The organism is Streptococcus suis, from assembly GCF_016743335.1.
Classification (GTDB): Bacteria; Bacillota; Bacilli; order Lactobacillales; family Streptococcaceae; genus Streptococcus; species Streptococcus suis_Y.
The window spans coordinates 1-57,671 of record NZ_WCJE01000003.1 but is presented as its reverse complement, the minus strand read 5'-3'; the positions used below and the strand labels follow the sequence as shown (position 1 = coordinate 57,671).

55 protein-coding genes and 2 pseudogenes (1 of these 57 running past the window's edge) are annotated in these 57,671 nt (G+C 39.6%); 21 read left to right on the top strand and 36 right to left on the bottom strand.

From position 1 onward, the window contains the following. The 11 genes from F9856_RS01995 to adhE form a co-directional block, all read right to left on the bottom strand. On the bottom strand, positions 1-671 hold the beginning of the coding sequence (locus tag F9856_RS01995) for an ABC transporter ATP-binding protein (protein WP_202105551.1). Its footprint begins 991 nt before the window's first position; 671 of the gene's 1,662 nt are visible here — the first part of the coding sequence; its start codon is at positions 669-671; its stop codon lies beyond the left edge, outside the window. Next, entirely contained in the window at positions 664-2,424 is a 1,761-nt protein-coding gene (locus F9856_RS01990) for an ABC transporter ATP-binding protein/permease (RefSeq protein ID WP_202105550.1), read from the bottom strand. The genes F9856_RS01995 and F9856_RS01990 overlap by 8 nt, the downstream gene beginning before the upstream one ends. A 128-nt stretch (positions 2,425-2,552) precedes the next feature. Further along, positions 2,553-4,037: a threonine synthase gene (gene thrC, locus F9856_RS01985; protein WP_202105549.1), complete on the bottom strand. Its 1,485-nt coding sequence runs from the start codon at positions 4,035-4,037 to the stop codon at positions 2,553-2,555. A gap of 106 nt (positions 4,038-4,143) precedes the next feature. Continuing rightward, positions 4,144-7,242, bottom strand: a complete 3,099-nt coding sequence (locus F9856_RS01980) for a type I restriction endonuclease subunit R (protein ID WP_202105548.1) — start codon at positions 7,240-7,242, stop codon at positions 4,144-4,146. Positions 7,243-7,344: 102 nt separating this feature from the next. Further along, on the bottom strand, positions 7,345-8,436 hold the full coding sequence (locus F9856_RS01975) for a HigA family addiction module antitoxin (RefSeq protein WP_044766313.1): 1,092 nt from the start codon (positions 8,434-8,436) through the stop codon (positions 7,345-7,347). Continuing rightward, positions 8,426-8,764: a type II toxin-antitoxin system RelE/ParE family toxin gene (locus F9856_RS01970; RefSeq protein ID WP_202105547.1), complete on the bottom strand. Its 339-nt coding sequence runs from the start codon at positions 8,762-8,764 to the stop codon at positions 8,426-8,428. Before F9856_RS01970 ends, F9856_RS01975 begins: the two co-directional genes overlap by 11 nt. A 140-nt stretch (positions 8,765-8,904) precedes the next feature. Then, complete coding sequence (locus F9856_RS01965) at positions 8,905-9,489, bottom strand: restriction endonuclease subunit S (RefSeq protein WP_236659523.1); 585 nt, start codon at positions 9,487-9,489, stop codon at positions 8,905-8,907. Positions 9,490-9,530: 41 nt separating this feature from the next. Next, positions 9,531-10,718 carry a restriction endonuclease subunit S gene (locus F9856_RS01960; protein WP_202105546.1) on the bottom strand — a complete coding sequence of 396 codons (1,188 nt, stop codon included), beginning with the start codon at positions 10,716-10,718 and terminating at the stop codon, positions 9,531-9,533. A 141-nt stretch (positions 10,719-10,859) separates the two neighbouring features. Beyond that, the gene (locus tag F9856_RS01955; RefSeq protein WP_202105545.1) at positions 10,860-11,867 is read right to left on the bottom strand and encodes a virulence RhuM family protein; all 1,008 of its coding nucleotides are present in this window, start codon (positions 11,865-11,867) and stop codon (positions 10,860-10,862) included. Then, entirely contained in the window at positions 11,857-13,413 is a 1,557-nt protein-coding gene (locus F9856_RS01950) for a type I restriction-modification system subunit M (protein WP_029175210.1), read from the bottom strand. The genes F9856_RS01955 and F9856_RS01950 overlap by 11 nt, the downstream gene beginning before the upstream one ends. Before the next feature lie 502 nt (positions 13,414-13,915). Next, positions 13,916-16,567 carry a bifunctional acetaldehyde-CoA/alcohol dehydrogenase gene (gene adhE, locus F9856_RS01945; protein ID WP_044678638.1) on the bottom strand — a complete coding sequence of 884 codons (2,652 nt, stop codon included), beginning with the start codon at positions 16,565-16,567 and terminating at the stop codon, positions 13,916-13,918. A gap of 445 nt (positions 16,568-17,012) precedes the next feature. Between adhE and adhP the strand changes: the two genes are divergently transcribed. Beyond that, positions 17,013-18,038, top strand: coding sequence for an alcohol dehydrogenase AdhP (gene adhP / locus F9856_RS01940; RefSeq protein WP_105157420.1), 1,026 nt, complete (start codon positions 17,013-17,015; stop codon positions 18,036-18,038). An 82-nt stretch (positions 18,039-18,120) separates the two neighbouring features. Here adhP and hisS read toward each other — a convergent pair whose 3' ends face one another. Beyond that, the gene (hisS, locus tag F9856_RS01935) at positions 18,121-19,401 is read right to left on the bottom strand and encodes a histidine--tRNA ligase (RefSeq protein WP_202105544.1); all 1,281 of its coding nucleotides are present in this window, start codon (positions 19,399-19,401) and stop codon (positions 18,121-18,123) included. 274 nt (positions 19,402-19,675) lie between these two features. Between hisS and rpmF the strand changes: the two genes are divergently transcribed. Together rpmF and rpmG are read left to right on the top strand one after the other, a co-directional pair. Beyond that, positions 19,676-19,858, top strand: a complete 183-nt coding sequence (rpmF, locus tag F9856_RS01930) for a 50S ribosomal protein L32 (protein WP_002937589.1) — start codon at positions 19,676-19,678, stop codon at positions 19,856-19,858. A 15-nt stretch (positions 19,859-19,873) separates the two neighbouring features. Next, positions 19,874-20,023, top strand: coding sequence for a 50S ribosomal protein L33 (rpmG, locus tag F9856_RS01925; RefSeq protein WP_002262412.1), 150 nt, complete (start codon positions 19,874-19,876; stop codon positions 20,021-20,023). A 184-nt stretch (positions 20,024-20,207) separates the two neighbouring features. On the opposite strand, the gene F9856_RS01920 is transcribed toward rpmG, so the two are convergent. From F9856_RS01920 to F9856_RS01910, 3 genes are all read right to left on the bottom strand, one after another. Then, positions 20,208-20,732, bottom strand: coding sequence for a hypothetical protein (locus F9856_RS01920; protein ID WP_018376430.1), 525 nt, complete (start codon positions 20,730-20,732; stop codon positions 20,208-20,210). A 17-nt stretch (positions 20,733-20,749) separates the two neighbouring features. Then, positions 20,750-21,868 (bottom strand): hypothetical protein, encoded by a 1,119-nt coding sequence (locus F9856_RS01915; protein WP_018376429.1) that lies wholly within the window; start codon positions 21,866-21,868, stop codon positions 20,750-20,752. 73 nt (positions 21,869-21,941) lie between these two features. Further along, positions 21,942-22,115, bottom strand: coding sequence for a YlcI/YnfO family protein (locus F9856_RS01910; RefSeq protein ID WP_202105543.1), 174 nt, complete (start codon positions 22,113-22,115; stop codon positions 21,942-21,944). A gap of 125 nt (positions 22,116-22,240) precedes the next feature. On the opposite strand from F9856_RS01910, the gene F9856_RS01905 reads away from it, so the two are divergent. From F9856_RS01905 to F9856_RS01895, 3 genes are read left to right on the top strand one after another with little or no spacing between them, the layout of a single operon-like run. Then, on the top strand, positions 22,241-23,218 hold the full coding sequence (locus F9856_RS01905) for a hypothetical protein (protein ID WP_105128907.1): 978 nt from the start codon (positions 22,241-22,243) through the stop codon (positions 23,216-23,218). A 15-nt stretch (positions 23,219-23,233) separates the two neighbouring features. Continuing rightward, a complete protein-coding gene (locus F9856_RS01900) occupies positions 23,234-24,073 on the top strand; it encodes a hypothetical protein (protein WP_202105542.1) in 840 nt (279 codons plus the stop codon). Positions 24,074-24,089: 16 nt separating this feature from the next. After that, positions 24,090-24,497 (top strand): hypothetical protein, encoded by a 408-nt coding sequence (locus F9856_RS01895; RefSeq protein WP_202105541.1) that lies wholly within the window; start codon positions 24,090-24,092, stop codon positions 24,495-24,497. A 544-nt stretch (positions 24,498-25,041) separates the two neighbouring features. On the opposite strand, the gene F9856_RS01890 is transcribed toward F9856_RS01895, so the two are convergent. Beyond that, positions 25,042-26,325: a hypothetical protein gene (locus F9856_RS01890; protein WP_202105540.1), complete on the bottom strand. Its 1,284-nt coding sequence runs from the start codon at positions 26,323-26,325 to the stop codon at positions 25,042-25,044. Between the two features lie 224 nt (positions 26,326-26,549). On the opposite strand from F9856_RS01890, the gene F9856_RS01885 reads away from it, so the two are divergent. From F9856_RS01885 to F9856_RS01865, 5 genes are all read left to right on the top strand, one after another. Continuing rightward, entirely contained in the window at positions 26,550-26,876 is a 327-nt protein-coding gene (locus F9856_RS01885) for a hypothetical protein (protein WP_018376423.1), read from the top strand. After that, complete coding sequence (locus tag F9856_RS01880) at positions 26,869-27,390, top strand: hypothetical protein (protein WP_018376422.1); 522 nt, start codon at positions 26,869-26,871, stop codon at positions 27,388-27,390. The genes F9856_RS01885 and F9856_RS01880 overlap by 8 nt, the downstream gene beginning before the upstream one ends. A gap of 141 nt (positions 27,391-27,531) precedes the next feature. Continuing rightward, the gene (locus F9856_RS01875; RefSeq protein WP_105128912.1) at positions 27,532-28,854 is read left to right on the top strand and encodes a replication protein RepA; all 1,323 of its coding nucleotides are present in this window, start codon (positions 27,532-27,534) and stop codon (positions 28,852-28,854) included. Positions 28,855-28,907: 53 nt separating this feature from the next. Then, positions 28,908-29,159 (top strand): helix-turn-helix transcriptional regulator, encoded by a 252-nt coding sequence (locus F9856_RS01870; protein ID WP_044766244.1) that lies wholly within the window; start codon positions 28,908-28,910, stop codon positions 29,157-29,159. A gap of 87 nt (positions 29,160-29,246) precedes the next feature. Further along, positions 29,247-30,512 carry a tyrosine-type recombinase/integrase gene (locus tag F9856_RS01865; protein WP_105128913.1) on the top strand — a complete coding sequence of 422 codons (1,266 nt, stop codon included), beginning with the start codon at positions 29,247-29,249 and terminating at the stop codon, positions 30,510-30,512. 191 nt (positions 30,513-30,703) lie between these two features. On the opposite strand, the pseudogene F9856_RS12110 reads toward F9856_RS01865, so the two are convergent. Then, positions 30,704-30,889 (bottom strand): annotated as a pseudogene (locus F9856_RS12110) (FanG protein). Positions 30,890-30,917: 28 nt separating this feature from the next. Between F9856_RS12110 and F9856_RS01860 the strand changes: the two are divergent. Both F9856_RS01860 and cadX read left to right on the top strand, forming a co-directional pair. Beyond that, entirely contained in the window at positions 30,918-31,532 is a 615-nt protein-coding gene (locus F9856_RS01860) for a CadD family cadmium resistance transporter (protein ID WP_328708142.1), read from the top strand. An 11-nt stretch (positions 31,533-31,543) separates the two neighbouring features. Next, the gene (gene cadX / locus F9856_RS01855) at positions 31,544-31,882 is read left to right on the top strand and encodes a Cd(II)/Zn(II)-sensing metalloregulatory transcriptional regulator CadX (protein ID WP_000711078.1); all 339 of its coding nucleotides are present in this window, start codon (positions 31,544-31,546) and stop codon (positions 31,880-31,882) included. Between the two features lie 393 nt (positions 31,883-32,275). On the opposite strand, the gene F9856_RS01850 is transcribed toward cadX, so the two are convergent. The 14 genes and pseudogenes from F9856_RS01850 to gla all read right to left on the bottom strand — a co-directional run bounded on the left by F9856_RS01850 (position 32,276) and on the right by gla (position 45,143). Continuing rightward, positions 32,276-33,115 (bottom strand): metallophosphoesterase, encoded by an 840-nt coding sequence (locus F9856_RS01850; RefSeq protein WP_202105538.1) that lies wholly within the window; start codon positions 33,113-33,115, stop codon positions 32,276-32,278. Between the two features lie 6 nt (positions 33,116-33,121). Continuing rightward, positions 33,122-34,015, bottom strand: coding sequence for an aldose 1-epimerase family protein (locus tag F9856_RS01845; protein ID WP_202105537.1), 894 nt, complete (start codon positions 34,013-34,015; stop codon positions 33,122-33,124). Between the two features lie 66 nt (positions 34,016-34,081). After that, positions 34,082-35,488 (bottom strand): 6-phospho-beta-galactosidase, encoded by a 1,407-nt coding sequence (gene lacG / locus F9856_RS01840; RefSeq protein ID WP_202105536.1) that lies wholly within the window; start codon positions 35,486-35,488, stop codon positions 34,082-34,084. Between the two features lie 453 nt (positions 35,489-35,941). Next, positions 35,942-37,621, bottom strand: coding sequence for a lactose-specific PTS transporter subunit EIIC (locus tag F9856_RS01835; protein ID WP_202105535.1), 1,680 nt, complete (start codon positions 37,619-37,621; stop codon positions 35,942-35,944). Further along, positions 37,621-37,938, bottom strand: coding sequence for a PTS lactose/cellobiose transporter subunit IIA (locus tag F9856_RS01830; protein ID WP_003048451.1), 318 nt, complete (start codon positions 37,936-37,938; stop codon positions 37,621-37,623). The genes F9856_RS01835 and F9856_RS01830 overlap by 1 nt, the downstream gene beginning before the upstream one ends. Before the next feature lie 31 nt (positions 37,939-37,969). After that, on the bottom strand, positions 37,970-38,803 hold the full coding sequence (locus tag F9856_RS01825) for a PRD domain-containing protein (RefSeq protein WP_202105534.1): 834 nt from the start codon (positions 38,801-38,803) through the stop codon (positions 37,970-37,972). A gap of 176 nt (positions 38,804-38,979) precedes the next feature. After that, positions 38,980-39,969 carry a tagatose-bisphosphate aldolase gene (gene lacD, locus F9856_RS01820; protein WP_202105533.1) on the bottom strand — a complete coding sequence of 330 codons (990 nt, stop codon included), beginning with the start codon at positions 39,967-39,969 and terminating at the stop codon, positions 38,980-38,982. A 1-nt stretch (position 39,970) separates the two neighbouring features. Beyond that, positions 39,971-40,903, bottom strand: a complete 933-nt coding sequence (locus tag F9856_RS01815) for a tagatose-6-phosphate kinase (protein WP_044681526.1) — start codon at positions 40,901-40,903, stop codon at positions 39,971-39,973. Between the two features lie 9 nt (positions 40,904-40,912). Beyond that, on the bottom strand, positions 40,913-41,428 hold the full coding sequence (lacB, locus tag F9856_RS01810) for a galactose-6-phosphate isomerase subunit LacB (protein WP_018031055.1): 516 nt from the start codon (positions 41,426-41,428) through the stop codon (positions 40,913-40,915). Between the two features lie 26 nt (positions 41,429-41,454). After that, a complete protein-coding gene (gene lacA, locus F9856_RS01805) occupies positions 41,455-41,877 on the bottom strand; it encodes a galactose-6-phosphate isomerase subunit LacA (RefSeq protein WP_002941127.1) in 423 nt (140 codons plus the stop codon). A 206-nt stretch (positions 41,878-42,083) separates the two neighbouring features. Then, positions 42,084-42,851, bottom strand: a complete 768-nt coding sequence (locus tag F9856_RS01800) for a DeoR/GlpR family DNA-binding transcription regulator (protein WP_202105532.1) — start codon at positions 42,849-42,851, stop codon at positions 42,084-42,086. A 416-nt stretch (positions 42,852-43,267) separates the two neighbouring features. After that, complete coding sequence (locus F9856_RS01795; protein WP_002941111.1) at positions 43,268-43,882, bottom strand: NUDIX hydrolase; 615 nt, start codon at positions 43,880-43,882, stop codon at positions 43,268-43,270. A gap of 114 nt (positions 43,883-43,996) precedes the next feature. Then, positions 43,997-44,166 (bottom strand): annotated as a pseudogene (locus F9856_RS01790) (helicase HerA-like domain-containing protein); the annotation flags it as partial. A 131-nt stretch (positions 44,167-44,297) separates the two neighbouring features. Then, positions 44,298-45,143: an aquaglyceroporin Gla gene (gla, locus tag F9856_RS01785; RefSeq protein ID WP_202105531.1), complete on the bottom strand. Its 846-nt coding sequence runs from the start codon at positions 45,141-45,143 to the stop codon at positions 44,298-44,300. Between the two features lie 139 nt (positions 45,144-45,282). On the opposite strand from gla, the gene F9856_RS01780 reads away from it, so the two are divergent. Then, positions 45,283-46,083, top strand: coding sequence for a formate/nitrite transporter family protein (locus tag F9856_RS01780; protein WP_202105530.1), 801 nt, complete (start codon positions 45,283-45,285; stop codon positions 46,081-46,083). Between the two features lie 34 nt (positions 46,084-46,117). On the opposite strand, the gene F9856_RS01775 is transcribed toward F9856_RS01780, so the two are convergent. Together F9856_RS01775 and F9856_RS01770 are read right to left on the bottom strand one after the other, a co-directional pair. After that, complete coding sequence (locus tag F9856_RS01775; RefSeq protein ID WP_002937552.1) at positions 46,118-46,813, bottom strand: LrgB family protein; 696 nt, start codon at positions 46,811-46,813, stop codon at positions 46,118-46,120. Continuing rightward, a complete protein-coding gene (locus F9856_RS01770; RefSeq protein ID WP_024397913.1) occupies positions 46,806-47,186 on the bottom strand; it encodes a CidA/LrgA family protein in 381 nt (126 codons plus the stop codon). The genes F9856_RS01775 and F9856_RS01770 overlap by 8 nt, the downstream gene beginning before the upstream one ends. 293 nt (positions 47,187-47,479) lie before the next feature. Between F9856_RS01770 and F9856_RS01765 the strand changes: the two genes are divergently transcribed. Genes F9856_RS01765 through F9856_RS01755 form a run of 3 tightly spaced genes read left to right on the top strand, consistent with a single transcriptional unit; the run spans position 47,480 to position 49,603 of the window. Next, positions 47,480-47,806 carry a PadR family transcriptional regulator gene (locus F9856_RS01765; RefSeq protein ID WP_002937550.1) on the top strand — a complete coding sequence of 109 codons (327 nt, stop codon included), beginning with the start codon at positions 47,480-47,482 and terminating at the stop codon, positions 47,804-47,806. Then, positions 47,793-48,548 (top strand): DUF1700 domain-containing protein, encoded by a 756-nt coding sequence (locus F9856_RS01760; protein WP_202105529.1) that lies wholly within the window; start codon positions 47,793-47,795, stop codon positions 48,546-48,548. The genes F9856_RS01765 and F9856_RS01760 overlap by 14 nt, the downstream gene beginning before the upstream one ends. Further along, the gene (locus tag F9856_RS01755) at positions 48,545-49,603 is read left to right on the top strand and encodes a DUF4097 family beta strand repeat-containing protein (RefSeq protein ID WP_202105528.1); all 1,059 of its coding nucleotides are present in this window, start codon (positions 48,545-48,547) and stop codon (positions 49,601-49,603) included. Before F9856_RS01760 ends, F9856_RS01755 begins: the two co-directional genes overlap by 4 nt. 42 nt (positions 49,604-49,645) lie before the next feature. Here F9856_RS01755 and F9856_RS01750 read toward each other — a convergent pair whose 3' ends face one another. From F9856_RS01750 to F9856_RS01740, 3 genes are all read right to left on the bottom strand, one after another. After that, positions 49,646-50,854, bottom strand: a complete 1,209-nt coding sequence (locus F9856_RS01750) for an ABC transporter permease (protein WP_002941082.1) — start codon at positions 50,852-50,854, stop codon at positions 49,646-49,648. After that, positions 50,851-51,744 carry an ABC transporter ATP-binding protein gene (locus F9856_RS01745; protein ID WP_002941081.1) on the bottom strand — a complete coding sequence of 298 codons (894 nt, stop codon included), beginning with the start codon at positions 51,742-51,744 and terminating at the stop codon, positions 50,851-50,853. Before F9856_RS01745 ends, F9856_RS01750 begins: the two co-directional genes overlap by 4 nt. 124 nt (positions 51,745-51,868) lie before the next feature. Further along, positions 51,869-54,328 carry a YhgE/Pip domain-containing protein gene (locus F9856_RS01740; protein WP_202105527.1) on the bottom strand — a complete coding sequence of 820 codons (2,460 nt, stop codon included), beginning with the start codon at positions 54,326-54,328 and terminating at the stop codon, positions 51,869-51,871. 126 nt (positions 54,329-54,454) lie between these two features. On the opposite strand from F9856_RS01740, the gene F9856_RS01735 reads away from it, so the two are divergent. From F9856_RS01735 to F9856_RS01720, 4 genes are all read left to right on the top strand, one after another. Next, entirely contained in the window at positions 54,455-54,988 is a 534-nt protein-coding gene (locus F9856_RS01735; RefSeq protein ID WP_202105526.1) for a TetR/AcrR family transcriptional regulator, read from the top strand. A gap of 83 nt (positions 54,989-55,071) precedes the next feature. Beyond that, the gene (locus tag F9856_RS01730; RefSeq protein WP_202105525.1) at positions 55,072-56,055 is read left to right on the top strand and encodes an ABC transporter ATP-binding protein; all 984 of its coding nucleotides are present in this window, start codon (positions 55,072-55,074) and stop codon (positions 56,053-56,055) included. Next, a complete protein-coding gene (locus F9856_RS01725) occupies positions 56,048-56,827 on the top strand; it encodes an ABC transporter permease (protein ID WP_024380162.1) in 780 nt (259 codons plus the stop codon). Before F9856_RS01730 ends, F9856_RS01725 begins: the two co-directional genes overlap by 8 nt. A gap of 1 nt (position 56,828) precedes the next feature. Further along, entirely contained in the window at positions 56,829-57,611 is a 783-nt protein-coding gene (locus tag F9856_RS01720; protein WP_202105524.1) for an ABC transporter permease, read from the top strand. Positions 57,612-57,671 lie beyond the last annotated feature (60 nt).

Genomic DNA, 57,671 nt, shown 5'->3' with positions numbered 1-57,671 from the left:
CGTTCATCTGTCTGCTGGAACTGCATGAGGTCCTTCATGCTTTTGAGACTTTCAATAAAGTAGGACACATAGCCCTTACGGCTAGCATTTTGCTCCTTGAGCAAGGGCTGCAGCTGCTTGGCAAACTGATTTGGAATAGCAATCGCCAAAATGGCATAGGTCACCAGAGCCAGCAAAGCCAAACCCCAGCTGGATAGACCGAAATAGACTGTCAGACCAAGTGCCACCAGAATCCCTGTACAAATGGGGGCAATGGTGTGAGCAAAGAAAACCTCTAAGGCCTCGATGTCCTCCCCAATCATCTTAAGCAGGCTACCACTGTCCTGCCGATCCAATTTCTCAGGAGCCAAGGCCCGCAGTTTTGCAAAAATCAAACGACGATAGGCCGCCAGCGTATGAAAGGCCACATAGTGACCAAAGTAATGCTCACCATAGCGGAAGGCACCACGTAAAAGAGCTAGGAGAATGAGGATTCCCAAGGTCCATAGCGGAGCAGGATTGCCAGTAAGGGCTGCAAAAGCCAGATAGACCAAGATGACTGGAATAGCAATGGTCACCACCTGTCCCAAGACCGCAAAGCAAACCGCCACCGCAATCCGTGGCAAGAGGTGTTTCATCGAGCCCAAGAGTCTCGGAATCAGCACACTTGTTGGCATTTCTTTCTTATCCATAAACGGCTTCCTCCAATTCTCTTTGTTGATCAACCAGCTGACCATAGACCAAGCTAGTCTGATAAAGCGTGGCATGGTTGCCTGTCACAGCTCCCTCCGCAGACAAGAAGAGAATATCATCTGCCTGCTCCACCTGCTTCATCTTATGGGTAATGATGATGACAATCGCATCTTTTGCCACCAAGTTTATCAAATCGTAAATCAAGCCTTCATTGTCCTGATCGACGCTGGACGTCACCTCGTCAAAGATATAAAGGGAGCGTTTAGCCAAGACCGCACGGGCACAGATAACCTGCTGGCGTTGACCAGGCGACAAGAAAGCACCGTCATCACCCACAATCGTATCCAAACCGTCTGGCAGATTTTTAACAAACTGCAAGACCCCATGCTGATCCGCCCAGGCCAAGATGTCCTCCTTGGACCAGTCACAAGCCATCCGCAAGTTATCATAGATAGACTGGTTGAGTAGGGTTGACTGACCCGACACATAGAGAACCTGCTCATTCAGAGAAAGCTGACTGATACCTGAAATCTCCTGCTGACCCAAGTAAATAGCTCCCTTATCCGCCCGCAAGCGTCCCAAGAGCAGCTGGGCCAAGGTCGTTTTCCCCTGCCCTGACTCGCCCGCCAAGGCATAGACCTTTCCAGCTGTCATGGTCATAGAAATATCTTTTAAGACTGGCTTTTCTCCGTAGGCAAAGGCCAAATCTTCCAGTTTCAGACTGTCAAAAGCAGGCACATGGACAGAATCGATTTCCTGCTCCGCTGTCATACTGTCCAAGAAACCAAAAATGCGATCCGCCATCTTGGTATTCATCATCACCAAGTGCATACCGTAGCCCTGCTCCCGTATGGGTGCAAAAAACTCCGTCGCAATGAGGACAAAGAAAAGCATACTAAAGAGGGAGAGATTGCCTGCCGCTAGGCTATTGACCGCCACAAAACCAGACAAGCCAATCCCCAGATACATGACCGCATCCATGTAGCCCACCGCTTGCAGCTGAAAGCTGAGTAGCTCCATGGTCGCATCGCGGAAGTCCTCGGCCTGCTCATTGAAGGTCTTCTCATAAGTCGCGTCCGCCTGATAGGAATAAAGGGTATTAAGCCCCTTGAGGTCGTCCAGGAAAAGATTGCCCACATCCATGTAGGATCCCCAGTAGCGATTCATGATCCGCTTGGACCGCTTCTGCATAGCGATAATGGAAATGGGAATCAGAGGCAGAGCCAAGATGAAAATGACTGCGCCAAGCGGGAAAATCAGAAAGACCAGCAAGAGAACCGTCGCACAGTTGAACTGGGTCCGCAGAGAAGATGCCATGTAGTAGGAATAGTAGGTATCCAGACTATCAATCCCCTGTGAAGCGATGTTAAAGACATCTGCCGCTGTCGCTTTTGACTCAAACTGACCGTCCTTGGCCAAGAGAGCCTCAAAGAAAGACTGCTTAAGCGAATCCCGAGCAAACTGGGAGCCTATTCCTTGTAAGCGTTTGGCAATCAGAGCCACACCATATCCAAAGGCATTGAGACCTAGCAAGATGAGGACAAACTGTACTAAATCAACCTGTCCGCCCTCATAGTAGGTCACAAAACCCTTAGCAATCAGATAAAAGGAAATAATCCTCATCAAAAATTGGACCCAGGATAGAAAGGCTGCCAAATAGACCAGCTTCATCTTGGGCTTGATGCGTTCTTTGAGCCGCTTCAAGAGGGCTTTTTTCTTTTCTCTGGAGATTTTCTCCTGTTCTTGTGCCATACGCCACCTCATCTACAAGTATTCCTATATAGTATATCATTCTTTGAATTATCTGTAAATTTTAATTTAAACAACAAAAAGAAAACAAACTGTTCAAAATGAGCAGTTTGTCATAAAATGAATCGAAATTAAACACCCAAATAGCGTTCCACCTCAGCCTGCATTGCTGCTGCTGCAACAACGGTAGTGTGACGGACAGGTGCTGTTTCCAAGCCGTCCACAGCTGGTGGCAGGGCTACACCTGAAATCTCATGCAATTTTGCAAGGGCTTCAAAGTCGGTCAAGCCTGACTGGCCTGTCACAGCCTCAACCGCAACCACAGGGAACTTGTAAGGACTAGCAGTTGACGCAATCACTGTCGGAGTTTGGTCTCCTGTTTGCTCCACATACTGTTTATAGACAGCTGAGGCAACAGCCGTATGTGGATCTTCAATGTAGTTTGACTCGTCATAGACACGCTTGATTTCCGCAGCCGTTTCTTCTTCTGTCGCAAAGGCGGCAGCAAAGAGAGAGAGGATATCCGCGTCAGCCCCTTGAATATCATACTGACCAACCGTATTCAAGGCCTCCATGAGCTCGGCTGTTTTTGCAGCATCATTGCCAAAGAGATGGAAAATCAACCGCTCCAAGTTAGAAGACACCAAGATGTCCATGGACGGACTAGTCGTCACGCGGAAGGTACGGTTCTTGTCGTAAACGCCTGTCGAGAAGAAGTCAGTCAAGACGTTGTTGTCGTTGGACGCACAGATGAGTTTGCCAACTGGCAGACCGATTTGTTTGGCGTAATAAGCTGCCAAGATATTTCCGAAATTTCCTGTTGGAACGGTGAAGTTGACCTTATCACCCGCCGCAATCTCGCCAGTCTTGACCAGCTGAGCATAGGCATAGACATAGTACACAATCTGTGGCACCAAGCGGCCGATGTTCATAGAGTTAGCAGATGAAAACTGGAGTTTCTTAGCCGCCAATTTGGCACGGAGGGCCTCATCGTTGAACATATGCTTGACATTTGTCTGAGCGTCGTCGAAGTTTCCGTCAATGGCCACTACGTGCGTGTTGGCACCGGTTTGCGTGGTCATTTGCAATTCCTGGACCTTAGACACCCCGTCACGTGGGTAGAAGACAATGATTTGCGTGCCAGGAACGTCCGCAAAGCCAGCCATGGCCGCCTTGCCCGTATCGCCTGAAGTCGCGGTCAAGATGACAATCTCATTTTCCAAACCATGCTTTTTAGCAGCAGTCGTCATCAAGTAAGGGAGGATGGACAGAGCCATATCCTTGAAGGCAATGGTTGAGCCTCGGAAGAGCTCCAAGTTGTACTGACCCTTGAGCTTAACAACTGGGGCAATAACTGGCGTGTCAAACTTGCTGTCGTAGGCGTTGTTGATACAGTAGTCCAACTCGTCTGCCGTGAAATCGTCCAAGAAAGCCGACAAAATCAGCTTGGCAACTTCTTGATAAGAAGCATCTTTCAAAACAGAAAAATCCAAGTCAACTGTTGGAATAGAAATCGGTGTGAACAAACCACCGTCGGTCGCCAATCCCTGTAAAATCGCCTGACTAGCCGATACAGTATTTTTTGCATCACGTGTTGATTGATAAACTAGTGTCATAATATTCTCCGCAAAAATCTATTTTTTCTATTCTACCATAAAACCCACCTAAATTAACAGAAAATTGGCAAGATAAAACAAAAAACCGAACGCTTGTCCGGTTTTCTTAGTCAATACTTCCACCAATCCCCTTAAATTTTTCAACCAAGGCACTAATTTTTTGGAAAACAGTCTGCTTCTTCGTATGATACTGAGGATTTAGGGGGCTCATCTTCGGCAAGGTTTCATTGAGGGCATTCCCATTTTCGCTGGCATATTCCCTCCTCAAAGAAAGTTGAATATACCGCTTGGCACTCTCTTCATTCAAGCCTTCTTGCTGAATAAGCTCGGCAACTTCTTTTTTCTGTTCCTCCCGTGCAAAGAGGAAGAATTTTTCGATAATGTCCGTCTTATCCACAAAACTATCCAAATCACTTCGGTGAATAAACTTCACAATCAGATCTTCCTTAGCTCGATTACCAAGACTGGCACGAATGGTCCGTGTGATTTCTTCTACCAAAGTGTCCTTATCCGATACTGTTTTATTGGTTTCAAAAATCAACTCCAAGATATAGTCTAGGTTGATTTCTTGTGATTTCAGCAATTCGACCTCAAAGACTACTGAGTCCCAATCTACCTTCGATTTGCTGTCTTGCTGATTTTGGCGTTCATGGGTATACCAATCTCTAATGTCATTGTAGGCAGAACGATAATCCTGAATTTCCCGAACTGTCGGTATAGGAAGCTGAGCCAGTTCTTCCATGATTTCAGTATCCATCTGGTATTTGGCTTGAAAAGTAGCTACTTCCTCAGGATTTTCAAAATCAAGCATCTGAACGGCTTGTAAACGCACAAAGTCATCGTAGTTCTGGAGAATATTATCCAGCTTCAAAAACTTCCCGAATAAGTCTACAAAGGCCTTCTTATCACTTTCTTTAACAATCTCACTTGGATCTGGAAAACGCTCTAGGAGCTCCTGGGCAACAGCCAAATAGCCGGCTTTCTGCTCACCAGCATCGTCGTAACCCTCCAAGTAGTCTGTGTAGGAGCGTTCCAACAAGACCTCTGCTGTTTCCGTTTTTCCAAAGAGCTTGATAGCATCTGTCGTCGCTTTCTCCAAATCTCGGAAAGTCACAATATTACCAAAGGACTTGGTCGCATCATAAATCCGATTGGTTCGTGAAAAGGCTTGAATTAGTCCATGATAACGCAGGTTTTTATCCACAAACAAGGTATTCAAAGTAGGAGCATCAAAACCTGTCAAGAACATTCCCACTACAATCAATAAATCGACTTCACCCGTCTTCACGCGTTTGGCTAAGTCACGGTAATAATTCTGGAAATCATTGCCGTTGATGGTGTAGTTAGTCTGAAACAGTCGGTTATAATCCTCTACACAGCGACTTAAAAACTCTTTACTACTGAGGTCGGGTAGGTCGTTCGGTGTAAAATTCTCATCATCAATTTCTCCAATCGCAACCTGGGCCTCATTAGCTGCAAAAGAGAAGATCGTCGCAATTTTTAGTGGCTTTTCTCGTCCGACTTGCTGCTCCTGCAATTCCTGGTAATAGGCTTTGGCAGCTTCAACACTCGAAACGGCAAACATAGCATTAAAGCCTTTTCCAGATTGTCGGTGTGTTTTTTGATTGAAATGCTCCAAGATATAACTGGAAATCTCTGAAATTCGAGTTGGGTGCAAAAGAGCTTTCTTGGTCTCAGCAGCACTCAACTTTTCCAAATCCTGCTCTGTTTCATAGGCCTTGAATTGTGGACGGACATCATTGTAATCCACCATGAATTTCAAGACCTTCTGGTCCCGTATGGCATCCGTAATCACGTAAGAATGGAGCTCTTTTCCAAAGACGGAGGCAGTGGTTTCTGCACCTAAAGCATTCTCCACCTTAATCGGTGTTCCTGTAAATCCGAACTGACAATACTTCTTAAATTTTTTCTTCAGGCGTTTTTGAGCCTCACCAAACTGCGAGCGATGGCACTCATCAAAGATGAAAACCACTTGCTTGTCATAGATTTCGTGCTCCTGCTCACTTGTCATGAAATGATTGAGTTTTTGAATGGTGGTCACCACAATTTTATTGTCATCTTTTTCAATATTTCGCTTGAGCCCTGCAGTACTGTTGGATCCATTAACCGAATCAGGCGAGAACCGCTGGTACTCCTTCATGGTCTGATAATCCAAATCCTTGCGGTCAACTACGAAAAAGACCTTGTCCACTTCGTCCATCTCTGTCGCCAAGCGTGCCGCCTTAAAACTAGTCAAGGTCTTTCCAGATCCAGTCGTATGCCAAATATAGCCACCTGTTTCTGGCCCACTCTTGATTTTTGAAGCAATAGCAGAGCGAATTTTCCAGATAATCCTCTCAGTCGCCGCAATCTGATAAGGACGCATGATTAGCAGGGTATCACTGGTATCAAAAACGGAATAGTTTATCAAGACATTTAACAAGGTCTGCTTACTCAAGAAAGTTGCTGTGAAATCCTTCAAATCCTTGATCGGATTATTGTTCTTCAAGGCCCAATTCATAGTGAAATCAAAGGAATTCTTGTTCCGCTTGGTCGTGTTGGCAAAGTAGCGGGTGTCTGTCCCATTTGAAATAATAAAGAGTTGCAGGTACTTGAAGAGAGAATTTTCTTCGTTAAAACTTTCCTTACTGTAGCGATGAACTTGGTTAAAAGCCTCCCGAATGGCAACTCCGCGTTTTTTCAACTCAATCTGAACCAGAGGCAACCCATTGACCAGGAGGGTCACGTCGTACCGATTGGCACTCGTTCCCGTCTGTTTCATCTGGTTAATGACCTGCAATTTATTTCGACTGATGTTCTTCTTATCCCACAGGTAGATATTTTGAATATGCCCGTCATCAAAAATAAAGTCATAGACATGATCATCATGAAGCTTACGCGTCCGATCAATCAAGCTCTCGCTTGGTTTATTCAAATACTCATCCAAAAACCGTTGCCACTCTGCGTCTGTAAAGCTGACACGATTGAGCGTTTCCATCTGCGTCCGAAGATTTCCCAGCAATGCTTCAGGAGTGGTCAAATAGTTCAGATACTCATAGCCTTGCTGCTGCAAATCCGCAATCAGCTCCTTCTCCAAATCAGCTTCTGTCTGATAATGACCTGGCTGCACTGATTTCACATACTTGTCCAAAACGATGAAGTTATTGGATTCGATAATCGGGTCTGTTTGAATAATATCAGTCATGGTTGCTCCTTATAAAATAGTTGACATGATGAATACTGTTTTATACCTAGATTATACCAAAAAACGAGGATTGAAACATCCTCGCACTGTATTCAAAATGATTTATACCGCATTTCCTCTGATAATGATATTGTAACTAATTTTTAGCTCTTGATACTGACTGTATTCTACAAATCCTTCTTTTTGGAGTCTTCCCAAAACAATACTTGGATGGATACCGATTTCATGAGCAAAACGAATGATGGATGATTTATCAAAAGATTTTTCTGCTACAAACTGTTCATATTCGTTCGTAGGAATAAGAAATTCTTGAGCAAATTGATCCGCTTTTTGCTCTTTTTCTTCATAAGCATCCCTATCATCATAATCCGAGTAAAAATCATTATGTAAAATATGACCTAATTCATGGAAAAATGAGAACCAAAAAATATCTGAACGCTTATTTTTATCAGTTAACAACAATAATACACTACCATTTTTAAATCGCTTGGTCGCACCATTCAGATTGGCATTTTTTAATTTTGGAAGTCCGACCAAACAAATACCACATTCCAATAATTTTGAATGTAACATCGGGTAAAATTCTCCACCATCTTTCAAGGTCATCTCTCGTAGTTCTGGTAGTATTTTTACTAATTTTGACTTATTAAACTTTGTGTCAGTTGCATCTTTTGATAATTTTATAGCCAACTCAAGCATAACATTTGAATTTACCACCGAACGCTCATCAAAACCTTTTGTATTTCGATAACTAACAAGCTGATTGAACTGACTCAGATATGTAAGATTTGAAATTTGAAAAAGCTTTCTCAACTCAGCCACTTTTTGTAGCAAGCTATACCTTCCCGGTGGAACAAAGCCGTGTCTTTTGAAATAATCAAAATCAATCAACTTCAAAATCTCTTTTTCATCTTGATTTTGAAGTTCCTCTATTTCAAGAACCTTTGCATCATAGCTCGCTTGAAGATTTAACCAAGTAAGAATTGATACCCCTGTTAATTTAAATAGTTTATTAGCAAGATCCTTACTGACTGAAATTTCACCATTTACCAATTTACTGATTGTTTTTGGGGTTGTCCCTAAACGAATCGCAAACTCTTCTTGGGACATATTTAAGTCTTCTATTATCTCTTCAACATAAGAACCTGGATGGAAAGCGATTAAATCTTTATAGTTTTGAATGTTATGAACCATAATGATTACTTACCTCCTCAATTTGAATTATTCTAATACTCTGGGCATTGGAAAATACAGTATCTTTCTCCTCATCAAAGCAGACGATTAATCTGTAAGAACCTCTACGACCGTCAATATCCAGAGCATATTCTCCCTCTCTATCTCCTTTTAAATCATGAAAATGATACGTCGGAAATGCGATTACGGAAGCGAGATTGTCAGCACTCTCAATAAAATTGACCAACTTGTGCAACTTCTTGGCAACCTTATCTGAAAAGTCTTTCTTTGCTATCCTCAAATTTGTACACTGCTTTTCAACTGTTCTATTATTATATTGGATTTGCATTCAATTTCCTTTCGCAATCTCTACCAAAATTACCTTTTTGGTAATTTTATTTTACATTATTCTTTGTTATATGTAAAACAATATCCTCTCAAATCAAAAAGAATTGCAGTTGAACCACAATTCTTTGTTTCTCATCCTATTTATTCGTATTTGTTGGGAAAATTGAGCAAGGTATCTCTAAAATACTGATACTGCTTCTGACGCAACTCAATTTCCTTTGGCAAACCGTGAGAAATCGAGGTCGTCAACTCATCAAATTTGTCGAGGATAGCAACGATGCGTTTTTGAGTTGAAAAAGATGGTAAGACGATAAGCATCTTCTGTATATTTTTAGGATACAACTCAATTACTTTCGTCCCAACAACCATTTTTTCTTTTTGTCGTTGAAAATCATTGGATTGAAAATAATAGACCAGAAATTTTGACGATTGCTCAGTTTGTAAAGCACAAGAGTGACCTCCAATCCCTACTTCTTCATTTCCTTCCCATACGACTGCTTTTCCAACATCTTCGACATTCTCAGAAGTCGTTGCCATGACAATGTCACCCGGCTGAGCTTTCTTTAATTTAGCAAAGACGCTTTGGTCAGTGAAAGAGATTGTCTTATCCGTCGAAAAGCCATAGCGAGTGTAAATCTGTCCGTAATGAATAACGGGGTAACCCTCTTCTGTAAAATCTTTCTTCTGAAGGCCATTTCCACGAGTAAAGGTGCAAATTGCCCCCAACTCTCCCCGTATCGGACCAAAGACCCAGTTTAAGAGCCTAATCAGGTCTTGTCTGTACTGTACTGTACTGTACTGTCAGTGTACACGCCTTCGGCGGTGAATGTCAAGAGTTTTTCTCTAAAATATTCATACTGTTTTTGGCGTAACTCAATCTCCTTGGGCAGTCCGATATTAAGGTCGTTACAAACTGCATCGAAGTTATCAAGAACTTGGACGATGCGTTGTTGGATAGGGAGAGAAGGAACGGGGATGGGGATTTTATCCAGAATAGCTTGGGTCAAACTTGGTCTTGTTGGATTTGTTGCCATACTCTCCAAATCAATGGTAGTTAAGTAATAATATAAATATCTTGGCACAACCTGACTGTCATCAATTTCAGTATAGTAAATCGTATCAACATTCCAAAAAGGTTTTTCGAGATAAAATAGATTAGATATCGACCCTTTTCTGGGAATTAAGACAGTCGGTTTATTATACGCATATTCTGAGACGAACTCTCCCATCGCACCACCACTACCATAGACCGGAACATCACCAACAGAAAGACTTTTCCAATCTTTTCCATTTTTCAATTTTGCAATATCCCCCAGCGTCTTCCACTCAACCTGATAAACTTTATTGTTCGCCCCCCCCGAACTATCACTATCAAAGTTCAATAAATAATCTCTAAAATAATTATATTGCTTCTGTCGGAGGGTCAATTCTGCGGTCAATTCTGCGGTCAATTCTGTAACATATTCAGTGAATTTGTCAAGTATTTTCACAATTTCTTCCTGAATTTCTAGCGGGGGGATAGGGATTTTGATTTTCGCCATGACATTTGACATCAGTTTCGGATTTCCCATACCTGAAGACACGTATTTTTTAGTTGTAATTGTTAAATAATAATAAACAAACTTAGTAAGTAATTTATCATTTTGTATATCTACTAAACCACAAACATTAGTGATACTAAATTTTCCTTGACGATAAAATACTGTACCAGCATTTGCACCATCAGTTGTCCATGTTATGTATTCGCCATCAAAATCAAATGTTGAAATTTTACCAATCTCGCCACTGTTTGCAGTTTGGGAGGAATAAACTGGAAACACGCCTTTATTTTCTTCTAAAAACTGTTTAGACATCACTTTCCCACGAGAAAGTTTTGCAACCTCTCTATCCCCCAACTCTTTCCACTCAACTCCATTTGGACAGTAATCTTGTAGCATCTTTTCGATTTGGTTCATACTAGCATCCTTTCATTCGCCCACTTTGTCGTTGCAAGGAGGCAAAGTTATGACTTTGCCTTATTTCCCACCTCAAACAGTCACTCCCCTGACTGTTTGAGCCATTAGGGCAGAGGTCAGCCAACATTTCTTCTATTTTTGTCATTTTTTCTCCCCCTCTTGAGCTGTTTTTTCTAGGTGTTTGAGGTGGGCTAGGTAGTCTTTTTCAACTTGACTGAGGGTCTTGGCTTTATATTTTCGGTACTCTTGACTGACTTTTTCCGTCATCTGCTCGCGGGATATAGTTCCTGCATGGGTCAGGAGGTCCTCACCCGTTGCCAGTAAAATCCGATCCACGTGCTGGATCCAGTCCGCCATGGTCATGACAATCTGACGCTGGGCCTGCCTCTCGGCAAAGTCCAAATACCCCGATACCAACTGATTGAGACCTTGTAACTCTTGCTCGGTCAGATAATTTTTGGCAACCGTAGCCTCCGAAAAGGTTGGCAATTCACCCTTGAAGGTCGTCAAGCCCATAAATTCTTTCTCACTATCTACTCTAGTGTAAATCAGTTCGCTTGCGGTATGGTGATGAATGGCATAATGCAACTTATTTTGCACCGTTGCAAAAAATTGCTGGGCTTCACTACTTCTTGCATTATAGTCACTTGAGGTCGCAAACAAGTCTAAAATCTGACGATAAAACACTTTTTCGCTTGAACGAATATCTCGAATGCGGTCAAGGAGTTCCTTGAAATAAGACCCGCCGCCCAAATTTTTCAAACGGTCATCGTCCATAGCAAAGCCTTTGATCAAGTACTCTTTTAAAACAGTTGAAGCGTAGTTCCGAAATTGTACTCCACGAGGTGACCGTACCCGATAGCCGATAGCCAGTATCATATCCAGGTTGTAGTAAGCAGTCTTTCGGCTCTGGGTTTTTCCTGCCATTGCCCCGTGTTGAGTGGTTGTCAACTGATAGTTGACAACCACTTTTTCATCAAGTTCGCCATCCTCAAAAATAGCCTTAATATGCTTGCTGATATTCTGCTTGGAAGTCTGAAAAAGTTCCGCCAACTCCAACTGGGTCAGCCAGACTGTTCCATTGTCCAGATGAAGTTCGATTGACGCCTTGCCGTCATCTGTTGTGTAGATGATGATATCATTGGTCATGACTCAACTCCTCCACAATCTTGTCAATCTCAGCACGTAGACGGTCAATATTCTTCACAGTTTCAGCGATATCTTTGTTCAACTGAACGATGTCAATCTTCTCTCGCGTATCTTCCTTTTCTACATAGGTCGAAACAGACAGGTTGTAATCATTTTCGACAATCTTCTCATGTGATGCAACTGAAACAAAATATTCCTTATCTTCTCCCTTGTCAAATCCATCTAAAATATTCTGGATATTGTCTTCGGTTAAGATGTTATTATTGGTTTCTTTTTTAAATTCCCGACTGGCATCTATAAAGAGTGTATCTGTCGTATTCTTATTTTTAGCCAAAACGAGAATACAGGTAGCAATAGAGGTACCAAAAAAAAGATTGTCCGGTAGCTGAATGACAGCCTCAACAAAGTTTCCATCCACTAGGTACTTCCGGATTTTTTGCTCTGCACCTCCACGATAAAAAATACCAGGGAAGGTCACGATGGCTGCTCTGCCTTTTGACGAAAGATAGGAAAGACTGTGCATGATGAAGGCAAAGTCAGCCTTGGACTTTGGAGCCAAAATCCCAGCTGGTGCAAAGCGATCATCATTGATTAAGGTTGGATCATCGCTGCCAATCCACTTGATGGAGTAAGGAGGATTTGATACGATGGCATCAAAGGGTTTATCGTTGCCGTGTTTGGGATCTAGCAGGGTATTGCCACGCTCAATGCTAAATTTATCATAGTTGATGTTGTGAAGGAACATGTTCATACGAGCCAGGTTATAAGTGGTCATATTAATTTCCTGTCCATAAAAACCATCCTCGATGATATGTTCAGTAAACTGTTTCTTAGCTTGAAGCAAGAGCGATCCCGATCCACATGCAGGATCGTAAATTTTGTTAATCTTGTTTTTCTCGTCTTTTCCCAGCATGACAATCTTAGCCAGCAACTTGGACACGCTTTGAGGGGTAAAAAATTCCCCGCCTGACTTACCAGCATTCGAGGCATAGTTTGAAATCAAGAACTCATAGGCATCACCAAAAAGGTCGATTTTGTTATCCTCGAAATCCCCAAAATCAAGATTAGCAATCTCTTCTAAAATATCCACCAAACGCTGATTTCTTTCCGCAACAGAATTGCCCAGACGGTTACTCCGCGTGTCAACGTCATCAAAGAGGCCCTTGATATCATGCTCACTGTCATAGCCAATCGCACTATCCTCAATGGCATCAAAAATCTTCCTCAACTCCGTGTTGAGATTTTCGTTACCTCTAGCCTGTTTCACCACATTTGAAAATAACTGCGACGGATAGATAAAATATCCCTTGGTTTTGACTGCATCATCCTTGATGACATCTGTAATCTGCCCCTCTGGAAAATTAGCATAATCTACATCTGGATCTCCACCCTCGATGTAATTTTTAAAATTCTCACTGATAAAACGGTAGAACAGAATTCCCAAGACGTACTGTTTGAAATCCCAACCATCTACTGCTCCTCGTACCTTATCTGCAATCGCCCATATTTTCCGGTGAAGTTCCTGTCTTTGTGCTTGCTCTGACATCATCATTACCTCAATTTACTAAAAACTAGTATTAGTATACCATTTTTTCAATTGCTAGAGAACCCTGTCCCTATGGATATTTTCTACCCCAACATACAACACAACTTCAAACGCATAAATTACCAATATAGACTAGTAAAGTCAGATTTCGCAATGACCTTTCCCTTATCAACATTTATTAATCAACTATTCATGCACAAAAACACCAACCTACTCACGTAAGCTGGTGTTTGAGAAAGTTTTGGAGGCTAATCCAATTGTTTATACAAGGATTATTAAGAAATGATTTGTTAACAAACACTTGCATATGCATTTTAAAATCAGTTTTTCCTAAGAGAGTCTAGGCGGCAAAGGCGAAGCTAAACCATCAAGGAATGATTTTCTAAACGAGACAAGGCGAACGACCGAAATAATTCTAGTCCTAAGTCGTTCTAGGCAGATTGACGAGGGTAGAACTATAGTTCACCGAGGAAATCTAACGACGAAAGACGACGGAATAGGATTATTTCAAACGACCTGGACGTTCTTTGTAACCATAGTAGGCATCTTCGATGATTTCTTGCATGTGGTCAACCATTGCTAGACGTGGGTTAGCTGGGGTACATTGATCTTCGTAGGCAAGAAGAGCCAATTCGCGAGAGTGTTCTTTGAGTTCTTTCTCGTCGATACCTTGTGCTTTCAAGTTCATTTGGATACCGATGCGTTCACCGAGGTCGTAAACTGCTTGTGCGTATGCTGCAACAGCTTCTTCTGGTGTTGAGCATGGCAAGCCTAGAAGACGAGCGATGTCTTGGTATTTTTCATCTGCTTTATAGTAGTTGTACTTAGGCCATGTAGCTGTCTTAGCTGGACGAGTACCGTTGTAGCGGATAACGTATGGAAGCAAGATAGCGTTTGTACGACCGTGAACAGTATGGAAACGTCCACCAATCTTATGAGCCATTGAGTGAGAAATACCTAGGAATGCGTTGGCGAAGGCCATACCTGCCATAGTTGATGCGTTGTGCATTTTCTCACGTGATACAAAGTCAGCATTCTTCACTGAGCTTTCAAGGTTTTCAAATACTAGTTTGATAGCTTGAAGTGCTAAACCATCTGTAAAGTCGTTGGCTACTGTTGAAACGTATGCTTCTGTAGCGTGAGTCAATACGTCCATACCAGTATCCGCTGTAACGTGTGCAGGTACTGTCAATACGAGTGCTGGGTCAACGATTGCCACAGTTGGTGTCAATGAGTAGTCAGCGATTGGGTATTTACGGTTGTTTGCTTTATCAGAGATTACGGCGAACGGTGTTACTTCTGAACCTGTACCTGATGTAGTTGGGATCGCGATAAACTTAGATTTCTTACCAAGTTCTGGGAACTTGAAGGCACGTTTACGGATATCCATGAATTTTTGAACCAGGTCATGGAAATCAACTGTTGGTTGTTCGTAGAAGAGCCACATAACTTTGGCAGCATCCATTGGTGAACCACCACCGAGTGCGATGATTGTATCTGGTTTGAAAGTACGCATCAATTCTGTACCTTTATAAACCGTTGTGATGTCTGGATCTGGCTCAACGTCTGAGAAGATTTGATAAACAACTTTATTACGACGAAGGTCCAATTGTTCGATGATACGATCTAGGAATCCAAGTTCTACCATGGCACGGTCTGTAACGATCATGACACGTTCAACGTCACGGCATTTTTGGAGATATTGGATAGAATCACGTTCGAAGTATGTTTTAGAAGGAACTTTAAACCATTGCATATTATTTCTACGTCTTCCTACTTTCTTGATGTTGAGCAAGTTCATAGCACTTACGTTATCACTGATTGAGTTGCGTCCGTAAGAACCACAACCAAGTGTCAATGATGGCAAGAATGCGTTGTAAACATCACCGATACCACCGAAAGTAGATGGAGAGTTCCAAATAACACGGATAGCACGTACGATTGTACCAAACTCTTTCGCCAATTCTGCGTCTTCCGTATGAATAGCTGCAGAGTGACCGAGACCGTGGAATTCAACCATTTGGCGAGCTGCTTCAAGACCTTCTGCACGACCATCAACTTTCAAGACGGCAATAACAGGTGACAATTTCTCACGAGTCAATGGTTCTTTCTCACCGATTTCAGCAACCTCAGCTGCCAAGATGTTTGTACCTTCTGGCACTGAGAAGCCGGCCTGCTCAGCGATCCATGCAGCTGGGCGACCAACGATGTCTGCGTTCAATTTACCTTCAGCACAGTTTTTGCTGTTAGCTTTCACACCGAAGCAGTATTCTTCAAGAAGAGCTTTTTCTTTCTTATTAACGAAGTAAGTTTTGTAAGATTTGAATTCTGCTACAAACTCATCGTAAACTTCTTTATCAATGATAACTGCTTGTTCTGACGCACAGACCATACCATTATCAAATGACTTAGACATCACGATATCATGAGCAGCTTGACGGATGTTTGCAGATTTTTCAACATAGGCAGGAACGTTGCCGGCACCTACACCAAGAGCTGGTTTACCACAAGAGTAAGCCGCACGCACCATGGCGTTACCACCAGTTGCAAGAATAGTCGCAATACCATCATGTTTCATCAACTCAGATGTTGCTTCCATAGATGGTTTTGTTACCCACTGGATACAGTTTTCTGGAGCACCAGCTGCCACAGCTGCTTCATAGACAACACGCGCTGCGTGAGCTGAAGATTCTTGAGCAGATGGGTGGAAGGCAAAGACGATTGGGTTGCGTGTTTTCAAGGCAATCAAGGATTTGAAGATAGCAGTGGACGTTGGGTTTGTTGTTGGTGTGATACCACAAACAACACCGACCGGCTCAGCAATCAAAGTCAAGCCCGTAACGTCATCTTCTTCGATGACACCAACTGTTTTTGTATGACGCATATTGTTAACCACGTGCTCACAGGCAAACAAATTTTTAGTCGCCTTATCTTCGAATACACCACGCTTGGTTTCTTCAAAGGCGTGCATTGCCAATTCACCGTGTTTATCAAGGGCTGCAACCGAAGCTTTCGCTACAATATAGTCTACTTCTTCTTGACCAAGTTTACGGAACTCATCAAGAGCAACCAAACCTTTTTGAACAAGCTCATCGACGTGCTTGCGCGCTTCTACCAACTTTTCTTCTGGTGATACTACTTTTTTATCAGCCATTGTGTTCCTCCAAATATACTCGCTAACTATTTGTTAACTTTTTCACAATGTTATTCTACTATTTTTTATTTTATTTGTAAAGAGAAATTGTTAATTTTTTCACATTTTTTCTGTTTTGTTTTGGAAAGCGCTTACTTTTTCCTGTTTTCAGAAAACATTCAGATTTGTTTCTGCTTTGTTTGGTCGAAAAATACATAAAGTAAGACAAATCTTTATCATTTATTCTTTCTCTAACATTTACGATACTAGTTTATCAAGAAAACGCTTCCATGTAAATAGATTTTTTTGAAAAAGTTTGGATAAATTTCTGGTTTTTTCCATTTATAGATATTAATTTAAATCTATTGATATACTTGCTTTATTTTTGTTTTTGTGATATTATTAACAAAAAATAAATTATATTAACACATTTAAAAAATGTGCTGCAATAAATAGGAGGTCTGCCATGAAAGCAGTTGTTGTTAATCCAGAATCTACTGGTGTTGTCGTTGTTGAAAAAGAACTTCGTCCACTTGAAGCTGGCGAAGCTTTGGTCCAAATTGAGTACTGTGGTGTTTGTCACACTGACCTCCACGTTGCCAATGGTGATTTTGGTAAGGTTCCTGGTCGCGTTCTTGGTCACGAAGGAATCGGTATTGTTACAGAAATCGCTCCTGATGTGACCAGCTTGAAGGTCGGCGACCGTGTCAGCGTTGCTTGGTTCTTCCAAGGCTGTGGTATGTGTGAATATTGTACAACCGGTCGCGAAACTCTCTGCCGTACCGTAAAAAATGCAGGCTACTCTGTTGACGGTGGTATGGCTGAGCAATGTATTGTAACAGCAGACTATGCAGTAAAAGTTCCAGAAGGTCTTGATCCAGCTCAAGCAAGCTCCATCACCTGTGCTGGCGTAACCTGCTACAAGGCTATCAAAGAAGCGCACTTGGAACCTGGCCAATGGATTGTCATCTACGGTGCTGGGGGCCTTGGCAACCTTGCAGTCCAATACGCTAAAAAAGTGTTCAATGCCCACGTTATTGCTGTAGATATCAATAATGACAAATTGGAATTAGCCAAGGAAGTCGGTGCAGATGTCATCATCAATGGTCTTGAAGTGGAAGACGTGCCTGGCTATATCAAGGAAGTAACTGGTGGCGGTGCTCACTCAACTGTCGTAACGGCTGTTTCTAAGGTTGCCTTCAACCAGGCTATTGACAGCGTTCGTGCAGGTGGCTATGTCGTGGCTGTTGGACTTCCATCTGAATACATGGACCTCAGCATTGTCAAGACTGTACTAGATGGTATCAAGGTTGTCGGCTCTCTGGTTGGTACTCGTAAAGACCTAGAAGAAGCCTTCCACTTCGGTGCTATGGGCTTGGTTGTTCCAGTCGTTCAAAAACGTCCAGTCGAAGATGCCGAAGCCGTCTTTGATGAAATGGCTGCAGGTACTATCCAAGGTCGCATGGTCTTAGACTTCTGCCACTCACACTAATGCGTTCTCCACTATTTTCAAGAAGTGATTATCCAATCGCTTCTTTTTTGCTTTCTAAAATAAAAAGAAGCAGCTTAGACTACTACTTCTCTAATTTTTCTAAAATACTTGCAAAATCTGTTTTGAGCTCTTCCAAGCTTGTTTCAACTTGACTTCTTGTCTGGTTATTTTTAACCACAACCTGTCCAGATTCAATTTCACTACCACCCAGGGTAATGATGGCCTTGGCTCCAAAGACATCTGCTGACTTAAACTGGGCCTTGAGCTTGCGGTCCAGATAGTCACGCTCTGCACGGAAACCTTGCTTGCGAATGGCCTGCACCAACTCCAACGCTCCGCTATTGGCCTCCTGACCTAAAACCGCGATATAAACATCTAACTGGGTGTCGAGAGGGAGCTCGATGCCTTGCTTTTCAAGTACGAGAATCAGACGTTCAATCCCCATACCAAAGCCAAAGGCTGGCGTTTCTGGTCCACCAAAGTAGGTCACCAAACCATCATAACGGCCACCGGCACAGATGGTCAGGTCGTTACCACCCACTTCTGTCATAAACTCGAAAATGGTGTGATTGTAGTAGTCCAAACCACGCACCATGTTGGTGTCAATGGTGTAAGCAATACCTAGGCTGTCCAACATAGTCTTAACCGCTTCAAAGTGGACTCTACTTTCTTCGTCCAAGTAATCCAAGATAGACGGTGCATTTTCTACTGCTACCTTGTCTTCTTTTTCCTTGGAATCCAACACACGCAAGGGATTTTCTTCCAAGCGACGCTGGCTGTCCTTAGATAGCTGGTCCTTGAGTGGCGTCAGATAGTCAATCAAGGCCTGGCGATAAGCGGCACGACTCTCGGGATTACCCAAACTATTGAGGTGGAGGCGAATGTCCTTGATCCCCAGCTCCTCAAAGAAGTGGTAGGCCATAGCAATGGTTTCCACGTCTGTCGCTGGATTATTGGAACCAAAGCACTCCACACCAATCTGGTGGAACTGACGGAGACGACCTGCCTGCGGACGCTCGTAGCGGAACATTGGGCCCATGTAATAGAACTTAGCTGGCTTTTGTACTTCTGGAGCAAAGAGCTTGTTTTCTACATAGGAGCGAACAACCGGTGCCGTCCCTTCTGGACGGAGGGTGATATGACGGTCGCCCTTGTCATAGAAATCGTACATCTCCTTGGTCACAATGTCCGTCGTATCGCCAACCGAACGGCTGATCACCTCGTAATGCTCGAAGATCGGTGTGCGAATCTCTGCGTAATTGTACTGTTTGAAAATGCTACGAGCAAAATTTTCCACATACTGCCACTTGGCTGATTCCTGTGGTAGTAAATCTTGCGTTCCTTTTGGTTTTTGTAGTTTCATAATAAAGTGTATAAAGCCAACTTATGTCGCTCGAAGTTGTGCTTATTCCTTTCCAAATTAGGTCATAAGGGCTCAAACTCTACCAGTCGAGCCTTGCAATCCTCCTTATTTTACCATAAATGCTCTGCTATTTGCCAAAAAAGTGAAAAAAATCTGTCAAGTAACTTTACTTTACAAAAAACTTTTGTTATACTGTTAAAGTTGGCGAAAGTCATACGCATTATTTTAGATTTAAAAGGGGCTTGGCCCTGACATTTAATGGAGGAAGAAAGAAATGGCAGTACCTGCACGTCGCACTTCAAAAGCGAAGAAAAACAAACGTCGTACTCACTATAAAGTAGCAGCTCCAACTGTGAAATTTGATGAAACTACTGGAGATTACTCACGTTCTCACCGTGTATCTTTGAAAGGATACTACAAAGGACGTAAAATCGCTAAGGCTGCTTCAGCTGAATAATAGAAGGGAGATACCATGCGCGTAAATATTACACTTGAACACAAAGAATCTGGTGAGCGTTTGTACCTTACTTCAAAAAACAAACGTAACACTCCAGACCGTCTTCAATTGAAAAAATACTCACCAAAATTGCGTAAGCACGTGATTTTTACTGAAGTTAAGTAAGGGGTTCACTACACGTCATTAGACGTCAAAACATTGATTTAAAGCGATTTTTGAAATTGTGAATTTCACTACATTGCAGTACAAATCAGTCAAATCTCTACATTTTTCTCTACACTTTTTAGATGATAAAATTTAAGTAGAACATGCAGATAATGAAAGGAACACTTCGTATGAAGTGTTCCTTTTATTCTTGATTCTTACGATAAATAATATACTCGTTCAATGTCATAATTGATAAATTTCCAGGTTTATCTTCTACAATAAATAAGTCGTCAATCCCTTTTCCACTACTATTATCAAGAATTTTTTTGGCATCTACTATTTTTTCTATAGACTCTTGATAGACTTTATCAGAAATCTCACTTGGAATTTCTAAATATATTGTACCTTTATCAGTTGTGGATTTTATAGTTAGTTTAGCAGGTTTTGTTTTTTTATTTGAATCAATGATTACTACTTTTTTCTTTTTAATTGAGCCAACAATCTTAAAAACTAGTTCCTTTAATATGTCCACAGTTAGCCCTAAAACAAGCATTTCTACAAACTCTCTACTTAATATTAATTCAATAAAAGAATCAAACGAAGCTTGAATTTGACTCTTATCAAAAAAAATTACCTCTATATTCTTACTTTTAAACTTTTCCTGAATTTCTAGTTGTTCATCATCCGTAAAAAGTTCTGGAACCTTAATAAGTATTCCTTTAACCATAAATAATCCTCCTTCTTTTACTTAACTAATTTCCAATTCTTAGCATCTGAATTATCAATCATAATTTTTCTACGATTACTTAACAATTCGTCACTCACAAAATATTGTCCTAATCGTTCTATAAACCCACATTTCTGACAAGTATAAAGATAATCTTCTCTTATTTCATTTACTAAAGCTATATTGAATTCAAATTGTTTGCTACACTCATCACAGGTCATACTAAGATGTTCACTGCTAAATATTAAATCAAAAATGCTCTCTAATTCTTTATTATCATCCTCTGATAATGCTAATATTATCTTCAAATTTCTGATATATCGATTAAACTCTGATGTTTTCTCGTCTATATCTACATATTTTTCAAAAATAGCAACAATAACCTCCACCAAATAGATTAGAATATATGGAATTTTTTCGTAGTACAAATTCCAGAAATCATCCCAAATTTCATCATCTGCAAATATAAAATTAAGATTCCGCTTCTCAGTAGGATAATTTTTATTTCTAGTCACCAAATGAATTGATTTATCAAATGCACTAGTCAAACTATTTTCAGCCTTTCGATTGTATATTACATCATACAATAATTCTGGATTTAGTAATTCTTGACTAAAATCCAGTGAACTATTTTTAGATTGAACTAATACCTTCGCTTTTGAGAATAAATCAATAACAAAATTTTTCTTTCCTTTTAAATCACTAACATCATATTCCTTAGGGCTTGCATATTGCACTTTTCCTAAAAATTCGTATGGTTGAACTAGTATCCAACTTAAATAGAATAAATTATCCTGTAAAGGTTTCCTAGCAAGTGAAAAAGCAACCGTTACCTTTCCCCTCTCTATACAGCTCAGTGATTCAAAAAGATAGTAATTTAAGTCTCGTAGAATTGAAAAGAATATATGAGGGATAAAGACTTTTTCAGAAATTTCTATATCCTTTCGTCTCTCTAACTCATCAAAAAGGTCAAATTTCTCACCTATCTCATTAGTAAATTTAAAAGACAAACTTGACAATTTATATTTATCAGCTTTAACCAATATATCAACTAAAATGTCATACAAATAAAGCATCAATTGATGACGTTTTATATACTTGGCTGGTAATAATTCCGAGATATATGATTTGACCAATATTTTTCCCTCGTTTCTTTCTCACTACTCAATATTATACTCTAGAAACAATCAATATTTCCTTATTTCTATACTATTTTTTATCTTCCATATCTCTCAATGCATACTCACATGCTTGAATCACGAAACTTGAAAAAGTTACATCCTTGTTTTGAATTGCTTTTTCTATTTCTTCAATAAGTGGTACTGGAAAACGAATTGTTTTATTTTCTGTTTCTCTGCGATTTGATTTTAGTTGAAATGCCATATCTTTTCTCCTCTTTTTGTTTTTAGGATATAGCATTTTGCACATTAAATATGCATTGCATTTTGCATTGCAAACTTAGTGTTATTACGTTATAATGTAATAAAAATTAAAATATAGGAGCCCAGATGGATATTGCTAATTCATTAAGAAGGTACTTAATATTAAAAAATAATCTAATCCCCTCAACACAAAATAGAATAAAAGAACTTGGAAGAGAAATTTTTCAAGCTGAGGTTTCTCTAAATGGTATTTCAGATGAAAAAGTATTTCTTGAGGACTTTAAATGGGATATTCGAACAAGAGGATTTACTATTTTCAATCTGATTCATCTACCGTCCCTGATTACGTTTATAATCTTTCTTATAGTTGTATTACTAGCCTTAGCAGGGGTTACTATTATTGGTGTCATTATAGAAACAATTATTCGAACTTTTATACTTTTCCAAGATTTTGAGTTTGAGGATACATTCTTCTATATCCCAATAAAAGCGGTTGAAGACTTTATCTATTATCCACCTTCAATTCCTGTTCCGATTGTGGTTGGGCTTTTGATAGTTTGGGTTTTATATAGTATCAGACAGGTTCAAAAAAATAAAATCTACTATGAAAATGTTGTTATTCCAGAGAATCGAAAGAAAAACGCTCTCGTCCCTGGAAAGCGTAGAAAACAACAATTAGAGGTAGATAATCTGAAAAATACCTTGAAATCCACTGAAGCTCAACTACTGAACCATCAAAATGAAATGATGAATATTATGAATACCATTTCCATTCCCAATCAATATTGGAATAATGATGAAGTCATAAATTTCCTCATACAAAAATTAGAATATGGGCAAGCGAAGACTATCGGAAAAGCTTTGAATCTTTGGGATATAGAAGTATCGACTAGAAGAGTTGAGCAGGCATCGAAAGCTGTTATAAAAGAGACGAGAGAATCGGAAGCTCGTCTGGCTAGACAACGTGCAGAACAACACGCGCAAGAGCAACGTAACATTAGAGATAATACCGAAGCTCAAAATAAAGTGGCAGAAGAATTAAAACGAAGGAATGACCGTTCTGAGTTCTATGATGATATTGCGAAGAAAAACGGTTGGTTATAAATAAGGAGACACACTATGAACAAAAAGAAATTTTTAGCGAGCTTTACACTATTGGCATCTACAGCACTCTTATTTGCTTGTCAGAGTAATGAAAGTACCACAAAATCCTCTGAAAAGATTGTTGAAACCTCCTCTTCATCAAAGGATGCAATCTCCGAGGAGCAAAGAAATAAGTGGTTGAAGGAGTTTTATGAAGAAGTAGCTGAGACTGATGGTTCAAATTACCATAATGAGATTGAAGAACGAAGTCAAAAAGCATGGAATGAGAATCAAACCAACATCTTCAATGGACAGGCTAGTCTAAATGTTACTAATGACTATCTTCCTTCTGAATTGACAAAGCTAAAAGTCACGCTTGACGGTTATGATGAATCAACTAGAAGATTAAAAGTTACTGTTACTAACAACTATGATGAAACACTGATTGGAACAACAACCAATTCAAACAATAACAACTTGTACGGGACATATTTCACTCTATATGGCTACACCACATTGTCAGGACGTTCTGAGAGGATAAAAATCGCTCAGATTGCTCTTGCTAGTGATTTACCAGCTGGGGAGTCTATTCAACTAGAAATTCTTCCATTGGCTCTTGCAAATCGCCAAACTGATTATGCTAAAAAAATGCAAAATAGTGAGCTAGATTCTAAATACTACCTACTATCAAGCGATTACGGAAATTCTTTATGGGATATTACTAAAGACCAATTAATGGGAGAAGAGATTATTTCAGAACAAATAGTATTATCTAGCCTTGCGAATATCTACATCGTACCCAAGCTAGTATTTGAAACTTACCCATCTACAGCTCCAAGTGATTCAGAGTTAGAAAATCTAATTTCAAACAATTAAAGAAAAGAGCAGACTGATGAACATAAAGAAACTAATATTGACCCTACTCACTCTAACGCTGACAATTGTCCTTTGTGCTTGTGGTAATCAATCGAATACTAATGATAGTCAGCTATCAGGAACATATTCATATGAAAAAAGCGGTATTGATGGCTCTGAAATGGGATTCGAAGATGAAGAATTGACATTGCATTATGAACTAAAAGTAAGTGGTGATGAAAACATACTTAATATCAATCTCCTTTCAGAGAGAGGAAATAATGTGAAGTACCTCTATTCAGAGAAAGTAACCATTGATACCGACAAACAGATTATCAGTGATAGCAATGGAACGGAGCTGAAATATTCAGTTTCAGGAAATTCTGTAACAATACCTGATTTAGCAGGGGATACGAGAGATGAGATTACGTTAACAAAAGAGTAAAAAAGATGAGCGACGGAACTCATCTTTTTTTGCTTTCTAAAATTTAACTGATAATAGTTTTAGATTGATTTGTGTATAGGGTAGTTTATATAAGATAGAATTTAAGGTCATTAGGAGACATAGCTTTGTTAGGAAGTGTGTGTGATATTTTAACAACGAATAATATTGTGGTACAGAACTTTTTAAAACCGAAAAATGGTTAGAAATAAAGAGATAAAAACACTTGAATTGATAGCGAACTTAGATTTATCAAATGCAATTTGTTGGCGTAAAAAAACGTATTTCGAAGAGAGAGCGTAAGCGTTAGTGCGAATTGACCGTCGCCAACAAGAGGAATCGAGTTGGCAGAGAGAAATCAAGCGTACGAACGGAGAAAAAGTTGATTGAGTCAACAAAGGGAGTGAGGGTAAATCTTAGAAAGTTACAATTTAAGTGTTTTTAGCCATCATTCTTACTATTTTGAGTTTTTATAAAGTGATGTAGCTTCACGGCTTTGCCGTGGGAAAAGAACAGATAATAATGAGAAAAGTATAACTACAGAGCATTAACTATCTTGTTGAACAAGATTCCATAATTTTGTTAAAAAGAGAGAATCAGATATTTCTGCGATTAGAAAAGCTCTTTTTCCAGTAAACCCGAATGATTTTTGTAAACTGTACAGATTAGAGAATGTCGGTAAGTCAACGCCATTTTTCCAATTGGTAATTTGTGCTATGTCTACATCAAGATATTCAGCAAGTCCTCTTTGAACAGATAGGGGCTTCCCATTATCGTCAATGCTACGATAATTAAGTTTATTTCTCATGATATCCTGTAATTTTTGCTTTTGCTCAACTTTGATTTTAGAAAGCTTATCGTCTAAATCACAAAGTCCAAGTTCTTCATAGTCAGATATACTATTATTTACTATCTTGTCTAAGAAGCATAAAAGCTTATTAAAGTTTTTTACAAACGTCTCCTGATTCTGTTTAGCTATTGTTCTTTCTGAGACTCCAGAATTATCTGAAAAAAGGGTAACTCCATCAACAATAGCGTCAAATACTCCAAAATCGGTTACCTTCTTAATAGGAGAGAGGATAGGTATGGTTGATGTCCCGTGCTCAGCTATTTTTAGTTTATCTGGGTAGGCCATCATTATGGTATCTAAAGTAAATTTTATGCTATCTAGCTGTTCCATTCTGTAGTAGCAAAGTCGAACAAAATTATCTGTATTTTTTTCAAACTCGCTTTCGACAGAATTATGTTTAAATTTAAAAAGTATCTTAGTTGCAAACTCTGCAAGTTTTTTTGTGTTTTTGTAGTTTGGAACTGCACCAACTCTCCAGCTCGAAATACTATTTTGAGACACTCCCAATTCTTTTGCAACATTCAACGATGAAATTTTATACTTTATTTTAATACGATAAAGGAACTCATCAAGAGCTTCAGTGAAGTGGGAATCCGTAAGTACATCAGGATGTTTCATTGCCATGATATAGCAGTTCTCTTTGAGTTTTAGGGTTAAGTCAGAGAGTTCGTCATTGAATTTATTGTTAGTCTTATGCATCAGATACACAGCTTTATTTTTGTCTTTGTCCATCTGAGATTTATATTCCGCTTCAATATAAGAAGCAAATACTGAAAGAGTCTCTAATTCATCAAAACTAGGTTCGGAAATAAATGTGTTATCTGCCCAACTTTTTAAAGTGTTTTGATTGATTCCTGTTTTTTCCGCAACAACAGTTATTGAACAATTCAGTATGGACTGCAAGTAATTCAGATAATTTTTTAATGAACTTGAAAATTCAGTACGCTGTTCTTGATGAAATTCTTGAATTGTTTTTTGCATATTAGATTACCTCTAATTATTTTTTCTTGATTATACCACGGCGTAGACTTCAAAAAAAGGGCATGCTTTTTTGATGAATGGGATAACAAAAATCCAAGTCGTACGACATTAAACCCAATGAATTGTTTTAATGGCTATGATATTCTTAAACTATACAAGATAGCTTCTTGATATATATCAAATGTGCACAAGCGATAAAAAACAAAAGAAAGCAGGTATTTATCATGAATACAAAAATTATTGTTGACATTACTAAGACCATAGGTCCTAGCTTAAGGTTTAAAGAGGCAAAACCAAAGACTGAGTATGGCTCGGATAAGATTATTGGGACTTCTATCTTTGTATTGGATAAAGATGGTAATGAACAAGTGGTTGCGATTTATAAACCAATGTCAGAGTTGTCTATTTTATCTAAGTTAGCTCCTTTTGATGAGATTGTATTTGAAGGTTTAGAAGGATACGTACGTGGCACTAGTCGAGAAGGTTCTACGTTCGTAACTCTAAAACTTGTCTTAAAAGCAGAAGGTGTGAGGGTACGAACAAATGGCTAATATAATTACATCAAAGTCTATGAGAAGTGCCCTTGGGATTCTTGATGATAAGTTATTATTGTTAGAGTTTGACAAAAAATATGCAAATTTAGCTAAAAACAAAGGGAAATTTCAACCTCTAACTCAATATACTATTTTGGGATTGAACGAAGAGACAGATTCACCTGTATATATCGGTGTTATCAAGACAACTGGTGAGGTTGCTACTTTAGATGAATATAAAGAACATCAGATTAAAACAGCAAACGTAGAGCTTGAAAAACTAGAAAAAGATAAGCAGAATCTTGAAAGTAAGATAGCAGAGTTATTGATAACAAACGATAAATTAACAGAAGACTCATGGTCTATAAGAGATGACTATGCAAAAGTTGCTGAAGAATTTGATGAACTCACAGACTTATTAGAGGATTTGAAGCAAGAGACTAAACGAGAACGTCGGAAGTTAAAGCGTAAAATTCGTAAAGAACTTCAACAAATGAGTTTAGTAGAGAAACTGAAGTTTTTAATGAGTTAGATAAAAAGTATTGTCTAAGTTGTCAGGGTTAGTATTACCCTGCTAACATTGATGACAATGACAAGCTACATAAAACTGTGATTACATGCAATTTATCTGCATGAATGTTGACATCACAAAAAAATGACAAAGGAGGAATTTATGACAAAAACTGACAGGCTCACCACTGCTTCTCTTGAAAAAGAGGATGGAATTAGGAGCACTTATCGAGCACACTCATTCTGTTGTGTGCTGAATAATGTAGATAAGTTATTCGATATTGAGACAGACTTTTTTGAAGACCAACGTTTTAGTGACAAGACTAGAAAGCGAGTTGAAGAATTTAGAAAAAAACTTCCAAAACTAGGCTATCCTTTTACACCAAAAAGAATGATTGAAATACTGATTGATTTTTGGATGGAAGATAGTGAGGACAGAAGTTGTGCCGTTAATTACGAAATCGGTGACGATGGAGTTCATCATTGTCATATGGTTCTTGAAGGTAAGCAAGCCATTCGCTTCTCAGCTTTACAAAAACTTTATCCCACAATCCATGCTGAGCTGACTCGAGGAACAAAAGAAGAAGTATTTGCATATCTCAATAAAACAGGAAAACATGAAGAAAAAGCACATACCATTGTCGTTCCCATGGTGATTCACGGAGAGATTAGAGCTAGTAAACAAGGCAAACGTACAGACCTTGAGATTATTGAGCAACTTTTGGAAGAAGGGCAGACTCCAGAAGAAATAATGAGCCAGAGTTTGAGTTTTCGTCGATTTTCAAAATTGATAAAAGAACATTACTATCAAATGCGATTGCGAACGACTCCAAGATTTAAGGAAAGTATGGAAGTCGTGTATCACGTTGGAGCTTCTCGAAGTGGGAAGTCTTATCAGCAAATCCGTTTGATGGATGAATATGGAGCGGGCAACGTCTATGTCTGGAGTGACTATCAGAATGGAGGGCTAGATACATATCTGGGAGAAAAAATCCTGTTCATGGAAGAATTCAAGGGGGAATTGTCTTACCAAGAATTTCTTCGTGTGACAGACTCCTACGTTCAGCAATTTCACGCCCGATTTACTAACATCTATGCTTTGTGGGAAAAAGTACATATCAGTTCAATATTTCCACCTAAAGAGTTGTATAAGTTGATGGTTTGTGACTCGCTGAGAGCAACTGACACGATGGAACAAATGATGTTACGGATAAGTAAGGTAGTATATCATTTCAAAGTAAAAAATAAAGGGAAGGTGCAATACAAATCTATTTCTTTTTCAATAGGAGATTTTAATCGTCATACAATAGAACAAATTGAGAAATTTGCCTATCAGTTTGACAAAGCCAATCCAAATGTCCTCAACTATAACTTTGAGACAGATGCATTTTTATCCACAATGAATCCGATTAAACATCTAAAGAAAAAAGCCATCACTCCTACCGACCAAAGCAAAAGTGATGACCTAAAACAGCGAGATAAGTAATAAGTTATCTCTATTGATATTATCGCATATTTAAAGGAAAAAGGATAATAGAAATGAACTCCGAAAAAATAAATCATATTGAAACTCTACTGAATCTATTAGTTGCCTTGATTCAGCAACAGACAAAGCAAAATATCACATTTGGAATTGTGACACAAAAGGAGCTATTAGCTCTCTTAGATATCTCTCCTAATACTTTGAAAACTTGGGAGAAAAAAGGCTTACCTCGTCTTGAACCCCCAATTGAGGGGACTAGAACAGTGTATTATAAACTGTCAGATGTACTTGATTTTTTGGAAAACTAATTGACAATGTGCTAAAATAGATTTATCTAATTAGAAAAGAGGAAAGTCTATTTTAGCCTTTTTCATTATCTGCAAGAAAGAGGCATTATGAAAACCGAAACAGTTATCTATAAAAATAAAAAGGTAATTAAGAAGACCAAAAACAATGGTGATATCAACTACGTTTTAAGAGGTGTTTATCTAGGACTTGATGAAAAAACTGGTAAACAGGTCACTACCTCTATTACCGCTAAAACTCTTCGCCAATTGGATAGAAAGTATATTCAAGCTAAACTGGATTTTGAGGAGCAAGGAAGCACTCGAAAAGAAGTTATAAGAATCAATACTTTAGAAGAGATTGCTGAAGAGTGGTTTAAAAACTATCAAAATTGGGTTACATCTGCTAATACACTAAATCGAGTAAGAGGTTATCTTGACACCTATATCATTCCACGTTTTGGCGATTATAGCCCAAATAAAATAGAGTCAGCTGAGATTCAGTCGTGGGTTAATGAATTAGCCGAGAAATCTAAGAAATCTGTTGAATCTGGGGTGAAGAGAGCAGAAAAAGGAAGTGCAAAAGATTTCGGAGCTGTGACTCATAAGTTAAGCGATATTTTCGACTTCGGAATAACGAACTATGGATTGTCAAAAAATCCAGTATCCACTGTTAAAATACCTCCAAAGCCAAAAGCCAATAAAAAACGAATTATGGTACTTCATGATGAAGATTTAACATGTTGGCTAAACTTTTTATCAAATTTACCAGATACACGGGCTAATCGTAGGTTTAAAGTCATTTGCAACACCTTGCTTGCTTCAGCTTGCCGTATCAATGAGTTACTAGCATTAGAAATTCATGATTTGGATATAGAAACAAGCGAAATCACTATAAATAAAACTTTGATGTGGAAAAGAGCAAATAAAAAGCTGGGGTTAAAAGGAGAGATGGTTTGTAAGCCAACCCCAAAAACCGATGCAGGAAATAGGAAGATTCCTGTTCCAAATGAAATAATTGTAGCTTTAGTAGATTTTCACAATGAGATGAATATTTATTTTGAAAAACATGGATTGCCTAAGTCTGACTTAATATTCCCAACAATTTATGGTAACTATATGTGCGATAGAAATGAGCGTGCTACACTTAAGAAACGCCTATCATCACTTGGTCTACCTGACTATGGCTTTCACTTATTCCGTCATACTCACGCTTCTTTGATGTTGAATGCTGGAGCGAACTGGAAGGAATTGCAATTTAGGTTAGGTCATCAGTCAATTTCAACGACAATGGATACTTATGCTGAATTAGCGCCTAAGCGAAAATTTGAAGCAGTCAATATTTATCTTGATAAAATCGCTAAATTAACAGCTTAATTTATCACTACATTTTTCTCTACACTTTTGAAGAGATTTTATAAAAACCTTGTTATATCAAGGTTTTCAATAGCTAAAATAGACAGTATTAGACCCTTACTGAGGTTAAGTAAGGGTTTCAGTACACGTCAATAGACGTCAAAATATTGATTTTAAGCGATTTTTGATTTTTTGAAACTCATTATATCGCACTACAAATCAATAAAAACTCTACCTTTTACTCTACCTTTTTTAGATGAATATATCATTTGGATATTGAAGTTAAGCCCTGTTATCATTTCGATGGCAGGGCTTTTTAATATTTGGTACACTAACTTCTTATCTATATTTTGGTGGAGCTAAAGTTGACATCTACAATGTTTAATGTTAAAATACATTCAAAAATATATTTGAATGAGGTGTTTTATGATTCAAAATGTTGTTACTTCAATAATCCTGTATTCTGGGACAGCCGTAGACTTACTTATTATCCTAATGTTATTTTTTGCCAAAAGAAAAAGCAGAAAAGACATCATTAACATCTATTTAGGACAATTTCTAGGCTCTGTTAGTCTAATATTGCTAAGTTTGCTTTTTGCATTCGTCTTAGATTATATTCCTAGTAAAGAGATTTTAGGTTTACTCGGTTTGATTCCAATTTTCCTAGGCCTCAAAGTTTTGCTTTTAGGAGATTCTGATGGAGAAGCTATTGCAAAAGATGGTTTGCGAAAAGACAATAAAAACCTGATTTTTCTAGTCGCTATGATTACTTTTGCAAGTTGTGGCGCTGACAATATTGGTGTCTTTGTCCCATATTTTACCACCTTAAATTTAGCGAATTTGATAGTGACTTTACTTACTTTTCTAGTCATGATTTATCTCTTGGTTTTTTCTGCCCAAAAATTGGCACAAGTCCCTTCTGTTGGAGAAACTTTGGAAAAATATAGCAGATGGTTTATTGCCGTTGTCTATTTAGGATTGGGGATGTATATCCTGATTGAAAACAACAGCTTTGACATGCTACGGGCTGTGTTAGGCTAGGAGAAAAAATTATGAAAAAAGATAGTATCTGTCAAGTGGATGTTATAAATCAACAAAATGTTACAACCGCAACGAACTACCTTGAAAAGGAAAAAGTTCAAAAATCACTTCGCATTTTATCAAAGTTTACCGATAATAAACAGATAAATATCATCTTTTATCTCCTTGCTGTTGAAGAACTCTGTGTCTGCGATATAGCCTGTTTACTAAATCTCAGTATGGCATCTGCCTCCCACCATCTTCGTAAACTAGCCAATCAAAACATCTTGGACACTAGAAGAGAGGGGAAAATTATATATTATTTTATAAAAGATGAGGAAATCAGAGATTTTTTTAATCAACTAGGATAACAATGGATACTTACGCTGAATTAGCACCTCAACGAATGTTAGAAGCTGTGGGTATTTATCTTGATAAGATTGCTGAACTAACGCAATAACTACTCTACCATTCACTCTACCTTTTGCTAAGGAACATTACAAAAACGTTGATATATAAACGTTTCTAACAGCTAAAATAGACAATACTTAATCTTTACTGATGTGAAATAGGGATTCACTACACGTCAATTGGCGGTAGAAACCTTGATTTTAAGCGATTTTTGAAAGATGAACTTTCATTACATTGCAGTACAAATCAGTCGAATCACTACCTTTTTTGAAATAAGATTTTGATTCGGATAAGTAATAAACCCACTGGCTAATTAAGTCAGTGGGTTTTTGAGTGATTAGAGAAGAGCGAAGTTACTGATTAACAAGATTTACAATGATAATTTCTGGGCGATTAAAGAATCTTGGTACTCGTGTAGATTCTTTGGCCAGACCCCTGCTTACAATAAAATACGAATTTTCAACTTCATATAAACCACCTGCATATTTCGGAAGAAAACCTTGATTAGGCGCAAATACACCATTAACCAAATAAGGCACTCTCCATTGTCCTCCATGCGCATGACCAGATAACACTAAATCAAATCCATACTTTTGATATGTATCAATTAGTTCTGGCCGGTGCGCTAGTAAAACTTGAAAGTCAGTGCTTATTTGCTTCCCTTTTATGTCTTCAAGTTGGTCTAGCAAACTCCCACTAGCATCATACTTTTGAAAATATTCAGGATCATCAATGCCTGAAATAGTGATGGACTGCCCCCTTACATCAACTCTACTACTATCTCCAGATAATACGACCACATTCTGTTGTCTCAGATGTTCCAGCATCTGATCATATCGATTACTCCATATTTCATGATTACCTGACACATAGTAAGTATGATTAAATTTTACTAGCCCGCTTAACAATTCTAGAGTTTTTCTGTCAGAAAGTTCATCATCAAAAATATCTCCACCTAATAAAATGATATCTGGGCCTTCTTTCTCTAATGTTTCCAAGATTTGTATCTGATTTTTACCGTAATTTGATGAGTGTAAATCAGTAATTAGAGCAAGTCTGATGGGCTGAGATATTTTGGGACTAACAAGCCTGTAATGAGTTACTTGAAGCCGACTGTCAAAACCTAAGGCAAGAAAAATTAGGAGACAAATAAAAACAAACCATCGTGGCTTAATATTTTTTAGTTTTTTCATTAAAGGTTACTCAATAATAATATCAAAATGTTTTTTATCAACCTCTTTTGGAGCAACATAGCTAATACTTCGTTTGGCATTGAAAATATCAGATTCTTCCAATGAAGTAGAGAGTCCGCTCCATGGTTCTAATGCGATAAAGGGACTCTTATTTGTAGTTGACCAAATCACTAAATACGGAAAATCTTCAAATGAAATCGAAAGTTTTTTCTGATGATTTTTTGATTTCAAGGTTACCTTTCGTGATGCTAATTGATCCAATGTGATGGCATCATACTCAAACAATTGATAGGACAAGTCCAAGGTCTTTTGATTTTCCAAGAATGGCCGGCGGTCTCGCAGATCAAGTAAGCCAGTTTCTGGAAAACTTCTAGGTACTGTACAAGATTCTACTTTTTCAAATTCTAAATAATAGTCTTCATAACTCTCACCATCCAACAAGGGACAATTAAAACCTGGGTGACCCCCAATAAAGTAAGGTAGCTTTCTATGTCCCTCAAGGTTTTTCACCCGATATTCAGTTCGAATTGTATTGCCAAGTAGTGAGTAGTTAATGGAAAGTTCAAATTCAAAAGGGTAATTTTTTACGGTTTCTTCATTTGATGAAATAGAAAATTCCAAAGAGTTCTCTGTACTATTTACATTTTTGAAGATCATTTTTCTCACAAGTCCATGCCTTGGAATTGTGCCTGTAAATGTCGGTCTTTCTGCAGGTTCATAGATAGCCCAATCATTTCGTAAACTTCCACAAATCGGAAATAGAACTGGTGCTTGACCGCTCCAATAGGTCGGATCGCCTTGCCAAAGATATTCGATACCATCCTTATCTTTAATAGAAATAATTTGCCCACCAAATTCAGAAAATTGTACTGTTAAGTTCTCATTTTTTAATTCGAGCATAAAAACTGCCTCCCTTATATGAAAACAAGGATGCTAACTTGAGCTAGGCATCCTTGTATTACTTTTTTATTCAATAACCTGTGTTTCTGCTACTTTTTTATACCAATAAGCACTTTTCTTCGGATAACGTTCTTGGGTCTCAAAGTCAACATAAAACAAACCATATCGTTTCTCGTATCCATTTGACCAAGAAAATACATCCATCAAGGACCAGATGAAATAACCTTTAACATTGGCACCATCTGAGATAGCATCTGAAATCACTTCTAAATGCTTTTTCACATAATCAATTCGACCATCGTCATAGACTGTACCATCTACAAATTCATCTTTATAGCCTAGACCATTTTCAGTGATGTAGATTTTCTTATAGTTTGGATAGTCATTTTTTACACGCATGATTTGATCATAAAGACCTTGCGGATAGATAATCCAATCCCAGTCCGTTTTTGGAATATCAACTGGGGACTCTCTACGACCAACTCCTTTGATTTGATACTTAGAACTTCCCTTTTCACCTTTACCATTATGGATGATTTCCGTTTCTCCATCATATGCTCTCATCCAATCACTCATATAGTAATTGATGCCCAAGAAGTCGTTCAAATCTTTTGCAGCATCTAAGGCAGCGAAGTCTTCATCACGAAGGTCTAATTCCCCACCATTTACTTTCAGAATATGGCGAACACCTTCAAGAGTCTTTTCAGAATAGTAACCCAAGTATGTTGCATCTAGGATAAATTTATTGTGAATAATATCTTCAAGTTCCGCTGCACGGACATCTTCTGGATTGGTTGGATCATAAGGATATTTCGTTGGCAATGCATGTACAACACCAATTTCTCCGCTATAACCAGCATCCTTGTAGAGCTTAACAGCCTTGGCATGTGAAACCATCATATTGTGATGAGATTGGAATACTTTAGCTAAGTCATACTGAATACCTGGTGGGAACTTCCCAACAAGATACTGACCGTCACCAATTGGGCCGATTTCATTAAAGGTTGTCCAGTAATTAACTTCAGGGAATTCTTTGAAGCAAAATGCTGCATAATTGACAAAGTGTTCAATGTTATCTCGATTTAGAAAGTCACCATTAGAATGTAGCGTTTCTGGTGTATCAAAATGGTGAAGCGTTACAAATGGTTCTACGTGACGTTTATGGCATTCCGCAAATAATTTATGGTAAAACTCTACTCCCTTTGGATTCACTTCTCCAAAGCCTGTTGGGAAGATACGAGACCACGCAATTGAAATACGAATGCCGTTTACCCCAAATTGTTCACTTAGTTCTAAATCAACTGGATAACGATTATAAAAATCAGAAGCTGGTTCCGCAGTGTACCAGTAATTATCTTCTAGATACTTATCCCATGCAACACGACCTTTTCCATCTGTCTTTGTGGCACCCTCTGCTTGATATGCAGCAGTTGCTCCACCAAATATAAAATCTTTTGGTAATGTTTTAACCATATGCCTACCTTCTTCTATATAAAACTAAAGTCTTTTGGTTTGCTTTTAGTACTAGGCAACGAGATGCAGGCTGCTTCAATAGTTCAGCGGACTGTTGAAGGTTGGAAATCGTACTTACGACAGTAAGTAACGTTCGTAGAGTACGGCAAAGCGAGTTCAAACAATCCAGTGGAGTGTTTGAAGTGGGAAATAAGGAAACGGAGTTTCCTCTTACGTCGAAGTAATAAAAGATAAACCAAATGACGATAAAAGGGGAGGAGTTGGAGATTTATAACTCCCTCCCCTTTTGATTAAGAACCTGTATTCACAAGTGAAGTGCTTGTATATAAGAGATAGTTTTTCGCTAATCAAGGCAGTTTTTTGAGGGAATACTGACTGTATTTTGAAAAAAACTAACGATGAGTAGCTGAAAAACTAGCCTTAGATGGAAGTGCTGAACCGTGAATACAGGTTCTAGAACTGTTGTTTAACAAAGTCAAGAGCACCTTGACCATCACGTGTGAGTTTAATGTATTGAGCCCCTTCAGTTTTGGCGAGTTTAATGCCCAATGCATCGGTTTCTTGCTTCATATCATCGTAGTTCGATGCTACTTGAGGTGCAAGGATGACTAATTGATATTCTGGTAAAATCTCACGGTGAGCACCATAGCTTCCTGCTGTCGCTGTGACTGGAACGCCGTATTCTTTGGCGGCTTTAGTTAAAGCGTTGGCAAGCAATCCACTTGTACCGCCTCCTGCACAAAGTACCAGAACGTTTGTTTGTTCAGAAATCTCGGCATCGACTGCAGCTTTTTCAAGGATAGCATCCGCCTTAGCAGTATTGAAGTTAGCTGCCACTTTCTCTTTCAAGCTATTTTCAACTTTACCTGATTGTTCCTCAGCAAGAATTTGCTCATCGTAAACTTTCAAGAATGGATAATAGATAAGTACATCGACAACGACCAACAAGGCAGCTAGTGCAAAGGCAAGTGGAGCAAAGTTTGTTCCCATGACAATCCCCAATGGTCCTGGAGTTGTCCATGGTAAGTTGACGCTGAAACTGTTCATTTTTAGCGTATCAACAAAGAATTTGAAAATCCATACGTTAACAATTGGAGCTAAAATAAATGGAACAAAGAATACTGGGTTGAGTACGAGTGGTGCACCAAACAAGATTGGTTCATTTACACCAAAGAATGTTGGAACAACTGAAGCACGTCCAATTGCTTTGTTTCGTTTAGACTTAGTCAACCACATAAACATGAATGGCACAACCAAGGTAGCACCTGTACCACCCATTGTCACGATAAACATTTGAGTACCTGAAGTCAGGATTTTGTCAGCGTGTTGACCCGCCTGTAGAAGCTGGAAATTGGTTTCAATATTGGCATAAGTAATGGCTGCAATTGCTGGCTCAACAATTGATGGACCATGAATCCCTACAAACCAGAACAAGGCATAGGCACCAAAGATAATGGTAATACCCACATAACCATCTGCTGCTGTGAATAATGGCTCAAATAATTTCAGAATAGCCTCAGCAACGTTTGTTCCAAGGAATTGACGTGTTACAAGATCGATTCCATACAAGACAAAGATAGACAATGCATATGGAATTACGTCTTTAAATGCCTGGGATACGTTCGGTGGAACTTCATCTGGCATACGAATGGTGACATTGTTTTTCACACAGACCTTATAGATATTAACCGTAATGAAAGCTGCTAGAAAGGCTGTCAAAAGTCCCTTAGTTCCCATGTAACCATTGGCAAACCCACCTTCAATACCATCAGAAGCCAGTAATAGGAAACCTGAAATTGAGGCGATCATGGTTGAAATGAAGTTGATTTGATTGGTTTTTGGCAATTGACGGTTAAAAGCGTCTGTCAAAGATTTTGCGGTCGTTCCTGCAACTAGGACAGCTACAATCCCCATTGTATAACCGTAAGGTTTCATGATGGCCGCAACCGCTTCATCAGACCAAGTAAATCCAAAGATATTCGGCACGAAAGCTACCAATAGGAAGATACTTGAGAATAAGATAACTGGCATGGCTGCGATAAAACCATCACGGATAGCCCTTAAATAAGGGTTTCTCGAAATCTTTTCAAAGAAAGGCTTCCCTTTCTCAATAAATTCAATCAATTTATTCATTACTTATCACCTCGTTTGTACAGTTCAATCATATGACTCATCATGTCTTTCAATAACAATGTTGTCATGAGATGGTCTTGACCATGCATGAGCGTCACACTAAAGGCTAAATCCTCACCAGCCGCTTCTTTTTGCAACAAGCTAGTCTGAGCATGATGTGCTTCAACAATACAAGCATTGGCAGCTTCAACTAGTTCTTCTGCTTTTGCATAATCACCTTTTTGAGCAGCAGCCAGTGCCTCCATCAAACGAGAACGAGCATCACCAGCGAACGCAACAATCTCAAAACCTAATAACGTAATTTCTTCTCTGTTCATAATATGAACCTCCTTTTAAAATTGAATTGATTTACAATAACCGTTGAATATGTAGTACAATATAGAACCTTTCACTGTCATTTACAGGTTCATCAACCAATGTTGTGATCATCTCAAAAATCTGACTTCCAATCAGGTAAGCTCTTGGATTCTGGAGCTTGATATGCTGTTCCAAACTAGCAATTGATTCATTTGACTGATGAGATCTATCTAAGTAATTCAGAAAATAGGACAAATGGATCATAAAGCGATCATAAAAATTACTATTTTCTTTTGAGCGTTTAATCCCATTCTCCGTCAAGATTTGTTCAACATCTGTTATAATTTTTTTGCTGATGTCCTGTTCTTCACTTGTGGGATGAATGGTTTCACCCTTTGCATTAATTAAGTGAAGTGCAATTCTACCAATCTCATCATTCGGAAGCTCTTTTAGCAACTTTTCACGAAACATAGCTAAGGCTTCACGCGCCATTTTATATTCCAATGGATATTCGGCTGAAATATTGGGTAGCTTACTTTCTTGATAAGTATTCTTCAAAACCGCCTGATATGCACAATAGATATGATCTGTCAGTGTCACATAGAGATATTCTTGTACAGGATAATGATAGGTTGCTACGAGATGATTGATAACCGTGTAGGTTGCAGAAATAAAATCTAAGGGAATATCTTTTAATAAGGTTAGAAAATTTTCTTTGGCCTCATCATTTTTTAGCGAAAAGATATTCTCTATCTTATCCTTAACAATTAAATCTCCCTTTTTCTTTTGAAAGGTTATACCTAAGCCCATCACGACTGCCTGTTCCCCATGTTCATTTTTTACCAGAGCAGCGTTATTATTTAGTGACTGTATAATCCTAAACATATATTCCTCCTATATTTTTAAGCAAAAAAAGACTACAAACAAACCGAGAATATCCTACTCTCAAATCCATTTGTAGTCTTGCCTAATCGAATTAGTTACAATCCACTCTATTCTTGCTGATGAGATTATTATAGCATATTCTCAGAAAATGTAAACCCTTTCTTTAAGAAAAATGGTTATTTTTTATAAAATTTTTCTACCCAGGATGTTGCAGTTTGAGACAAGACTGCATCAAGTCCCTCAATATTTTCACGACCAACAGTTCGTAACCATTCACGTGCTGCTTCTTCTCCTTGTTCAATATAGACTGGCACAACACCTGCCCATGTTGCACGACCGCAGAGAACACCATTAAACTTAGCACCTGCTTCATGTGCAAATACTAGAGTATCTTGGAAGAGTTTTGCAGAAACACCTGCACTAAGATAAATGTATGGCAAATGAGTTGATGCTTCTTGTTGACGGAAATATTCGGCTGCTTCTTCTTTTGTATAAACGACTTCCCCTGTTCCAAAGCCTTCTACAAAATTCATGTTCACAGGTACTTCTACCTTAAGAACATCTACTCCAAAACGCTCAGCCGAAAAGACTTTCATGGCTTCATTTACTTTTCTAGGTTTAACTTTAGCAAACTCAACGCTAGCATTGTCCTCAATCGTCTCATCATAGCTCAAAATCTCCAAGAAGAATGGCAAACCTTCTGCCTGACATTCTGAACCTAAACGTTCAATATAGGCATGTTTTTGAAGATTAACGTATGGATCACCATCAACGTCATAGTAGAGTAGAAACTTAATGGCATCTGCCCCCTCTTCTTTTAGTCGTTTGACAGACCATTCTACCAGGCAATCTGGCAAACGACTGGTAGAGCTGGTGTCATAGCCAGTTTTTTCATAAGCCAAAAGCAAACCGCACTGTTCGTCACGGGCGCGTGATGCTGGCAAACCAAATTCAGGGTCTAACAGAATTGAGGAAGAAAACTGTGTTAATTCCTCTGAAACTAGTTTCTTTAGTTCTTCCATCTGCTCCACAGTAGGTTCTTCTATCTGATGTTTTGCCATCATTTTTTTCAGGGCTCCACGTTGGTCAAAAGCTAAAGCTGAAATAATACCTGCTTCATTGCTTACTTTTTCCATGTATTTTCTTTTATCTGCTGTTACTACCATATTATACCTCTTCGACTTCGATTTGAGAATACAACGATTCTGCATTTTCTAAATTGACATAACCTGTCTGTTCTTCCTGGGCATTTAGCATGCCCAAAACATTAGCCTTTTTAAGTAATTCTGTATCAGGTAAGGCATGTACCAAACTAGCTGCAATACCTGCAACAGTTGAATCTCCTGATCCTACTGGATTGACGACTTTTATTTTTGGAATTCTGACACGATAGAACTTGTCATTGTGCTTGGCAAAAGCCCCCTGTGCCCCTAATGAGACGACTATCCAATCAATTCCTTGGAAAAGTTGACCAGACAAAACTGATTTCAACTCTTGAATATCATCAGTAACTTCTTTACCAATCAGTTGTGATAACTCCTCTGTATTCGGCTTAATAACTGTCGGCTTCTGCTGGCTTTCTAAGACGTTTTTCAGCGCCTCACCAGAACAATCCAAAACAACAGCTACACCGAATTTTTTACAAAGTTCTACAATCTCAACATAATAATTGCTAGCAAGTCCCTTAGGCAAACTTCCTGAAATGACAACTACATCTACATTGTTCAGAGTAATTTCAAGGTGTTCAATAAAATTCAAAGCTTCATGTTCTTGAATAGTTGGTCCTTGTTCTAAAATCTCCGTCTGTTTGCCATCATGAAGGACCGCAATGCAATTACGTGTTTCATTCCCAATTTCCACAAAGGAATTTTTAATATCATTTCGAGTGAGTTGTTTCTTTACATAACTTCCAATCTCGCCGCCAATAAAGCCTGTTGCTACAACATCTTCACCAATTTGTTTCAAAACTCGTGTGACATTGAGCCCCTTACCTCCAGCTGTTTTTTGAACTTTTTCAACTCGATTGACCGTATCCAAATGAAAGGTATCCAATTGATAGGCAATATCAACCGACGGATTTAAAGTGATTGTCAAAATCATGTGAGCCTCCTAGTCGTGGTATTCTCCACGATCCCACTTTTCAAGAAATTCTGTAAAGAACTCTGGATTAGCTTGCTCTTGATTGAGCGTTTCAACTGCAGCAATCTTTTCAATTAAGCGTTTGTTTTCTTCAGTTGGTTTGTATTCTGCTTTAATAAAGGCTTCAATGATGTCGCACATGAGCAGCTCGCCCGTAATCTTTCCTCCAAAACCAATGACGTTGGCATTTAACTCTTCTTTTGCATAGAGTGCAGAGGTCATATCACGAACCAGGGCTGATCGAACACCAGGTACCTTGTTTACAGCATTGTTGATTCCAACACCTGTTCCACAAATACAAATTCCCAAATCTGCTTGTCCGCTTGCAACAGCTTCACCAACTTTTTTACCAAAGATTGGGTAATGAGTACGAACATTGTCATAAGTCCCAAAGTCCAATACTTCATATCCTTGATTTTTCAAATAATCTACCACAGCGATTTTTTCATAGGTTACAATGTGGTCACAACCGATTGCAATTTTCATCTCTTATTCTCCTTTGTTTACAACAATTAGCACATTTTATTTAGCATATCGACACGAATTTGGTGACGGCCACCATCATACTCACCTTCAACAAATCCTTTAACGATATTTTTAGCAATTCCTTCTCCTACAATCTCACTACCGATTGTAATAATACGCGAATTGTTGTGTCCTCTTGTCATATAGGCAGAACGTTCGTCTGAAACTTCTGCAGCGATCATGCCTTTGACTTTAGTTGCGGTCATAAATGGACCAACACCATAAGCATCAATCACAATGCCAAGATTTCCTTCCTCTTGATTAACTTCTGCAACTACTGCCAAAGTTGTATCAACAAAATCACTTCCATCACTGACATCTTTAAAGTCATATGATTTTTCTAGCAAATAATCTTTAATAACGTCTTTTAGTTTTGAACCCGCTGGATCAGCACCGATAATGATTGTCATAACCTATCTCCTAACAAAAATAGAAAGTTGTAGCCATATTTGGCAGAAAATCTTTGTTTTGCAAAACTTAGAAAAAGCGTTTTCGCTTTTTATGTTTAAATTATACAACCAAACAAACATAAAGTCAACACATTTTGTTTTGTTTTTGTTTGTTTTTTTCGTATGAAAACAAAAAAACCAACATTTCACTGTTGGTTTTGATAACTTTATGATTTTGTAGTGATAATTTCGATGTGCTTACGTAATAATTGGTAATTTTCATCCTTTGCATTCACATCTGTCACTAGAGCGGTTACATCATTCAAATCACAAAAGGAAGTAAAATCATCTTTTCCAATTTTCGAGGCATCTAGCAGTAGATATTTTTCTAACGAATGTTTAATGGCAATATTTTGCGTATAGGCTTCAGCTAGGGTAGAGGTCATGACATCAGTTCCCTTAAGTCCGTTACCTGAAAAGAAAATCTTGCTGAATCGCATTTTTTCTAAACTTGTATTGGTAATTTCTCCTACAAAAGATTCTGTCACTTGGCGATATTCTCCCCCCAAGAGAAAGACTTGAAACTCCTCGGTCTTCTTTTGAGATAGGATGGTAAAAACAGGCATACAGTTTGTGATGACTGTTAGGCGAGGATTTTTAATGGCCTCGGCCAGAAAGGCCACTGTTGTTCCTGGACCTAAAAATACCGTGTCTCCATCTTCTATCAGTTGTGCAGCCCTTTCCGCTATCTCTTGCTTGGCTTCCTTATTCTGAATGTGTTTCTCAGAATGGGAATATTCCCGATATTGAAAAGCCTTATTACTTCTAGCACCGCCATGAATTTTTGTTAAGACACCTCGCTCTTCCAATTCAATAAAATCACGTCGAACAGTCATATCAGTAACATTTAGCAATTCAACAATCTCAGAAATTCGAACTGTGCCTTTTTTGTTTACCAATCGTGTAATTTCTTCTAGTCGTTCTCGTTTATTCATGTTTAATCCTTTGTTGTTTTTTACATTATATCAAAAATAAACAAGAATATGTTGGAAATTTGAACATTTGTTCAATATTATTTTTTAGTTGTATTTTTGTATAAACGAGAAGACTTCAGAATATAATGACTTTCATTTTGGGAATCATTTTTAAATACAATAACTCCTTGTTTGGTGTATTCTCCAACTACATCAGCATTACTATCTAAAATTTGCATTGTTACATTATTTACTTTATATCTTGCTTATTAAATAAAATCTCATTATCTTTAAACTGAATTTTTTTAGATTCATCAACATTTTTTATACTTCTATTTTCCACATTGGCTAATACATAATCTCCTCTAAGATTTTTATGAACAAAAAGGGCAACGGAAAAATTGCAGGTCTTGTTATTGGCTTGACTTTAACTTCGCTCATCTGGGCGAAGTTTTTTGATTTATGATTTCCGTAAAACGATGGGTAAATTGGGCGGTCATTCCCCAGATATTTTCTGGTAGATTTTCATAAAATGGAACGGAGCGTTTGTGATGACTGAAAGGATAGTCAACCCCACCTCTCAAACGTTCAAAGGGAAAGTCACAATCTGGGACAATCTGTGAATCCAGTTGATAATAGACAGGGGACGTTTTCAACAAGGTTTCTAGTGGAACTGTAAAGAATCGAGCCACTTCATCATTGGGTTGAAGGGTCTGCCAGTCCAAGTGAAGTCGACCGACAAAACAGCGAATCGTTGAGCGACCGAAAACGAGATAATCGATTTCTCCCAGCAACTCAATTTGTTCCTGTTGAATGTCAAGTTCTTCAATAACCTCACGAATGGCTGCTTCTTCTGCTGTCTCCCCATCATCAATTCCACCACCTGGAAAGGAAACTTCTCCCGGTTGAGAAATGGACTCGCTCCGAATCTCATATAAGACCTGCCACTGATTGTCTGACCAGACTAAGGGCAAGAAGACTGCATAAGAACGTTTTTCACCCAATGGCTGGGGCTGATAGTCTTTCAATAATGCCTGCAATTGATCAGTCATGGCAACTCCTTACTAACTAGTGATTTATGCTTATTTTAACGAATTTTGTGGCATCTGGCAAGAACTTTGTCTAGATATAGCCGAACGAATTTGCTTTCATACCCGGAACCGAGGTACAGACAGTATAAGAATAGGGATTCCCGCATCACTCAACTGCTCTAGACCTTTAAGGTCACTGTCTTCCCTGTACCTGTCGCACCTGCGATAATTCCATGGCGGTTAAGCCGCTTGAGCTGCATCTCCACTCGACTGCTTCCATAACCAAAAGCAATAACATCTGACATATTCTAGCCTCTTTTCCGATTTTTTCTAGCTTTACTGTAGCATAACTTTTAGGAAAATAGCAGAGCAGACAACCGAATCACCTCAATATCCATAAAACAAAAAAGAAAAACCCGACGAATCGGGTTCACTATTAAAGATACAAGAATTTGAATAGTGCAACAGCGGCAATTGATGCGAGGATTGGAGCAACCACTGGCACCCAAGCATACCACCATTTTGAATCAGATTTTGATTCACCAAGTACTGTTTTTGGCAGGAAGTGGTGAAGAAGACGCGGACCAAGGTCACGAGCAGGGTTAAGAGCTGGACCAGTTGGACCACCGACACAGGCTACCAAGGCCATAACTAGGAAACCAATGCCTAAGTGAGCAACTGCAATTGAACCTGAAGTATATGGAGCAGTCATTGTCTCAGCGACTGTCTTGTCATAGCCTTGTTCAATGATTTTACCAACAAGCTCTGCACCAAAGAAATTCTTAGTCAAAGCAAGTGCTCCGAAGAACAATACAAATGAACCAGCGAACTCATTTAAGAAGCCATTAATAGTTGCAGCTTTACGGCTTTCTTTCGTTCCGTTATCAAGTGCACTGATAGTTGAGAATGAACCAAGAATATGGTTAGAATTTTCAGTTTTCAAGAAGTAAGGTTTGTATACTGCTACAACCACTAACTGACCAAACATTGCACCTAACAATTGCGCAACAATGTATTGAGCAACGTGAGCCCAAGGGAAGAGACCTGAAACAGCCAAACCAAGTGTAAAGGCTGGGTTGATATGGTTACCAGAAACGTTACCAAACATCAATGCTGGCATCATAACTGCCAAACCATAGCCAATCGCAATGAGAATCCAACCAGAGTTGTTTCCTTTTGTACCTTTTAAATCAACGTTTGCAACTGTACCATTACCAATGATAATAAGGAGTGCAGTCGCTAAAAATTCAGTGATATATTTCACTGTCCATGTAACATCCATATTTTTCTTATATTTCCTTTCAAAAGTTAAATTTTTTTGGACAACAACCATTTTATCAAGTATAATAAACAAAGTAAAGCCATTCGACAAAAAGAAAACGTTTACTCAAAAAAGTAGTAGATTCAGTAAGGAGATTAGGATGGGAGCTAACCAAGAGACTTTAATGTACACACTTGAAAAGAGTATCCAGAAAAAAGCAGATTTATTTGAACACAGTTTTTCTGCCTACGCTGTACGATCGATACTTGCTAGTCTTTATTTAGGATTGGGGATTGTCATTTCTCTTTATACAGCAGACAAACTCAACCATGTCGCAGAAGGACTCGGGAAATTTAGCTATGGGTTGATGTTTGGTTGGGGGCTACTCATGATTTTATATATGAATGCCGAACTAGGAACATCCAACATGATGTATATGACAGTAGCCAGCCATCGAAAAACGATTCCTACTAAAATAGCCCTCAAGATGTTGGCAACCTGTATCCTTTTCAACTTTGTCGGTGCTGTCCTTGTTTGTTACTTGGTTTCATTGACACTGCCTTATCATCACGTTGATGCTCACAGCTACCTATTTGAAGCAACGGTGGCCAAGCTTTCAAAGACACCTTTGACTCAATTTATTGAAGGGATTTTTGCTAATATTGTCGTGAATATCGGCGTATTTACCTTCTTACGCATCAAAGATGATGCCGGACGTCTCATTTCCGTTATTTTCATCATCTTTATCTTTGCTTTCTTGGGATATGAGCACGTCATTGCGAACTTTTCACTCTTCTCCCTGGCCTTTTTTGCAAATGGTGGACCAGTTGAGGGAATGACTTTATTAAGTGTACTAAGCAATTTCCTCTTTTCTGGATTAGGAAACTACGTGGGGGGCGGTCTCTTTATCGGACTTCTTTATAGTTGGTTGAATAATCAATCCAGACTTTATGTAGACTAAAAAAACTACGGTTGGAATTCCTACCGTAGTTTTTTTATTGTAAGATAATCTGCGCAACTATAGGACTAATCACCACATACATAATTCCTGTAATCCCAATAGCTAAGCCAGCCATCGCCCCTTGCGTATGCCCATATTTTATCGCTGTACCCGTTCCAATGGCATGTCCTGTTCCTCCCAAAGCAAGACCAACAGCTACCGGGTCTTCAATTTTTAGTAGCTTTAAAAAGACCGGACCAAGAACACTTGTCAGAATCCCTGTTGCAACAACGACTACTAGAGTAACTGTTGCTATTCCTTGCATTTTATCAGTAATACCAACAGCCATAGCAGTGGTGACAGATTTTGGAAAAAGAGAGATTGCTAGAAAAAAATCCATTCCAAACCATTTTGCAATTAGGGCAGTAAAGACAGTATTGACAATGCAAGCAACAAAAATTCCCAATAAAATACTTCGAATGTGATGTTTCATTAGATGGAAAGAACGATACAAAGGAATACCCAGAGCTACTGTTGAAGGCACAATAAGCATATTTAGATAGGAACCTCCTGCATAATATTCCTTATAGGAGATACCTGTCATTTTTAAAAAGACAATAATCAATCCTGTAGCTACCAACAGTGGGGTTGTGATTGGGTGAGGAAATCTCCGATAAATCAGCATTCCAATTAAATATGCTGCAATTGATAACATAATACCAAAAATAGGATTTGAAAAAAGTTCAGTCATGATTTCCCTCCGTATCAATATAGTCACCTTCAAACTTTTGCTTCACAAATTGAACAACAAAACCAATTACTAAGATATTTAAAAAAATGGCGCCTAAAATGACGATGATAATGGGAAGTAAATAATCTTTAATTGCATCAAATCTCTCCATAATGCCCACCGCTGCAGGCAAAAAAAGAATGGTCATATTAGCCAGCAAAAAATTTCCAACCGTATGAATGTGGCGAAGACGAATCAATTTGAACTCTAGGGCTAAAAATAGGAGGATTAAGCCAATAATACTTCCCGGAATAGGAAGATGAAAAATAGTCGAAATAGCTTCCCCTAAAAATGAAAATACTAGAATAATCATAAACTGAACATATAGTTTCATCTTTACACCACCTTAAATACTACTAATCCATCTGAGGTCATTCTCTTTTAGTCCAGAAAATCCCTTAATGTTAGTACTGTTATTAAGTTTACTACTCTGAAATTATTTTTCAAGGCTATAAAACGTTTACACCTTAAAAATTTGTCCTAAGCTATTTTATTTATTTTGCACATAATCACTTGACAATTTATTTCTGTAGGTGTATATTTAATATATAACAAGATTTGATATATACAATTGAACACTATATATCAAAACTAAACCCAACCAACAACAAAGGAAAGGAGCGTCCTATGCATTTTCCAGTCCCCGCAGTGCTGACAGAATTTCTCATCATGGCTATTTTGGAATCCGATGATTCTTATGGCTATGAAATCTGTCAGACCATTAAATTAATTGCCAACATCAAGGAGTCCGCCCTCTATCCCATCCTAAAACGATTGGAGCAAAATGACTTTTTGACTACTTATTCTCAAGAATATCAGGGTCGTATGCGCAAGTATTATAGCCTAACTCAGTTAGGTCACGAAGAATTGGTCCGACTCAAAGATGACTGGGATACCTATACAAACACGATAAACGGCATCATAGAAGGGAGCGTCCGCCATGACAAGAACTGAGTACATGGAGCAGTTAGAAAAATATCTCAAAAAACTGCCCCACAAAGAATACTTTGAAGCCATCAGCTTCTTTAATGAGTATTTTGACGAGGCTGGACCAGAGCGTGAAACAGAAATTATAGAAGAACTTGGTTCACCAAAAGAAGCTGCCAGCGAACTCATTAACAACATGCTCAACAAGCAAATCCAGGAGGAGAAGGATCAACAAGAACCTGTTCAACTCAACTGGAAACTCTGGGTTGGTCTGGGAGCCTTAAGTATGACAGGTCTCTTCTCTTTCTTCCTACTCTTTATCATGGGAGAGTTTATCGGAGTCATTCCTCTGTTTGCGACTCTTATCCTCGGCGCCTTTTTCCTCGGTCGCTACTTCCGTAATTTTAGCCAAACAAAACGAACGCTATGGTTGGCTATCCTAGCTGTCATTTCCCTGCCTATCGCCATTCCACTTTTGCTCATTCTCCTAGCTAGTCTATTGGGATTGGTGGCGCTCATCTTGGCCCTCATTGTCGGAGCTTTTGCTTTGGGTGTCGGACTTCTCACTAGCGGTGGCTATCTGATTTGGGAAGCCTTTAGCCTCATGTCAGAAGGATTCAACATCTTCCTTATGGGCTTTGGCTCAGGTTTGTCTTTGATTGGCGGAGCTATTCTCATCTACATCTTGACTGGATTTTTTGCCTACTGGTCTTGGCGCTTGGTCAAGGCTTGCTTCAAATGGATCTTGAAACGAGGTAAACGAGCATGAAAAAGAAACTAACCATGGCCATTATTTTCGGCTTTGTCAGCCTGATTGCAGGCTTAATTCTAGCTGGCATTGGATTTTTCACAGGAGGCGTAACCCGCTTGGAAGAGGTTGCTGCTCCGACGGAAGTTCATAAGACCTTCACAGATTTGAATACCATTAAAATTGACTTTATCCCCCACAGCGTCTATATCAAGGAGTCTAGCGATAGCAACTACCATGTGACCTATGCCAACTCCGACAACAATATGCAATCCCCCTTAAAACTAGCAGAAAAAGAGGGCACTTTGACCCTTTCTTCACAACAAGAATCTTTTGCTATCGAAGGAATTATGCAGTATCTTGGAGAAAGGTTGGCCCAACGTCGTATCAATGTCTTCTCCGTCACCATTGAAGTGCCTAAAGGGAAGACACTGGATAAATTAGAGGGACACAATCTCCACTTCTATGATTTTGGCGGTTTCACGATTGAGAATATCCATATCAAAGAGGCAAATCTGTCTGGTGGTGTCGATCTCGACAAGGTGACCATTGACAGCGGCCAGATCGAAGCAGGCTACTTCCAAGCGACACAATCCACTCTAAAAGATATGCACATCGACCTCCACGAAAGTAGCATCCGCTTATCTGAAACCAGTTTGGAAAATGTGACCATCGAGGGCTATAGCCAACTGGATAGCAAGCAAGTGACCCTTCTTGACGACAATCGCTTCACCCCGTCCGACACCTATTCTTCTACAACATTTTTGGATGTGACGGATAAGAGTCTGGCAGATAGCAACTTGCTCATCACCAACCAAATCGACAAGAAAAAATTAGTAGAAGCCCAAGGTTACTACTATGAAGATGGGAATGATTTGGGAGAGATGGTTAACCAAGACCCTTACTTAAAAGAGCGACTAGGGGAAGTCGGTATTTTCACTAGCGATAAGTACACCAAATACCCTGTCAAGACAGAAAACGATCTACAGACCCTAACCCTAGAAAACAAAGGTAGCAAGAACAAACTGACCATTGAAGCCACCAATGCGACAATCAATTTAGGGACACCAAAATAAGAATGATAAAACCAGCTTAGTTTCCTAGGCTGGTTTCTTCATTTATTTACTAGATAGACCTTTTTTCAAGCTTTTCCAAAGACCGATATCATCTGTTTGCAGAATCAAGCCCGCATAGGATTTTCCGATAAAGTAGATCGCTGCTACTGTGCTGGCAATGAGGATAAGGAGGGAAAGCCCTGCTTCCAGACCATTTGCCCAGCCGTTGATGATACGAATTGGCATGAAGAAGGTCGATAACAGTGGCACATAGGAGCCGATTTTGAGTAAGATAGACTCCTGAGCCTGCTGACCCAAGGTCATTGCCCCGATAAAGCCAATAATAATAGGGTACATGACTGGCTGGACGGCCTTATTGACATCTTCCTGACGGACCACCAAGGAGCCACAGAGGGCCGCAATGACAACAATCAGGACCAGACCAAAGAGGGAGAAAAAGAGAATAAACCAGTCAAATCCGCCCAAAACAGCCTGAGCAATGGGATTGTCCTGCATAGTGAGCAGGGCTAGACTGGCAAACTGGTAACTGCCCACACCGCCAAGAGCATAGATGCCCAAGTGAGTGGCAATGACCATGAAAATCCCTAGAATCCGGCCGTAGAAATAGGTCGAAGCCGGTACACTAGAGAAGATAACCTCCATAATCTTGGTCCCCTTCTCACTGGCCACTTCCTGAGCAGTTGTCGAAGCATAAATCATAGTCAGAACGTAGAGGAGGAAAATCAAGGCAAAGAAGAGAATAAATTTCCCAATCTTCTCATAGCCCTTGTTCTCAACCAACTGGACCTGATAAGCTGGGGTGCGAGCCAGTGTCGCCTCTTGCTGACTGGTCAGCTGGGCATCTTCCTTGTTCAACTGGTCCTGAAGCTCTGCCAGAGTCTGCTGGATAGCCGTTTCTGTTTCTATACTTGGCAGTTCATTTCCATGATAAACGGCTGAGAGCTGACCGTCGCTTACGGTTACGATCAAATAGCCCAACAAGTCCTCGTCCTCGAGAGCTTTTTTAGCTGCTTCTTCATCGGTGTAGTCTGAGGTTAGCCCGTCCAAGTCCTCAAAGGCCGACTGAACAGACGCCTCTTGACTAATCAGGGCAATCTCCTGACCACCTTGGTCCATGCTAGACCCCGTCAGATAACCGATTCCCAATGAAAAGAAAATCATAATAAAAGGAGCAAAGACCATAAAGACAAAGGACCAAGACTTGACCTGACGGAGATAGGTTTCCTTCGCAACTAGAAATAATGAGTTCATTCTGCCACCCCCGATTTGATTTTGAAGATTTCATCGATTGTCGGAGCTTGCTGGTCAAAGGTCGCCAGATAGCTTCCTCCGCTGATGAGCTGGAAGAGTTCTGGTCCAGCAGCTTCGTCGTCCAAGACCAACCGCCACTTGTCCTGATTGGTCATCTGAACAGACAGCACATGGGGCAGACCTTCCAGGCGTTCCCGTGCCACGTCGGACGAGATAAAGAGGCGGGTCCGACCAAACTGGCGACGGATTTCCTGAATGCCTCCGTTGAGCACCAGCTGTCCGTCCTGAATCATCAGCAGTTGATCGCACAGTTCCTCCACATTGGTCATAACGTGGTCAGAGAAAATCAAGGTCGCTCCCCGCTCCTTTTCCTCCAAAATCACACGCTTGAGCAAGGCCGTATTGACAGGATCCAGCCCAGAAAAAGGCTCGTCCAGGATAATCAGGTCTGGCTCATGAATCAGGGTGACAATCAACTGCACCTTCTGCTGATTCCCCTTGGACAGACTCTTGATCTTATCGGTCATCTTGCCCTTGACCTCAAGTTTTTTCATCCAGAGTGGCAGCTTTTCCGCCACCTCCTTGCTGGTCATCCCCTTAAGACTAGCCAGATACCGCACCTGCTCAAAGACGCTGAGCTTGGGCATCAGACTTCGCTCTTCTGGCAGGTAGCCGATTTTTTGGAACAAAGCTGGTGTGACTGCCTGCTGGTCCAGGATAATCTCACCCTCGTATGTGACAAAGCGGAGTAAGGAATGGAAGAAGGTGGTTTTCCCTGCTCCATTTTTCCCGACTAGACCACAAATGGTTCCAGACGGAATAGTGAAGGAAATGTCCTTCAAGACTTCCTTGCTTCCGTAACTTTTGCACAAGTGACGAACTTCTAACATCTCAACCTCCTTAGAATTGATTGCTTTTATTGTACACCTTTTTGTTGTCATTGTAAATGATACATGTAAAAAAAAGCAAAAAATAACAGAACAGGAAACCTGCTCTGCTATTATCCAAAAGAAACTAGTCCTCTGTCGGTCGATACATCATGAGACCTAATCCCATAAAACCTACTAAGAAGAGGCTCAGCATCCAAACTTGATGACTACTATTTCCAACCATAGAAATGGTTTGACGAAGACCTGAAACAGAATAGGTCATTGGAAGATAAGGCTGAATGACTTGGAAGAAGCGTGGGCTAAGTTCGATTGGATAGGTACCTGCACTTGAGCCAAGCTGTAGTAACAAGAGAATTAAACTGGCAAAGGATCCGAAACGATTGTTCCATCCCACCAGGGCTGTAACGAGGGCCATGAAGGTCCAAGAGGCTAAAAGGATTAATCCCAAGGTTGCCATTGGATGAGCCGGATCAATTCCAATCAAGCGAAGAACACCGTACAAAATCACTGCTGCTAGACTGGCAATAATACCATTGAGCAAGAGTTTTCCTTTGGCCCAGTCCCAACGATTCTTGTAGGAGCGATTATCAATGTGTTTGACAAAAATAACATTCGCTGATAAGGCTACAACCATTAGTGCGACAGATACCATATAAGGAGCCATTCCGACACCGTTGGTCTTCACATCATCTTGGTCACTGTGTTCCAAGGTGACTGGTTGAGAAACTGCTTGTGCATTTTTGTCTTCTACAGAGATGACTGATAGTTGTTGACTGGCTGATCTGAGTGAATTTGTTAATGTTTCACTACCTGTACGAAGACTGGAAATACCGCTTGTCAAGGTTTGACCGCCACTAGCTAATTGATCCGCACCAGCAATCAATTGCTGACTACCAGAAGCCAGTTGTCCTGAACCGCTGACAAGTTGACTGGAGTTGGATGCCAAGGTTGCCAATCCTGATGTTAACTGGCTACCTCCTGATTGGATGCTACTATTATTCGCAACCAACTGAGCTCCACCCTCTGCTAATTGGGCAACACCTGCGGTATAGGCTGTCACCCCTGACATAAGCTGACTAGCTCCACTTGATAATTGTGTTTGAAGTTGACTCACACCACTCGTCAAGGCTTGAGTTCCTGGTAGAACTTGCTGGTTCAAGGCGGTATTGACCTGACTCAAGCCACTTGATAGGTTTTCAATAGCTGTTGTAGCACCTGGCAATGCTTGATTGGCAGCCGTGTTGATCTGACCGACAGCTGATTGCAGCTGGCTCATTTGTGTTGCCATGCCAGAAAGACTTTGTAAGCTTGATAAGGCTTGACTCAGTTGAGACAATTGGCCCAAAATCGTTTGGGCTGCTGTCATTGTTGTCGAAGGTGAGTTTTGAAGGGCACCAACCAATTCAGCTTGCTGATCAGCTGTCAAGTTTTGATAGGTAGCCGTTGCTTGCAAGGCTTCAATGCTGGCTGTTTTATCAGCTTGGGCTGCAGTCAACAATCCTTGAGCTTGAGCCCCCATCTCTGTCAAGAGGCTAGATAGAGTAGAGGTATCTACTGCAAGTCCTCCGATACTTGAGAGGCTATCATTTAATTGGTTGATGGCCGCCTGCAACTGAGGAAGCCCTGTCAATAAAGCCTGTATCTGACTAGACTGTTCAGCAGACAAACTAGTTGAACTAGCGAGTTGCTCCAAGCCTGCCTGCAATTGATTGGCTCCTGTTACCAGTTGTTCGACCTGACTTGCTCCTGTTTGCAATTGTCCCACCCCAGCGATGAGCTGAGAGGAATTGGCATTTAATTGCTCTGCACCTGAAGCAAGACTCGCTACCCCATTTGTGTAGGTTGTTAAGCCACTGGAAAGTGTTTGACTTCCTGAAGCAGCCTGATTGACTCCATCTGTATAAGACACAACTCCAGTAGCCAATTGGTTTGCTCCTGTCACCAGTGATTGACCTGATGAAGATAAGGTAGATAAGCCTGATGATAGAGTCTGACTTCCGGTTTCTAATTGACTAGCTCCATCTGTCAATTGTTGACTTCCATCTGCTGCCTTAACCATGCCGTTTTGAATCTCTCCCATGCTGTCAAAAACAGCCGAGGTGTATGTTTCAGTAATCGTCTCTGAAACAGACGCTTTCAATTTTTCCATGGCTGATTCGCCCATCTTAGAAGCGACAAAGCTGTGACCTTTAGAGGTTTGGTAAGAAATTGTTAGTGGCTCAGGCTGATCCGTCAAGAGACTGGATGCTTTTTCCGATAAATCTTCTGGTAGGGTGATGACCATGTAATAGTCCCCTTCTTCCAAACCTTTTTCCGCATCTTTTTCTGATACAAAATGGAAATCCAGGCTCTTGCTCTCTTTCATATTATCCACCATATCATCACCAATGGTAAGGGTTTTATCTTGAAAGCTCGCCGACTGGTCTTGATTGACAACTGCTACAGGCAACTGGTCTAGTCGGCCGTAAGGGTCCCACATAGAGGTTAGGAAACTAATGTTATATAAGGCTGGGACACAGGAAACACCGAGAATGGTGATCAAGGTCATTGGTTTTTTGAAAAAATTCTTTACTTTTTCCGACATAAGAACCTCCTTTAGACATCCTGTCCAAAAACTGATAAAATATATTATACAAGTATCATTTTCAAAATCAAGTAATATGAATCGTTTTTTTGGACAATGTGTCTAAAAATGTATAAAAGGAGCAAAATGGGAACAGATAATCGGAAAGAACAAACTCGTCAAGCCATTTTAGAAGCAATGGTGACTTGCCTAGAAACTCAAGGGTTTAACGAAATTACAACCACCCACCTCGCTCAAACAGCAGGAATTAGTCGCTCTAGTTTTTATACCCATTATAAGGATAAATATGAATTGATTGACTCCTATCAACAGGGACTTTTTCACAAATTAGAGGCTAAATTTGACCGTTATGATGGCAATCGCCAATCATCATTTTTAGAAATTTTCGAATTGCTCTATCGTGAAAAATTACTCTCAGCCCTACTAACTCATAACGGAACTCAAGAAATCCAAAATTTTCTTATCAATAAAGTTAGATTATTGATCGCAAACGATTTAGCTGAGCGTTTGGGAAAAGAGAATTTATCACAACTGGAAAAAGAATACAGCAGCATCTATTTTTCACATGCCTTCTTCGGTATCATGCAGGTATGGATTAAAAATGGGAAGCAAGAATCTCCTCAATATATGACCGATTTTCTAATAAAAATGTTACCGTAATCATTATTTTCTACCTTCACCCTCTTAAGAAATATGATATAATAGTCTTATCGTGCAAACGTTTTCTTAAAGGAGATGATGAAATGATTCAAGCTGAACATCTATCAAAAACCTATTCCATCATAGATAAGGAAGTCGGTCTCAAAGGTTCTATTAAGGCCTTTTTCAAACCCAAGAAAAAGAAAATTCCTGCCGTCCAAGATATTTCCTTGCAGGTCAAAAAAGGCGAAATCATCGGCTATATCGGTTCCAACGGTTCTGGCAAATCTACGACTATCAAAATGCTGACGGGAGTCCTCTTCCCAGACCAGGGCTCAGTCCGAATCAACGGACTCAATCCGCAAGAAAATCGCAAGGCTGTTAATAAGCAAATCGGTGTTCTCTTTGGACAAAAATCTCACTTGGATTGGAACTTGCCTGTCCAGGAATCTTTTATCCTTCATGCAAAAATTTATGATGTTCCAGATAAGGTATTCAAAGAGCGATTAGCTGTCTTGATTGATTTATTGGACTTGGCCGATATTATGAAGCAACCAATCCGTAATCTGTCACTCGGTCAACGGGTTCGTTGTGAATTTGCGGCTATCTTTATCCACCAGCCTGCCGTTGTCTTTTTGGACGAGCCAACCATCGGTTTGGATGCCAGCGTCAAGGAGACCATTCGCTCCTTCATCCGCTATATGAACCAAGAATACCAGACCACCTTTTTGATTACTTCCCATGATATGAAGGACATCGAAAGCCTCTGTGAGCGGATTTTTATCATTGATAAGGGCAAAAAGGTCTACGATGGTTCTCTGACCGTCCTCAAAGAACGCTTTTCCACAGTCAAGACCATTCTCTTTTCCACAGAAAAGCCGATTGAAAGAGACTTGCAACTAGAAGGCTGGGAATTTGAACGAATAGATGACTTTCATTTTGAAATCCACTATCAAAGTAAGTTTTGGACCAGTGCCCAGGTGATTGAGCAAATCTTTAATCATTATTCGGTAGAAGATGTCACCATGAAGGAATTGGAAATTGAAACCATGGTCCGCCAAATTTATGAGGAGGGTATCCATGCGTAAATATCTCTACATGACCCGCCTGACCATGATGAATGCCATGCAGTACAAGGCTTTCTTTCTAGCGACTTTCGTTTCTCTGGCAGTGAAGATTTTGGTAGCTCTCTATGTCTGGAAAACCATTTTCTTCACTCAATCAGAAGTCAATGGCTTTACCCTGCAAACCTTTACTACATACATCATCTTTGCTAATCTACTAGCCAGTTTAAATTCCTTCTCGCTCGGAGAAGATTTATCCTACAGCATTTTAAAAGGAAGCATTGCTGGAGAATTTCTCAGACCCTATTCCTTTATCCTAGCCCTCTTTTTCAAGGACCTTGGAAATAAACTCTTGGAACTGATAAAATTTGCCATCGTATTTATCGGTATTCTACTTGTTCATCAAGATTTCTACCTGCCTGACGGCCAGACCATTTTGCTCTTTCTAGTCAGTTCGATTCTAGGGATGTTTATCGTTCAATTGCTGGATATGGCTTTTGGCTTCTTAGCATTTTTTACGGTCAATGCCTGGGGAGTTATGCTCCTACGGATGGGGCTTTTCAATTTGGCTTCTGGAGCACTCTTGCCACTCAGTTTTTATCCACAGTCTGTGGAAAACTTTTTGAAACTCCTTCCCTATAATTATGCGGTTAACGTTCCTGTTTCCATTTTACTAGGTCAGGAAAGTGATCTAAGAGCTTTGGGATTGCAAGTTCTCTGGATACCATTCCTCGCTCTCTTCATCGCTGCTCTTTGGTCTCAGGCCAAGCGTCGTATTGTCATTTTTGGAGGTTAACATGAAGAAATATATCAGCCTCTATTTATATAACATCAAGGTCTACATGATGGCCCAGATGTCCTTTCGGGTGGACTTCTTCATCGGACTTTTCTCCTCGTTGATTGAACAAATTGTCTACCTGATTTTCCTCAACATCCTCTTTGGAAATATCAAGGAAATCGCTGGTTTCAACTACGGTCAAATGCTTTTCATCTATGGAATAGCTACCGTCGGACGCTCCATTCACTTGATATTCTTTGACAATCTCTGGATGTTTGGTAGTCGCTATATCCGACAAGGCGAATTTGAACGCCTCCTCCTCATGCCTGTGAACCCACTTTTTCAACTTATCTGTGAACGAATTCAACCTCAAGGAATCGGAACAACGCTTATCGGTTCCCTTGCACTAGTCCAGGCTTCAAATGAGCTAGGCATGGAATGGAGTCTTGTAAAACTAGCCTTACTCATCTTTATTGCCATTTGTATCGGCCTACTCTATGCAGCCATTCAACTCGGTCCAACCGCTCTAGCATTTTGGATTGTGGAATCATTTCCTTTGACTATGGGAATTTTCGCCCTCAATCAGATGGCTCAATACCCACTCAACATCTATCCAAAAATCATTCAAATCCTGCTGATTTTTGTTTTCCCTTATGCTTTTACAGCCTATTTCCCAGCCCTCTACTTCTTAGACCTGTCTATGTGGGGACTGGCTCTGCCACTGGTTGTCCTAGTCTTATTTACCATCAATTACAAACTCTTCCGCTATGGTATGACCAAATTCACCAGTGTTGGAAATTAAAAAAAGCTAGAATTCTCTGGACGGAGAGGTCTAGCTTTTTTCTATATACTTATAAAATAC

Coding starts and splice junctions, on each gene's coding strand:
- F9856_RS01720 (WP_202105524.1), top strand. CDS start 56,829: ATGAAGAAATATATCAGCCTCTATTTATATAACATCAAGGTCTACATG.
- hisS (WP_202105544.1), bottom strand. CDS start 19,401: ATGAAACTACAAAAACCAAAAGGAACGCAAGATTTACTACCACAGGAA.
- cadX (WP_000711078.1), top strand. CDS start 31,544: ATGAAAAAAGATAGTATCTGTCAAGTGGATGTTATAAATCAACAAAAT.
- rpmF (WP_002937589.1), top strand. CDS start 19,676: ATGGCAGTACCTGCACGTCGCACTTCAAAAGCGAAGAAAAACAAACGT.
- F9856_RS01970 (WP_202105547.1), bottom strand. CDS start 8,764: ATGCAAATCCAATATAATAATAGAACAGTTGAAAAGCAGTGTACAAAT.
- F9856_RS01745 (WP_002941081.1), bottom strand. CDS start 51,744: ATGTTAGAAGTTCGTCACTTGTGCAAAAGTTACGGAAGCAAGGAAGTC.
- F9856_RS01770 (WP_024397913.1), bottom strand. CDS start 47,186: ATGAAACTATATGTTCAGTTTATGATTATTCTAGTATTTTCATTTTTA.
- thrC (WP_202105549.1), bottom strand. CDS start 4,037: ATGACACTAGTTTATCAATCAACACGTGATGCAAAAAATACTGTATCG.
- F9856_RS01885 (WP_018376423.1), top strand. CDS start 26,550: ATGAATACAAAAATTATTGTTGACATTACTAAGACCATAGGTCCTAGC.
- F9856_RS01780 (WP_202105530.1), top strand. CDS start 45,283: ATGGGAGCTAACCAAGAGACTTTAATGTACACACTTGAAAAGAGTATC.
- F9856_RS01990 (WP_202105550.1), bottom strand. CDS start 2,424: ATGGCACAAGAACAGGAGAAAATCTCCAGAGAAAAGAAAAAAGCCCTC.
- lacA (WP_002941127.1), bottom strand. CDS start 41,877: ATGACAATCATTATCGGTGCTGATCCAGCGGGTTCAAAACTAAAAGAC.
- F9856_RS01835 (WP_202105535.1), bottom strand. CDS start 37,621: ATGAATAAATTGATTGAATTTATTGAGAAAGGGAAGCCTTTCTTTGAA.
- F9856_RS01870 (WP_044766244.1), top strand. CDS start 28,908: ATGAACTCCGAAAAAATAAATCATATTGAAACTCTACTGAATCTATTA.
- lacG (WP_202105536.1), bottom strand. CDS start 35,488: ATGGTTAAAACATTACCAAAAGATTTTATATTTGGTGGAGCAACTGCT.
- F9856_RS01950 (WP_029175210.1), bottom strand. CDS start 13,413: ATGTCAGAGCAAGCACAAAGACAGGAACTTCACCGGAAAATATGGGCG.
- adhE (WP_044678638.1), bottom strand. CDS start 16,567: ATGGCTGATAAAAAAGTAGTATCACCAGAAGAAAAGTTGGTAGAAGCG.
- F9856_RS01760 (WP_202105529.1), top strand. CDS start 47,793: ATGACAAGAACTGAGTACATGGAGCAGTTAGAAAAATATCTCAAAAAA.
- F9856_RS01960 (WP_202105546.1), bottom strand. CDS start 10,718: ATGAACCAAATCGAAAAGATGCTACAAGATTACTGTCCAAATGGAGTT.
- F9856_RS01880 (WP_018376422.1), top strand. CDS start 26,869: ATGGCTAATATAATTACATCAAAGTCTATGAGAAGTGCCCTTGGGATT.
- F9856_RS01860 (WP_328708142.1), top strand. CDS start 30,918: ATGATTCAAAATGTTGTTACTTCAATAATCCTGTATTCTGGGACAGCC.
- F9856_RS01910 (WP_202105543.1), bottom strand. CDS start 22,115: ATGGCATTTCAACTAAAATCAAATCGCAGAGAAACAGAAAATAAAACA.
- F9856_RS01740 (WP_202105527.1), bottom strand. CDS start 54,328: ATGTCGGAAAAAGTAAAGAATTTTTTCAAAAAACCAATGACCTTGATC.
- F9856_RS01920 (WP_018376430.1), bottom strand. CDS start 20,732: ATGGTTAAAGGAATACTTATTAAGGTTCCAGAACTTTTTACGGATGAT.
- F9856_RS01755 (WP_202105528.1), top strand. CDS start 48,545: ATGAAAAAGAAACTAACCATGGCCATTATTTTCGGCTTTGTCAGCCTG.
- lacD (WP_202105533.1), bottom strand. CDS start 39,969: ATGGTAGTAACAGCAGATAAAAGAAAATACATGGAAAAAGTAAGCAAT.
- lacB (WP_018031055.1), bottom strand. CDS start 41,428: ATGAAAATTGCAATCGGTTGTGACCACATTGTAACCTATGAAAAAATC.
- F9856_RS01825 (WP_202105534.1), bottom strand. CDS start 38,803: ATGTTTAGGATTATACAGTCACTAAATAATAACGCTGCTCTGGTAAAA.
- F9856_RS01815 (WP_044681526.1), bottom strand. CDS start 40,903: ATGATTTTGACAATCACTTTAAATCCGTCGGTTGATATTGCCTATCAA.
- adhP (WP_105157420.1), top strand. CDS start 17,013: ATGAAAGCAGTTGTTGTTAATCCAGAATCTACTGGTGTTGTCGTTGTT.
- F9856_RS01725 (WP_024380162.1), top strand. CDS start 56,048: ATGCGTAAATATCTCTACATGACCCGCCTGACCATGATGAATGCCATG.
- F9856_RS01800 (WP_202105532.1), bottom strand. CDS start 42,851: ATGAATAAACGAGAACGACTAGAAGAAATTACACGATTGGTAAACAAA.
- F9856_RS01900 (WP_202105542.1), top strand. CDS start 23,234: ATGAACAAAAAGAAATTTTTAGCGAGCTTTACACTATTGGCATCTACA.
- rpmG (WP_002262412.1), top strand. CDS start 19,874: ATGCGCGTAAATATTACACTTGAACACAAAGAATCTGGTGAGCGTTTG.
- F9856_RS01890 (WP_202105540.1), bottom strand. CDS start 26,325: ATGCAAAAAACAATTCAAGAATTTCATCAAGAACAGCGTACTGAATTT.
- F9856_RS01775 (WP_002937552.1), bottom strand. CDS start 46,813: ATGACTGAACTTTTTTCAAATCCTATTTTTGGTATTATGTTATCAATT.
- F9856_RS01975 (WP_044766313.1), bottom strand. CDS start 8,436: ATGGTTCATAACATTCAAAACTATAAAGATTTAATCGCTTTCCATCCA.
- gla (WP_202105531.1), bottom strand. CDS start 45,143: ATGGATGTTACATGGACAGTGAAATATATCACTGAATTTTTAGCGACT.
- F9856_RS01750 (WP_002941082.1), bottom strand. CDS start 50,854: ATGAACTCATTATTTCTAGTTGCGAAGGAAACCTATCTCCGTCAGGTC.
- F9856_RS01905 (WP_105128907.1), top strand. CDS start 22,241: ATGGATATTGCTAATTCATTAAGAAGGTACTTAATATTAAAAAATAAT.
- F9856_RS01895 (WP_202105541.1), top strand. CDS start 24,090: ATGAACATAAAGAAACTAATATTGACCCTACTCACTCTAACGCTGACA.
- F9856_RS01955 (WP_202105545.1), bottom strand. CDS start 11,867: ATGACCAATGATATCATCATCTACACAACAGATGACGGCAAGGCGTCA.
- F9856_RS01735 (WP_202105526.1), top strand. CDS start 54,455: ATGGGAACAGATAATCGGAAAGAACAAACTCGTCAAGCCATTTTAGAA.
- F9856_RS01795 (WP_002941111.1), bottom strand. CDS start 43,882: ATGACTGATCAATTGCAGGCATTATTGAAAGACTATCAGCCCCAGCCA.
- F9856_RS01865 (WP_105128913.1), top strand. CDS start 29,247: ATGAAAACCGAAACAGTTATCTATAAAAATAAAAAGGTAATTAAGAAG.
- F9856_RS01730 (WP_202105525.1), top strand. CDS start 55,072: ATGATTCAAGCTGAACATCTATCAAAAACCTATTCCATCATAGATAAG.
- F9856_RS01850 (WP_202105538.1), bottom strand. CDS start 33,115: ATGAAAAAACTAAAAAATATTAAGCCACGATGGTTTGTTTTTATTTGT.
- F9856_RS01845 (WP_202105537.1), bottom strand. CDS start 34,015: ATGCTCGAATTAAAAAATGAGAACTTAACAGTACAATTTTCTGAATTT.
- F9856_RS01875 (WP_105128912.1), top strand. CDS start 27,532: ATGACAAAAACTGACAGGCTCACCACTGCTTCTCTTGAAAAAGAGGAT.
- F9856_RS01980 (WP_202105548.1), bottom strand. CDS start 7,242: ATGACTGATATTATTCAAACAGACCCGATTATCGAATCCAATAACTTC.
- F9856_RS01765 (WP_002937550.1), top strand. CDS start 47,480: ATGCATTTTCCAGTCCCCGCAGTGCTGACAGAATTTCTCATCATGGCT.
- F9856_RS01830 (WP_003048451.1), bottom strand. CDS start 37,938: ATGAACAGAGAAGAAATTACGTTATTAGGTTTTGAGATTGTTGCGTTC.